Origin of the sequence: Tsukamurella ocularis (genome assembly GCF_965138335.1) — a bacterium.
Lineage (GTDB): Bacteria > Actinomycetota > Actinomycetes > Mycobacteriales > Mycobacteriaceae > Tsukamurella > Tsukamurella ocularis_A.
The window spans coordinates 54,913-109,825 of sequence record NZ_CBCSDV010000006.1; the positions used below are offsets into that span (position 1 = coordinate 54,913).

The following is a 54,913-nucleotide window of genomic DNA, read 5'->3' on the forward strand; positions in this document are numbered from 1 at the left end:
ACGAGCGAGATGTGGAAGACCAGGTTGCCGGCCTCCCGCAGGTACCCCTTCTCGGCGGAGACGGTGACGGTGCCCGCGGGCTCGTTCCCGCCGGCGGGACGGGAGATCTTGCGCCAGCCGCGCAGGCCGGCGAGCACCGTCCGCGCCGCGGCCTCGGGGTCCTCGTCGCTCTCGCGGGTGGTGTGCCGCGGCAGGCGCGACAAGTTGCGCGGGGTGGCGACGGGCGGGGTGCGCAGGGCGCGGAAGTGCTCGAAGCAGCGCGGCACGATGCAGCCGACGAGCGAGACGAACAGCAGCGCGTAGACCGACGTGAACCACACCGATTTGAAGACGCCGAAGAACTGCAGCTTGTCCATGACCTCGCCGAGCGTGCCGTGGTCGTCGATCCACTTCGCGGTGGCGGCGGAGTCGACGTCGCGCTGCGGCAGCAGCGCGCCGGGCATGGCCGCGACGGCGAGCAGGAACAGCAGCACGAGCGCGGTCTTCATCGACGTGAGCGAACGCCACGTGTTGCGGACCGCGGCGAGGGCGCGGCGGAGCGGGGACTGCTTGACGGGGGTACTCATCAGATCGGCATCACTGTGTTGGAGACGAAGAGGCGGCGCACCAGGTCGATGAACTCGGCCCAGTAGCCGGTGACCAGCGCGACGCCGACGGCGATCATCAGCACGCCGCCGAAGACCTGGATGCGGCGCGAGTTGCGGCGCAGCCACCCGACGGCGCGGACGGCCACCGTCGACCCGAGGGCCAGGACGATGAAGGGCAGGCCCAGCCCCGCGCAGTAGGCGACGATGAGGATCGCGCCGCGGGCGGGCTCGGCGTCGGTGCCGACCACGATGGACAGGATCCCGGCCAGCGTGGGGCCGATGCACGGGGTCCAGCCGAGCGCGAAGACACCGCCGAGCAGCGGCGCGCCGGCGAGAGTGGTCCACTGCCGCGGCGCGAACCGGACGTCGCGCTCGAGCATGGGGACCAGGCCGATGAAGGCGAGCCCCATCACGATGGTGACGACGCCGCCGATCCGCATGAGGGTGTCGGCGTTGAGCCGGATCGACGTGGCGAGCCCGAAGACCGACATCGTCATCAGCAGGAAGACGGCCGTGAAGCCGGCGACGAAGAGGATCGCGGCGCCCATGACGCGCCAGCGTCCGGCCCGCACACCCGCCTTGGCCTCGTCGACGGTGGCCGCCGGCGCCTCGGCCCCGACGAGCCCGGCCAGGTACGACAGGTAGCCCGGCACGAGCGGGACGATGCACGGCGAGGCGAACGAGACGAGACCCGCGAGCAGGCACGCGCCGAGCGCGAGCAGCAGCGGGCCCGAGACGGCCGCGGTGGCGAAGGCCTCTCCCATCAGCCCTCCCCCAGGACCTTCTCGATCGTGGCGGTGAGTTCCTTCTCGCCGACGGTCGTGAGGTAGGAGGCGGCCACCCGGTGCTGCCGGTCGAGCACGAAGGTCATCGGCACGACGGTGGTCGGGTACTCCTCGCCGATCGCGAGCAGGGTCTTGCCGGGCGGGTCGTAGATCGACGGGTAGGTCAGGCCCTGCGCGCCGATGAAGTCGCGGGCGGCGTCGTCGCCGGCGGTCTCGCGGACGTTGATGCCGAGGAACTGCACGCCCCGGTCCTTCGTGGCGACGAAGGTGCGCTCGAGCTCGGGCGATTCGATGCGGCACGGGGCGCACCAGCTGCCCCAGACGTTGATGACGACGACCTTGCCGGCGTAGTCGGAGAGCTTCAGCGTGGTGTTCGGGTCGGTCACGCTGCGCCCGGACAGGTTCTCGACGGTGCTGCGCTGCCCGGGCTCGTAGAACTGCCGGACCTTGCCGCCGGGGGCGATCACGCCGCCCTTGCCGGCCTGGTCGGAGAGCTGGACGCAGCCGGAGGCGCCGAACGCGACCGCACCCGCGACGAGCAGCGCGGCGACGCGGCGGGCCGGCCTCACGCGCCGCGCACCAGCGGGTCGGTGGCGCCCGCCGGCTCGGAGTACACGATGTCCACGAGCTCGTCGCCGTCGTAGACGAGGCTGGTGAGCGAGGCGAGGGAGCACTGCCGGTTGCGCGGATCGTGCCAGAGGCGCTTGCCCTCGAGGTGGCGGCGCAGGGTCACGACGGGCAGCTGATGGCTCACCAGTACGGCCTCGTGGCCGCGGGCCCGCTCGCGGGCGATGTCGACGACGCCGACCATGCGGTGCGCGATCTGCAGGTAGGGCTCGCCCCACGACGGGGTGAAGGGATCGCGCAGCTTGGCCCAGTGCTTGGGCTGGCGCAGGGCGCCGTCGCCGACGGCCACCTTGAGGCCCTCGAACCGATTGCCCGCCTCGATGAGCTCCTCGTCGGTGATGATCGGCAGCCCGTGCGAGGCGGCGATGGGGGTCGCGGTCTCCTGGGCGCGCTGCAGCGGCGAGGCGAAGACGGCGGTCACATCGTGGTCGGCGAGCGCGTCGGCCACCGTCTGCGCCTGGGCCCGGCCCTTCTCGGACAGGCGGAACCCGGGCAGGCGGCCGTAGAGGATGCCGTCGGGGTTGTGCACCTCGCCGTGCCGCATGACGTGCACGATCGTCGTCTCGGGGTGAGCGGTCATCGGGGCCTTCTATTCTGTCGCCGCGGCGGCCGCGCGGGCGGCGGCGGGCAGTGCCGCCTCGATGGATGCGAAATCGTCGTCGCTGAGCGCGGCGGAGACGAACCAGGCCTCGAAGGCGCTGGGCGGCGGGTAGACCCCCTGCTCGAGCAGGGCGTGGAAGAACGGCGCGAAGCGGAAGGTCTCGGCGGCCTTGGCCTGCGCGTAGTCGGTGACGGGTCCGTCGGTGAAGAAGACGGAGACCAGGTTGCCCGCGTACTGGACGTGGTGCCGCACGCCCTCCGCGGTGAGCGCGTCGCCGATGAGCCCGCCGAGGCGGATCGAGTTGGCGTTGAGCTTGGCGTACACCTCGTCGGTCGCGTGCTGCAGCGTCGCGAGGCCCGCCGCCACGGCGACGGGGTTCCCCGACAGCGTGCCGGCCTGGTAGACGGGGCCGAGCGGGGCGAGATGCCCCATGACCTCAGCCGATCCGCCGAACGCCGCGGCCGGGAGCCCGCCCGACATGACCTTGCCGAAGGTGAACAGGTCGGCGTCCACGGGGTCGAGGCCGTACCAGCCGGCCTTGCTCACGCGGAAGCCCGTCATGACCTCGTCGAGGATGAGGAGGGCACCGTCGGCCCGGGTGATCTCGCGCAGGCCCTCGTTGAAGCCCGGGACCGGCGGGACGGCGCCCATGTTCCCGGCGGCGGCCTCGGTGATGACGGCGGCGATCTGCCCGGGGTACTGCGCGAAGGCCGCGCGCACCGCGGCCAGGTCGTTGTAGGGCAGGACGACGGTGTCGGCCGCCTGCGCGCCCGTCACGCCGGGGCTCGTGGGCAGGCCCAGGGTGGCGACGCCGGAGCCGGCGTCCGCGAGCAGCGCGTCGACGTGGCCGTGGTAGCAGCCGGCGAACTTCATGATCTTCGCGCGGCCGGTCACGCCGCGGGCCAGGCGCACCGCGCTCATCGTGGCCTCGGTGCCGGAGTTGACCAGGCGCACCCGCTCGACGGGCGCGACGCGGGCGATGATCTCCTCGGCGAGCGCGACCTCCGCCTCGGTGGGGGCGCCGAAGCTCAGGCCCGTCGTGGCGGCGCGCTGCACGGCGTCGACGACGGCGGGGTGGGCGTGCCCCAGGATCATCGGGCCCCAGCTGGAGACCAGGTCCACGTAGGTGTTGCCGTCGGCGTCGGTGAGCTGCGAGCCCGTGGCGCTGACGATGAACCGCGGGGTGCCGCCGACCGCGGAGAAGGCGCGGACCGGGGAGTTCACCCCACCGGGGATGGAGCGGGCGGCGCGATCGAAGAGTGCGGCGCTGGCCTGGGTCTGGGGAGAACTCACGGCCTCCAGTGTCCCAGGCCGGTGCAAATCGTCAACTACAGGGTGTAGGAGACGCCGGGATCCGGCATCGACGACCGGGCGAGCGCCGCGGCACTCGCCGCACGGGCGAATCCCTGACCCGCGTCGCAGCGCGGCACCCACCCCTTATAGTGGAACAGGTTCCACTAACCGGAGCCGGACATCACCACTGACTTCTCCCCGGGGGCGCGCACATGGAACGACTCAGCGGGCTGGACGCCTCCTTCCTGTACCTGGAGTCGCGCTCCCAGCTGATGCACGTGAGCGGGCTCCTCGAGCTGGACCCCGGCACCGTCGAGGGCGGCTACCGGTTCGAGGACCTGCGCAGCGAGCTCGCGCGGCGGATCACCGCGATGCCCGCGTTCCGGCGCAAGCTGCACGACTCCGTGGCCAATCTGGACCACCCGGTGTGGGTGGAGGACGAGTCCTTCGACATCGAGGCGCACGTGCACCGCATCGCGGTCCCCGCGCCCGGCGGCGAGCAGGAGCTGGCCGAGCTGTGCGCGCACATCGCCGGCCAGGCCCTGGACCGCAGCAAGCCGTTGTGGGAGATGTGGGTGATCGAGGGCCTGGCCGACGGTCGGATCGCGATCATGATGCGCATGCACCACGCGGGCGTCGACGGGGTGACCGGCGCCGGCCTCATGGCCCAGCTGTGCTCGCTGACCCCCGAGCCGCCCGCGCTCGACCCCGCGATGGTGGACAAGTCGACCGGCGGCGCGCCCCTGCTCGCACTCGCCGCCGACGGCGCGAAGAACGTCCTGCTCCGGCCGCTGTCGCTGGTCTCGCTGCTGCCGCGCACCGTGCCGGTGCCCGTCCGCTGGTGGACCCGCTCGCGCCGGGGCGCCGCCATGCCGGCCCCGTTCAGCGCGCCCCGCACCTCGCTCAACAGCTCGATCACCGGCCACCGCGCCATCGCCTTCGCCTCGGTGCCCCTGGCCGACGTCAAGAAGATCAAGGACCACTTCGGCGTCAAGGTCAACGACGTGGTGCTGGCGGCCTGCTCGGGCGCGATGCGCGAGTTCCTGCACGACCGCGGCGAGCTCCCCGAGCAGCCGCTGGTGGCGATGATCCCCGTCTCCGTGCACGAGGCCGAGATCGGCGCGACGCTCACCGAGGGCACCAACAAGGTCACGGGCATGTTCACCCGGATGACGACCGACGTCGAGGGCCCCGTCGCGCGGCTGGAGGCGATCCGCGAGCGGGTCGCGACGAGCAAGGAGCACCACGGCGAGCTGGACGACAACCTGCTCCGCTCCTGGGCGCAGTTCGCGCCGGCGTCGATCATGCAGCTGGGCGCGAAGATCTACGGCGACAACAACCTGCCCGAGCTGCACCCCGTGATCTACAACCTGGTGATCTCCAACGTGCCCGGCCCCGACATCCCGCTGTACTTCCTGGGCGCGCGGATCCACTCGATGTATCCGCTGGGTCCGGTGTTCCACGGCGCGGGGCTCAACGTGACGGTCTTCTCCCAGGAGGGCACACTGAACATCGGTGTGATCGCCTGCAAGAAGCAGGTGCCCGACCCGTGGCCGATCGTCCGCGCCTTCGAGCGCGACATGGCCGCGCTGGTCGCGGCCGTCGACGCGGCGGGCACCGAGGAAGGCTGAGCATGACCGACGGTCCGCAGGCGCGCATCGACAGCGGCGAGATCGCCGGCCGCGATCAGGGGACGGTGCACGCCTACCGCGGCATCCCGTACGCGCAGCCGCCCGTCGGGCCCCTGCGCTACCGCGCGCCGCAGCCCGTGCAGCCGTGGGACGCGATCCGCGCGGCGACGGAGTTCAGCGCCGCGGCGCCGCAGAACAAGAAGTACACGCTGGTGGGCTTCCGCGAGTACCAGCCCACCAGCGAGGACTCGCTCACGCTCAACGTGGTCGCCCCGGCGCGGGAGGCCACGACGCCGCGTCCCGTGATGGTCTTCATCCACGGCGGCGCCTACCTGATGGGCAGCTCGGCGACGCCGCTCTACTACGGCAACTCGCTGGTCGAGCGGGGCGACGTGGTCTTCGTCTCGATCAACTACCGCCTCGGCGCCCTCGGCTACCTCGACCTCACGGACTTCTCCACCCCGGAGCGCCCGATCGACGGCAATCTCGGCCTGCGCGATCAGGTCGCGGCGCTGCAGTGGGTGCAGCGCAACATCGCGGCCTTCGGCGGCGACCCGGGCAACGTCACGATCTTCGGCGAGAGCGCGGGCGGCAACGCCGTCACGACGCTGCTCGCCACCCCCACGGCCCGCGGCCTGTTCCACCGCGCCATCGCGCAGAGCTCGGCCCCCGGGCTCACCGTCGACGCGGTCACCGCGCGCGGCTGGGGCAAGCGCTTCGTCGAGATCCTCGGCGGACCGGAGAACATCGACACGGCCGGCTCGGAGGAGCTGGGCCGCGCCGGCAACCGGCTCATGGGCGAGCTCAACCGGGAGCAGTTGGGGGTCGTCCCCTTCGGCCCCACGGTCGACGGTGACTACCTCCCGGAGGATCCGGAGGTCGCGATCGCGGCCGGACGGGGCGCGCAGGTGCCGCTCATCATCGGCACGAACCGCACCGAGGCGACGCTGTTCACCAAGATGCCCGGCATGGGCAAGCCCTCCGCCGAGCGGGCGGCGCACACCGTGGGCGCGACGCCGGAGGGCTTCGCGCCGCTCGCCGCGGCGTACCCCGGCTTCCCGGACGTCGGCTCGCTGAACCGCATCATCGGCGACTTCATGTTCTGGGCGCCGTCGCTGCGGATCGCGCAGGCGCACGCCAAGCACGCGCCCACGTACTTCTATCGCTACGACTTCTCCCCGAAGACGTTGGACCTGTTGGGCTACGGCGCGACCCACGCCTCCGAGCTGATGGCCGTCTTCGGCGTCTACCACGGCACGACGGGGTGGGTGCTCGGCGCGCTCGGCGACCGCCGCATCGCGATGCGCGTCTCCGACGGCATGCAGCGGGACTGGATCACGTTCGCGCGCACCGGCCGTCCGGCCGGCGAGTGGCCGACCTACAACGGCACGTCCCGCGCGACGCTGGTGATCGACGACCGCAACCGCGTCGTCTACGACCCCTCCCCCGAGATCCGCCGCGCCTGGGACGCGTTCGAGGCCGCCCGCCGCTGAGCCCGGCCCCGGAGGCCCGTGGGCGGCGCGTTCACCGCGTGCTCATGTCGGCGACGTGCCCGCGTCACCCCGGGCGGGCACGGTGCAGGTATGTCCTCGCCCTTCGTTTCCCGTCGTACCCTCCTCCTCGGCGCCGCGGGCGCGGCCGCCCTCGCCGGCGCCGGCTGCGCCCCGGGCGGCGATCCCGCCCCGAGCGCCTCGCGCAACGCGACGCCGCGCGGCGACCTGTTCGCGCTCGGCGTCGCGTCGGGCGATCCCACGCCCGACGGTGCCGTGCTCTGGACCCGGCTCGCCCGGGACCCGCTGGCCGACGACGGCATGGGCGGCATCCCGGCACGCGCCTTCCCCGTGCAGTGGGAGGTGGCGGAGGACGAACGGTTCACGAAGGTCGTGCAGCGCGGCGACGCGACGGCGGCGCCCGAGGCGGGGCACAGCGTGCACGTCGAGCTGGCGGGCCTGCGCCCCGGGCGGGAGTACTTCTACCGCTTCCGTGCCGAGGGCGCGCTGTCGCGGACCGGGCGCACGCACACCACACCGGAGCCCGGGGCGATGACGCCGCTGGCGATGGCCTTCGCCAGCTGCTCGCAGTACGAGCACGGCTACTTCACCGCGTACCGTCATCTCGCGGAGGAGCGCCCGCAGCTGATCCTGCACCTCGGCGACTACCAGTACGAGTACGAGGCCGGCGGCTACGCGCTCAAGACCGGGAACGTGCGCGATCATCGGGGGCCGGAGACGGTCACCCTGGCGAACTACCGGCAGCGGTACGCGCAGTACAAGTCCGATCCCGACCTGCAGCTCGCGCACGCAGCCGCGCCGTGGGTGGCGGTGTGGGACGACCACGAGGTCGACAACAACTGGGCCGGCGAGGTCTACGAGAAGCCCGAGAAGCCGCAGCCGGACTTCCTGGAGCGACGCCGCGCGGCGTTCCGGGCGTACTACGAGAACATGCCGCTGCGCCGCGCGCAGGTGCCGAACGGGTTGTCGCTGCGGCTGTACCGCCGGGTGCAGTGGGGCGGCCTGGCGACCTTCCACATGCTCGACACGCGGCAGTACCGCGACGACCAGGTGGGGAACGACAAGGTACCCGCCACCGATCCCGAGAACCGGAATCCCGCCCGCAGCCTCACCGGCGCGGAGCAGGAGCGCTGGCTGCTCGACGGGCTGCACGCCTCGCAGGCGCGCTGGGACGTGCTGGGGCAGCAGGTGATGTTCGCCCCGATCGACTACGACCCCACCGACGCCGCCGGTTACAACCCGGACGCCTGGGACGGCTACGTCGGTTCGCGCGACCGGGTGATGGACGGGTGGCAGGCCGCGGGCACCCGCAATCCCGTGGTGCTCACCGGCGACGTGCATACCCACTACGCCAACGACATCCGTCGTGGCGACGCCGTGGTGGCCTCCGAACTGACGGCCACGTCGATCACCAGCGGCGGCGACGGGTCCGCGGAGCACAGCGAGAAGGAGACGGCGCAGCTGCGCGACAACCCGCACATCCGGCTGCTGCGCAACCAGCGCGGCTACATCAGCACCCGGATCACGCCCGAGTCGTTGCGCGCGGATTACCGTGTGCTGCCGTACGTCTCGAAGCCCGGGGCGCCGGTGGAGAACGCCGCGTCGTTCGACATCCGCGACGGGGTGCGCGGCCTGCAGCAGATCTGACCCGTCAGGCGGCCAGCAGCGCGACGACCCCGGCGGCGCGGGTCTCGGGGAGCAGCGCGAAGGACAGCAGCAGCGCGGTGTCGGCGACGTCGCCGGCGGTCAGGGCGTGCTCGGCGAGCGTCGAGACGCGGTAACGGTGCCGGGCCAGGGTCGCCGTCGCCGCGGCGAGGGCCCGCTCGGAGCCGAGGTCCACCGTCAGGTGCAGCCCGGCGTCGGCGCCGAGGACGCGCGCGTCCGGGAGGTGCTCCGCGAGCGCCCGCCGGAGGGCCGCGCGGCGGGCGCCGTACGTGCGGGCGGCCCGCGCGACGTGCGCGTCCCACGCCCCCGAGTCGAGGAAGTGCGCCAGCATCGACGCGGCGGCGCCGTCGACGCCCGCGCTCGACCCGTGCCCCGCGTGCGGCAGCCCGCGCAGCGACTGCGGGACCGCCGCCCATGCGAGCCGCAGCTGCGGAGTCAGCGCCTTCGACGCGGTGCCGAGGTAGACGACGTGCTCGGGCGCCAGGGTCTGCAGCGCGGGCAGCGGGGCCACGTCGTAGGAGAACTCCCCGTCGTAGTCGTCCTCGACGATCACGCTGCCGGTCTCACGGGCCCAGTCGACGAGGTCGAGCCGCCGCGCCATGGAGAGCCGCACGCCGGTCGGGTAATGGTGCGCCGGCGTGGTGTAGACGAGGCACCGGCGGCGCGGCAGCCGGTCCACGAGCAGGCCGTCGGCGTCGACGGGCACGCCGACGACCTCGCCGCCCGTCGCGCGGAAGGCGTCGAACGCCCGCCGGTAGCCGGGCGTCTCCACCGCGATCGGGCCGCCGACCTCGCCGGCGATCGCGGCCAGGGCCGGGTTGACGCCCGGGAACAGCCGCAGGTCGCCGGGGGCGGCCCGCACCGCGCGGCGCCGACGCAGGTGCACCGCGAGCGCCTCCTGCAGCGCCGCGACGTGCGGCGCGGCGGACGTCGTGGGCGGGAGGGCGGTCGCGTGCCGCCAGGACCGGCGCCACCTGCGCTGGTCGATGAGGCCCACGTCGGGCACGCCCGGCACCAGGCTCGCGTCCCCGGTGTCCGACGGTGCCTCCGGCACGCGCTCCGGCGCGGGCCCGGGATGCATCGCGTGCGCGAACCGATCCGTGCCCGGGGCGATCCGGGTGCCACTGCCGGCCACCGCGGTCGTCACGCCCATCGCGGCGAGGGTGTCGTACGCGGCGATCACCGTGTTCCGGGCGACGCCCAGCCCGGCGGCGAGCGCGCGCGACGAGGGCAGCACGTCGCCCGGGTGCAGAGCGCCGCTGTCGAGCCCGTCGACGACCGCGTCGACGAGCGCGGCGCTCGGGAGCGGGGACGGCGCGGCCTGCGCGAACGCGGTCCAGAAGTCCGGGAGGGACGCGGGCGGGCGGGGCACGGATCCAGAATACTGGTTCTCAGAATGTGCTGATTCTGGATCTTCTGATGCGCCGGTATCCGGTTCAGGATGGACGCATGGATCAGCTCACGCGATACCCCCAGCGGGGCGGCGACCGCCGCCTCCTCGACGAGATCCTGGACGAGGGCGTGGTCGCCGTGCTGTCGACGGTGGCCGACGGCCTGCCGTGGTCGGTGCCGATCGCCTACGCCCGCCTCGGCGACCGGATCGTCCTGCACGGGTCGACGGGGGCCGGCGCCCTGCGGCACGTCGCGGCGGGCGCCCCGGCCACGCTCACGGTGACCCATGTGGACGCGCTGATCGTGGCCGACACGGCCTTCGACCACTCCATGAACTACCGCTCGGCGGTGCTGCGCGGCACGCTCACGCCGGAGACGGTCGACGGCGCGGCGCTTCTCGATGCGTTCACCGACAAGCTCCTGCCCGGCCGCAGCGCGGAGCTGCGCGCCAACACCCGCAAGGAGCTCGCCGCGACCACCGTGCTCACCCTCCCGATCACGGAGGACAACTGGATCGCCAAGGCGCGCACCGGCGGAGCCTCATCGAGCGAGGGCGGCTGGTCGGGCGTGCTACCGCTGCGGAAGGGCTACGCGGGCTTCGAGCCCACGCCCGGCCAGGACGAACCGGTGCCCGCCTCGGTGCGCGCGGCGGTCTCGTGATTCCCCTCTCGGAACCGACATGAATCGCCCGTGCTGGGTACGGTTGAGGCCATGAGTGCTCCGACCCCGCCGGCATCGTCGACCGAACTGACCGCAGCGCTGCGCGCCATCCTCGACGGCCGGTGGGCCGCCACGAGGGACGTGGTGCGCGACCAGATCCAGGACGGGAACGTGGTCCCGAAGGCGGGGCTGAGCCTGGACGAGTACCGCGAGCTGATGCTCGGCCAGATGAAGGCGATGGTGCCGCTGGGCTTCCCGGCGGACGGCTTCAAGACCGAGCACGGCGGAACCGGCGACGTGGGAGCCGCGGTCACCGCGATCGAGACCCTCGGCTACGGCGATCTCTCGCTCATGGTCAAGGCCGGCGTGCAGTGGGGCCTGTTCGGCGGCGCGGTGGAGAACCTGGGCACGCAGTACCACCACGACACCTACGTCAAGGGGCTCATCGACCTCGACGTGCTCGGCTGTTTCGCCATGACCGAGACCGGCCACGGCTCCAACGTGCAGGAGCTGGAGACCACCGCCACCTACCTGCCGGAGACCGACGAGTTCGAGATCCACTCCCCCACCTCCAGCGCCCGCAAGGACTACATCGGCGGCGCGGGTAAGCACGCGCGCTGGGCCTCGGTCTTCGCGCAGCTCGTCACCGGCGGCCCCGGCGAGGAGCCGACGGGCCGCGGCGTGCACTGCTTCGTCGTGCCGATCCGCGATGAGAACGGCGAGGACCTGCCCGGCGTCACCACCTCCGACTGCGGCTACAAGGGCGGCCTGCCCGGTGTGGACAACGGCCGCATCGTCTTCGACCACGTGCGGATCCCGCGGCGCGAGCTGCTGAACCGGTACGCGGACGTCGCCGAGGACGGAACCTATTCCAGCCCCATCGAATCCGATAGCAAGCGCTTCTTCACGATGCTGGGAACGCTGATCCGCGGCCGCGTCACCGTGGGCGCCGCGGCCGGCGCCGCCGGACGCCTCGGCATCACGCTCGCGACCAAGTACGCGCTGGTGCGCCGCCAGTTCGACGCGCCGGGTGGCGACAACGAGCTGCTGCTGCTCGACTACCGCACGCACCAGCGCCGCCTGCTGCCGCTGGTCGCGCGAGCCTACGCCTTCGCCATCGCCCAGAACGAGCTCACCGCGGAGCTGCACGAGCTGCAGACCGGCGACCCCGCAGATGTCGATCCGGCCTACGCCCGCGAGATCGAGGGCAAGGCCGCCGCGATCAAGGCCGGCCACACGCGCCTTGCCTCCGACGCGATCAGCGCGGCCCGCGAGGCCTGCGGTGGCGCCGGCTACCTCTCCGAGAACCGGCTTCCGTTGCTGCGCGGCGACATCGACGTGTTCACCACCTTCGAGGGCGACAACCTGGTGCTCACCCAGCTGGTCGCCAAGGAGCAGCTGACCGCCTATGCCGGCGACGTGCAGGGCCTCGACGCCGTGGGCTGGGTGCGCTTCGTGGCGAACATGGCCAAGGACGTGGTGCTGGAGAAGACCGCCGCCCGCCAGGTGGTGCAGACGCTGCTCGACGACTCGGACGAGGACACCGAGGAGAGCGACCTCACCCACCCGGGCACGCAGCTGCGGCTGCTGCGCAATCGCGAGGACCACCTGCTGCGCACCGCCGCCGCCCGCATGCGGCGCGCGAAGGAGCCCGACGAGAACGCGCTCGAGGTCTTCACCGAGACGCAGGACCACCTGATCAAGGTGGGCGAGGCGCACATCGAGCGGATCGTGCTGGAGGCCTTCGTCGACGCGATCACCGACGTCCGGGACCGCGCGACGCGCGACGCGCTCAAGCTCATGCGCAACCTGTACGTGTACTCGCTGCTCGAGCGCGACCTGGGCTGGTACCTCATGCACCGGCACGTCTCGGTGGAGCGCGCCAAGGCGATCCGCCGCGGCGTCAACGAGCTGTGCGGCAAGGCCCGCCCGCTCGCCGAGTCGCTGGTGGACGCCTTCGGCGTCCCCGCCGCCGCCCTCGACGTCCCGATGCTGGACCCCGCCAACAGCGTCGCGGTGCAGTAGCGGGTCCGACGGTGCCCCGATCTACAGCGGCAGCAGGATGTTCTTCACGCGCGGATCGGTGCGCAGGAACTCCTGGACCGCGGGATCCTTGAACGCCGCGACCAGGTTCTTGATGTTCTCGCTGTCCTTCCAGCGGGTACCGATGGTCAGCTGCCCGGCGAACTCGTCGGGGGCGGGCGGCGCGAAGATCTCCTTCTCGATGTTCACGCCCGCGGCGAGGTAGTACTCGGTGTAGCCGACGGCGGCGTCGAGGTCGGGCAGCGCGCGGGTCTGCGCGGCGAAGTCGAGCAGGGTGAACTGCAGGTTCTTCGGGTTGGTCGCGATGTCCTTGACGGTGGCCTGCCACTTGTTCACGCCCGGCTTGAGCGTGATCAGCCCGGCGCGCTCGAGGAACCAGAGGCCCTGGGCCTCGTTGGCCGGGTCGGAGTACAGCGAGACCTTCGCGTTCTGCGGCAGCTGCTGCGGATCGGTGTACTTGTCGGAGAACAGCCCGAAGCCCCACCGGAAGACCGGCGTCGCGGCCTCCTCCCGGAAGTCCGGGTTGGCCTGCAGGACCTGGCCGAGCCACAGCTTGTGCTGGTAGACGGTGGCCGCGACCTCGCCCTCGCTGACGGCACGGTTGATCGTGGTGGAGTCGGCGAGCCCCTTGAAGGCGACCGTGATGCCGTGCCTGGGGGCCACGTCCTTCGCGATGAACTCGATGAGCGCCTGCTCCGCGGCGTTGCCCTCGGTGGTGGCGACCAGCAGGGTCGCGCCGGCGGTCTCATTGGCGGTCTTCGCGTCGGACCCGCCGAAGGCGCGCCAGCCCACGAACCCGGCCACCACGAGCACCACGAGGACGACGACGCCGACGATCAGGGGCCGGCGCGAGCCGCGCGTGGTGAAACCGTGATCGTCGCCGGTGGGAGGAGCAGCGGGCGTCGGGGTTTCGGTGTCGCTCATGCGAGTGCCTTTCGGAGGACGGTCTGTTCGGGGGTGAGGTGCCGCACGAGTGCGTCGCCGGCGAGCTGGATCGCGGTGACCACGACGATGAGCACGAGGATGGTCGCGATCATGACGCCGTGATCGAAACGCTGGTAGCCGTAGGTCACGGCGACGTAGCCCAGGCCGCCGGCGCCGATGGTGCCGGCGATCGTCGAGTACTCGATCATGGCGATCGTGTTGATGGTGAGGCCGCCGACGATGCCCGGCAGCGCCTCGGGGATCTGTGCGCCCCAGATGATCTGGGCTTTGGACCCACCCGACGCCGTGGCCACGGTCACCACGTCGGGCGGCAGCGCGCGCAGGCTGTTCTCGACGATGCGGGCGAAGAAGGCGATGCCCGCGATGGACATCGGGACGACCGCGGCGGCGATGCCGATGTTGGTGCCGGTGAGGAACCGGGTGAACGGGATGATCGCCGTCATGAGCACCAGGAAGGGCAGCGACCGCCCGATGCTGATGACCCACGTGAGGGGCTGGTGCAGTGCCGGTCTCGCGAGCAGGCCGCCGGGTGCCAGGTTGTGCACCAGGGCGCCGAGCGGCACCCCCACGACGAGCAGGATCACCATGACGAGTCCGACCATGATCACCGTGTCGCGCAGCGCGGGCAGCACCAGGTCGGGGATCTCGGTGAGCGGCACCGTGATCCCGGAGGCGAGGTACGTCATGCCGCCACCGCCTCACGCGTGTCGGCGTCGGTGCGCAACCCCAGGGCCCGCGCCGCGTCGAGGACGCGGGTCAACGCACCGTCGTCCACGCCGAGGGTGACCGTTCCGACGGTGACGCCCCCGACGGCCTGCACGGACGCCGCGAGCAGCGCGACCGCGGCGCCCGTCTCGAGGGTGACGCGGCTGAGCCAGTCGGCGGGCACCGCGGTGTCGTAGGTCAGGCGCACCGTCGCCTGGCCCGACGGTGCCGCCGCCGCGGGCCCGGCGGCGCGCAGGGCCCCACCGAGCACGGATGTCGGGTCGGTGAGCAGGTCGACGAGGGCGCCCTGCTCGGCGAGGACGCCGTGGTCGAGGCGCGCGGCGCTGTCGGCGACGCGGACGATGGTGTCCATCTCGTGCGTGATGAGCACGACGGCGAGGTTCAGCTCGTCGCGCACGTCCCGGAGCAGGTCGAGGTACTGCGCCGTGGCCTCCGGGTCGAGGCCCGACGTCGCCTCGTCGGAGAGCAGGACCTTGGGCCGCAGCGCGAGCGCGCGGGCGATCCCGACGCGCTGGCGCTGGCCGCCGGAGAGCTGGTGCGGGTAGTGGCCCGCCTTGTCCGCCAACCCCACCCGGTCGAGCAGCTCGGCGACGCGCGCCCGCGTCTCCCCCTTCGTGACGCCCAGGTACTCCAGCGGCAGCGCGACGTTCTCCGCCGCGGTGCGGCGGCGCAGCAGGCTGGACGCCTGGAAGACGGTGCCGATCCGGCGACGCGCCGCCCGCAGCTCGCCCTCGGGCAGCGCCGTCAGGTCCTGCCCGCCGATCACGACGGTGCCGCTCGTCGGCCGCTCGAGCAGGTTCAGGCATTGCGCGAGCGTCGACTTCCCGGCGCCGCTGGGGCGGACCACGGCGAAGATCTCACCGGCGGCCACGGTGAAGCCCACGTCCCGCAGCACGGGCGTCGCCGCCGCGCCGGACCCGTAGGTCTTGGTGAGGTTCCGCACCTCGATCATCTGTCCTCCTCGCGATGTGAGGAGAACAGTGCGGCACACGGCCCGGCGAGAGAACGGTTGCGGTCACCCTGATTCGGGGTGCGGCTCTTGTCGAGCTGTTGCAGCTGCGAACGGGCAGGTCACGGGCGTCGCCCCCGGGAGGCGAACCGGCTCAGTCCTTCCGGAGCCCGCGCACGAGCGCGAGCGCCGCGGCACCGTCGGGCAGCTCGTCCATCCCCGCGGTGAGGGCGATCCCGAGACACGCACCGCTGATCACCCTGTCGGCGTACTCCATCGGGTCGCCCCACGGCAGGAAGGGCTTCGCGACCAGCAGCGAGGCGACGCCGTGCACCACGGTGAGCATCTGCAGCGCGATCGGGCGTGGGTCACCGGGCGGGTAGTAGCCCACCTCCTGGAGCCGCCGGACGGTTTCCTCGAGATGGCTGAAGGCTGCATTGTTCAGCATCACGTCCACGTCGGAGGCGAACTCCGAGGGCTCCATCACCGCGAGGCGGTACTGCTCGGGGTTCTCGACGGCGAAGCGCACGAACGCGAGCCCCTGGGCGCGGGCCGCGTCGAGCGGCGTCGCTGCGTCCTGCTCAGCGGCGCGCAGCGCGTCGTCGAGGCCCTCGAGGAACCGGGCGACGACTGCGCGCAACAGCGCCTGCTTATCGGGGAAGTGCAGGTAGATCGACGGCGGCGTGACGCCGGCGCGCTGCGCCACCGCCCGGATCGAGACCGCCTCGGCGCTGCCCGTCTCGATGAGCAGATCGGTGGCGGCGTCGAGGATCTCGGCGGCCAGCCGCTCCCCGTCGCCGCGCTTGTTGCGCCGCCGTCGTCCCTGTTCCATCGTCTTACGATTCTCGCAGACCGACGCGGTCGTACAGCCGCTTCAGCGGCGCGGGCGCCCACCAGTTCCACACGCCCGCCACGCGCATGAACGCGGGGACGAGCAGCATGCGGATCAGGGTAGCGTCCAGCAGCACCGCGATCATCATGCCCACGCCGAACATCTTCATGAAGGAGACGCCCGCGAAACCGATGGCGGCGAAGACGATCGCCATGAGCAGCGCCGCGGCGGTCACCACGCGACCGGTGCGGGTGATGCCCATCGCGACCGCCTCGTCGTTGGCGGCGTGGTCCTTGACCTCCGAATGGTCCCAGAACTCCTTGATCCGGGAGAGCAGGAAGACCTCGTAGTCCATCGAGAGCCCGAAGGCGATGCAGAACATCAGCACCGGCATGTTCGCGATGATCGCGCCGGTCACCGTCGTGTCGAGCCCGCCGAGCCAGCCCCACTGGAAGATCGCGACCAGCGCGCCGAACACCGCCGACAACGAGATCACGTTCATCACCAGGGCTTTGAGCGGCAGCACCAGGGAGCCGGTGAGCAGGAACAGGAGGATGAAGGTGGTCACCGCGATCACGATGAGCACCGTCGGGAGGGTGTCGAGGATCGATTCGACCGAGTCGCGGTTGAGCTGCGCGGAGCCGCCGAACGTCGGGGGCGCGGGCGCCTGCACCTCGTGCAGCCGGTCGAGTTGATCGGAGGCGGCCTGCGAGAGGGGGTCGAGCTTCGACGAGACCAGCAGCAGCGCCGTCCCGTTCGCGGCCCGGGCGGTCGGGTCGCCGTCGGCCACCCGCTGCCCGGCGAGGAACGTGCCCGACGGTGCCACCACCGCCCCCGTCTCCGGGACCTGCGAGAGGCGCGTGGCGTAGTCGGCCACCGCACCGTCGTCGACGGGCGTGGTGAGAACGATGCTGACCTGCCCCGCGGCGTCCTCGGAGAAGTCCGACCGGATGGTGTCGCCCACCTGATGCGAGCTCGACGAGGACGGCAGCACGCGATCGTCGGGGAAGCCGAAATGGATGCTCAGGAAGGGGGTTCCGAGGATCAGCAGCAGCGCGACCAGGCCGAGCCCGATGGGCACGGCGCGGCGGAGGACCCCGCGGGTGAAGCGGTAGAAGAGGCTCTCCCGCGGCGCGGGTTCGGCGCGGCGGCGGCCGATCTTCAGGGCGTCCACGCGGTCGCCGAGCACGGTGAGGATCGCCGGGGTGAGGATCAGCGTGGCGAGCGCCGCGAAGACGACCACGGCCACGCCCGCGTAGGCGAAGGAACGCAGGAAGTACATCGGGAAGATCGCCATCGCGGCCAGCGAGAGGCCGACGATGATCGCCGAGAAGAGCACGGTGCGACCGGCGGTGTTCATGGTGCGGCGCAGCGCTTCCGGCCGGTCGCCGCCCGCGGCCACCTCCTCGCGGTAGCGGGAGATCACCAACAGCGTGTAGTCGATCGCGAGGGCCAGGCCCATCGCCGTGGTGAGGTTGAGCGCGAAGATCGAGACGTCCGTGAACGTGGTGAACGCGCGCAGGATGCCGGTGGTCGCGATGATCGCGGCGATGCCGATGAGCACGGGGATCGCGGCCGCCACGAGGCCGCCGAAGACCCAGACGAGCACGAGGAACGTGATGGGGATGGCGACGGCCTCCGCGAGCAGCAGGTCGCTCGAGGACTGGTCGTTGATCTGGGCGTAGCTGTAGGCCTGGCCGCCGGGGGTCATGGTGACCGACGGGGGCGGCTGCGGCAGGTCGCCGACGATGGCCTTAGCGTTGAGCGGGGCCTGGGACTCGCCGCCGGCGATGGCGGCCACGATGAGCGCGGTGCGCTTGTCCTCGCTGAGCAGCATGGGGGTGGGCGTGCTGAAGCCGTCGACGACGCTCTCGACGCGACCGTCGGCCCGCAGCCGGTCGACCAGCCCGCGGCCGTAGTCGCCCGCGGCGGCCTCGTGCCCCTCGGGGATCGAGACGGCGAGGACCAGCGGCAGCCCGCCGCGGTGGAAGTCGTCGGCCATGCGGTTGTAGGTCTGCATGGCCTCGGCCTGCGGGTCGACGTAGCCGCCGGCCTGCAGCTCGTCCGCGACGCCGGCGCCCGCGAGCCCGAGCCCGGCGAGCAGGATCGCGGCCAGCAGCAGCACGGCCTTCGCGCGGCGCGCGACGAGGCGGGTGAGTGCGTCGATCATCGGCGTCCCCTTCCAGTTGAATTAACAGCGTTAAGTTAACAGCGTTAATACATGGCGCGTCAACCGCCCGGAGACGGAGATCTACATCACCCGCTGGTTGCCCGCGTAGACGCCGCCCGCCTCGACGAACGCGGCGCCGTCGAACCGTAGATCCCAGGTCTCGGTCGCCTTCCCCACGTCGTACGCCGCCAGGCCCTTCGGCGAGGAGAGGCGGACCAGGGCGCGGGCGCCGTCGCTCCCGACGATGGCGCCGGTGCGGCCGACGAAGATCTCGCCGCCCTCGGCGGTGTACGCGTCACGGAGGGCGTACGCGGTGGTGTCGGAGCCGCTGGAGTAGCCCTGGGTGTGCTCGAGCATGATCGCGGTGCCCGCGCCGCGCGCCACGACCGTGCCCGGACCGTCCGCACCGGACGGTCGCGTGCCGAACGCCTCGCGGGACCAGAGCACCTCGCCGGTGCCCGGGTCGATCGCGGCCACCACCGTCGTCTCGCCGTCCGCGCGCCACACCACAGGCAGCGACGGCGGCGCGTCGCACGAGCAGTCGGAGGCGCCCTTCCACCCGCCGGGCACGGGGCGGACGGTGCCGTCGCGGGCCATCACCTCCAGCGCGTCGCGCGTCTCCAGCAGCAGGCCGGTCATCGACGTGCGGACGACGGGCAGCTGTCCACCCGCCTCGTAGTCGCGGCGCAGCACCTGCCGGCCGCCCTCGTCGAGCACCGTGAGGACGCCCTTGCCGAACGGATCGGTCTTCGGCGCAGCGGCGATGGCGACGGCGAACCCCGCCGCGGAATGGATCTGCACCGTCTCGGCCGCCAGCCGCCACGCCTCGGCGCCGTCGGGTCGGTAGGCGATCGCCTCCTTCTCGGTGTGCCACACCGCGTTCTCCCCCACGAACGCGGCGGACCCCTTCTCCCCCAAAGGTTTCGTGCTCACCGCCCCGGACCCGAGATCGATGATCGCGAGCAGGGACTCCCGCGCCCCGGACTCCGCCACGCAGGCGAGCCGCTCCGCGCGCACGCTGCAGTCCGACACGCGCTGCAGGTTCGGCAGCGCGATGACGGGGCGGGTCGGCCGCCCCGACGCGGCGTCCACGACCGCGATCCCACCCGGCCGCGAACGCACCTGGAAGGCGGCGAGCCGCTCGGTCGCGCCGAGGAAGTCCCAATCCTCACTCACCTCCCACCGCGGCTTCTCGGGCTTCGCCGCGAGCGACGGCAGCGCGGGCACCGACGGCACGCGCGGCAGCGCGGCGGCCGCGGCGGTCGGACCGTCGCCGGCGCCGGCGCCGGACGAGCGCAGCCAGCGGTATCCGCCGTATCCGGCGACGGCCGTCAGCAGGAGCGCGACGAGCGCGATCGCGACGACCGCGCGCCCCGTCCGGCGTGCGGTCGGCACCACCGGTGCGGCGCCCGCCGGCTCCTGCCCGCGCAGGTGCGTGCGGTCGGGGTCGTGCGGCGGCGACGCCGACGGCGCCCACCCGGGCGAGGCGTGCAGCGCAGCGCCCAGCGCCGCCGCGAACTCGCCATTGGAAGAGAACCGGTGCGCCGGGTCCTTCGCCATTCCACGCGCCAGCACGCCGTCCACCTGCGGCGACAGCTCGGGCCGCGCGCGCCGGACCGACGGCACCGGCGCCGCGAGATGGCCTGCGATCACGTTCGCGGCGTTGCTGTCCGCGAACGGCGCTGACCGGGCGAGCAGGTGGAAGGCAGTGCACGCCAGGGAGTACTGATCGGATCGGGGCCCGACGGGCAGCCCGCGCAACTGTTCGGGCGAGGCGTAGTTCAGCGTCCCGACGGTGACGCCGGTACCGGTCAGGTCCGAGGCCTCGTCGCCCATCCGGGCGATCCCGAAGTCGGTGAGCAGGATCTGGTGATCGGCGCTCACCAGGATGTTGGCGGGTTTCACATCGCGGTGCACCAGCCCGCGGGCCCCCGCGTAGTCCAGCGCGCCCGCGACGGCGGCGACGATCCGCGCGACCTCGGCGTTCGGCAGCCGTCCGGCCGCGGCGATCTTCGCGACGTCGGCACCGTCGACGTAGGCGAGCGCGATCCACAGCCGGCCCTCGAACTCGCCCCGGTCGTGCACCGTGACGATCGCCGGGTGCGTCAGCGTGGCGGCCAGGTCGGCCTCGCGCTCGAACCGCGCGCGGTAGTGAGCGTCGGCCGCGAACTGCGGGGCCAGAACTTTGAGCGCGTCGGACCGCGGCAACCGCGGGTGCCGCGCGACGTACACCTCACCCATCCCGCCCGCACCGAGCATCCGCTCGATCCGGTACCCGGCGAAGTCCTCGCCCGCGTTCAGCATCGTTGCCCCATCACGAGGGCATCGTGGCACGGCGCGGTTGGCGGCGGCCAGGAGTCGGCTAGACGCCGCCGAGGCGGTTCTCGCCCAGGGTGTGCACGAAGCGCGGGCCGAGGAGGGCGAGCTCGCGGGTGTAGGCGTCGGCCCAACCGCCGAAGGGCACGTGCGCGAGGTACTCGTTGCGGAAGCGGTCGTCCTCGGAGACCTCGGTCGCGCAGAAGTCGGGGATCGCGAGGTCCACCACGGGGCCGCCGCGCTCCACCTCCGCCATCACGAGCGGGGCGTTCGCGCCGAGGAAGTCGTCGATGATCCAGCCGTCCTCGCCGAGCCACATGGAGTAGCGCACCTTGGCGACGACGTGCTCGGCCCGCCGGACGATCTGCCCGGCGACGAGGGCGTCGAGCTCGCGCTCCGCCTCGTACCGGGTACCGCTCACGGCGGGCCCCTTGGCGGTCATGGTGCCGGTGGTCACCCCGTCGAGCGCGTCGACGAGCGCACCGGGATCGTCGGTCACCTCCGACGGTGCCGGCCCCTGCACGCGGACCCGGACGGCGTACCCGTCGGCGGCGAACAGGTAGGCCTGGACGATGAGCGTGGGCGCCGGGTCGAGCGCAGCGGCCTCGGGGACCTCGCGCACGAAGAACTTGCGCTCGAACTCGAAGTCCCCGAAACCCTGCTCAGACATGCCCCTACCGTAGCTCAGACCAGCGTGTAGCCGGCCTCCTTGACGGCGGCCTCGACGGCGGCGCGCGTCAGTTCCGCCTCGCTCGCCACGGTGACGGCGCCGGTCTCGACGTTCACCTCGACGCCGGTGACGCCGCCGATCTCCGAGATCTCCTCGCGCACCGAGGACGCGCAGTGCCCGCAGGTCATGCCGGTCACGGTGTAGGTGGTCTCCACTGCCATATCTCGCTCCTTCAACAACTGACGCGATCGCCGATCGTCGCGCACCTCGAATCATACCCCCTAGGGGTATCAACCCGCCATCGCGGCCGTGCAGAACCGCTCGATCGTCACGCCCTCGGCGGGGCCCGCGAGTTGCAGCTGCCCGAGCCACACCGCGATCCTGCCCGAGTCCGGAAAGAAGTAGAAGGCGGTGCCCGAGCCCCCGACCCAGCCGTAGCGCCCCGGCACGCTCCAGGGCCGCGCACGGTCGACGTCCACCGCGCCGCCGTAGCCCCACGCGGCACCGTCGAGGAAGACGTTGCCGGGTTGCGGCGGCACCTGCACGGACGTCATCGCGGCCACGGACTCCGGGCGCAGCACGCGCACCCCGTCGGACTCCCCCGCACCGCGCAGCATCCGCCCGAAGCGGAGCAGGTCGTCGAGCGTCGAGAGCAGGCCGCCCCCACCGGATTCGAAGACGGGCGGGGCGAGGAAGGCGCCGTCGGCGGGGTCGACGATCGCGAGCCCCTCCGGCGTCGACATCACGGCGTCGCCGAGCCGCGGCCGCATGGCCTCCGTCGCACGGAAGGCGGTGTCGGCCATGCCGAGCGGGTCCAGCACCGCGTCGCGCAGCACCGCGCCGAGCGTGCCGCCGCCAGCACGGGCGAGCAGCACGCCGAGGATGTCCGCACCGGTGTTGTAGGTCCACCCCTCCCCCGGCTGGTGCGCCAGCGGCAGCCGCGCGGCGGCCGCGAGCCACTCGTCGGGCGGCGGCGTGCCGAGCGGGTCCGCGGGGCCCTGGTGCAGCACGCCGAACAGTTCCTGCATCAGGGGCGCCGCGAAATCGGAGACCATGCCGAGGCCGCCGGTGAACGAGAGCAGGTGCCGCACCGTGATGGGGCGGACCGCGGGCACGGTGTCGTCGAGCGGGCCGCTCGGGTCGCGGAGCACGCGCGGCTCGGCGAGCTCGGGCAGCCAGCGCGCCACCGGATCGTCGAGGCCGACGGTGCCGCGCTCGACGTGCACGAGGGCCGCCGCGGCGAGGATCTGCTTGGACAGCGAGGCGATGCGGAAGACGGTGTCGCGCGTCATGGGCACCCCGGGCGCCCGCTCGCCCCCGGCGGCGACCTCGAGGCCCGCCGGATGGTCGAACGCCGCCACCGCGCCCGGCAGCGGACCCTGCGCGATCTCCCGCTCGATCAGTTCCTGCAGCACAGCGCCTCCCTGGTCGGCCCCTTACGTACCCTGACAAGCATGCCCATCCCGGAGTACGTGCGCACCATCCGCGAGAAGATCGGCACCGACCTGCTGTGGCTGCCCGGCGTCGCCGCGGTGGTCGTCAACGAGGCGGGTGAGGTGCTGCTGGGCCGTCGCGCCGACACCGGCGAGTGGGCGTCCATCGCCGGGATCCTCGAGCCGGGCGAGCAGCCCGCGGAGGCCGTCATCCGCGAGATCCGCGAGGAGGCGGGCGTCGACGCGGAGGTGCTCGACCTGCTCGCCGTCCGCACCGACGAGCCCGTCCACTACCCGAACGGCGATGCGGCGCAGTACCTCACGCTGCTGTTCCTGTGCCGCTACGTCGCAGGCGAGGCGCACGTCGCCGACGACGAGTCGCTCGAGATCGCCTGGTTCCGCCCCGAGGCGCTGCCGCCGATGTCCGTCCGGCAGACCGAGCGCGTGCACCGCGGACTCGCCGCCCTCCGCGGCGACACCCACCCCGCCTGGCAGTAGCCGTTCCGAAAGTCGAATCGAGCTCGGCAGGGCGACACATATCGACGCCCCTGCCCGGAGGAATCGACTTTCGGAACCGCTCAGCCGATGACCTGCTCGCCGCGGCGGATCTCGACGATGGGCAGGCGGAGGGCGCCCGGCGCAGTGGCGGGCACCACCGGGTGCTGCGGCGCGACGGGGGCGATGCGGCGGTAGGGCTCGCCCTGCGGGGCGCGCTGATCGGCCTCGCCCTTGTTCGGCCAGAGGGCGGCGGCCCGCTCGGCCTGCGCGGTGATCGTCAGCGACGGGTTCACGCCCAGGTTCGCGGAGACGGCGGAGCCGTCGACCACGCTGAGCGTCGGATAGCCGTACACCCGGTGGTACGGGTCGATCACGCCGCGCGAGGGGTCGGCACCGATCGCGCAGCCACCGAGGAAGTGCGCAGTCATGGGGATGTTGAAGACCTCGCCCCAGGTGCCGGCGGGGGCGCCACCGATCTTGTCGGCGATGCGGCGCGTCGCCTCGTTGCCCAGCGGGATCCAGGTGGGGTTCGGCTCGCCGTGGCCCTGGCGGCTCGACATCGTCCGGCCGAACAGGCCGCGTTTGGTGAACGTGGTGATCGAGTTGTCGAGGTTCTGCATGACCAGCGCGATGATGGTGCGCTCGCTCCAGCCGTTCACGACCAGCACGCGCAGGAAGGCCAGCGGATGCCGCACGACGGTGCCGAGGAACCGCAGCCAGCGCGGGGTGCGGCCGCCACCGTCGGTCATCAGGGTCTGCAGCATCCCCATCGCGTTGGAGCCCTTGCCGTAGCGCACCGGCTCGACGTGGGTGTCGCCGCTCGGGTGGAACGACGACGTGATCGCGACGCCGCGGGTGAGGTCGAGATCCTTGTCGACGGTCATCCGCACCGCGGAGAGGATCGACTCGGAATTGGTCCGGGTCAGCACGCCGACCCGGTCGGAGAGCTCGGGCAGGGAGCCGTCGTCGCGGAGCCGGTGCAGCAGCTGCTGCGTGCCCCAGGTGCCCGCGGCGAAGACCACGTGCTGCGCAGTGAACGTGCGGCGGCGCTTGCGGAGCTTCGCGCCGGAGCGGACCGTGGAGACCTCCCAGGTGCCGTCGGCGCGCTGTGCGACGCCGGTCACGGTGGTGAGCGCGTGGACCTTCGCCCCCGCCCGCTCCGCGAGCCCGAGGTAGTTCTTGACCAGCGTGTTCTTGGCGCCGTGGCGGCAGCCCGTCATGCACTCACCGCACTCGATGCAGCCGGTGCGGTCGGGGCCGGCACCGCCGAAGAAGGGATCGGGCACCGTCTTCCCGGGCTCGCCGAAGTAGACGCCGACCGGGGTCTGGATGAACGTCTCGCCGGCGCCCATGTCGTCGGCGACCTGCTTGACGATCTCGTCGGCCGGGGTCATGTGCGGGTTCTGGACGACGCCCAGCATCCGTCGGCCCTGGTCGTAGAACGGCGAGAGTTCGTCGAACCAGTCGGTGATACCGGCCCACTGCTCGTCGGCGAAGAACGAGGCGGGCGGCTTGTACAGGGTGTTGGCGTAGTTCAGCGAGCCGCCGCCCACGCCCGCACCGGCCAGGATGAGGCAGTCGCGGAGCATGTGGATGCGCTGGATGCCGTACAGGCCCAGCGCCGGCATCCAGACGAACTTCCGCAGGTCCCAGCTGGTCTTCGCGAAGTCCTCGTCGGCGAACCGGCGGCCGGCCTCGAGGACTCCCACGCGGTAGCCCTTCTCCGTGAGGCGCAGGGCGGTGACGGACCCGCCGAAGCCGGATCCGATCACCAGGACGTCGTAGTCGGTCGCAGGCATGGCGTTCTCCCTTCGGGTGAGCGCTCCGCACCGGGCTGAGGCGGGGTGACACAACTCACCTTCATGTCCTAGTTGATTACAACTTGACCCAAGTTGTCAACCATCGGGACGGAATCGGCGACCTGTACCGTGGGCGGGGTGACGCAGCCGAACTTCCAGGCCGAGGTGCGCCTGCTCCTGCGCGACCGAGCCCTCGACGCGGCGCGCGAGCTGGTCGTCGACCGCGGCTGGGACGCGGTGAACATGTCGCTCATCGCCAAGCGCGTGGGCGTGAGCCGCACCGCGCTCTACAAGGAGCTCGGCGCCAAAGCGGACTTGGCCGCGGCGCTCATCCAGCGCGACGCGGACCGCTATCTCGACGCCGTGACCGCCGCGATCACGGCTGCGGAGACCACCGTCGCAGGCCTCGGCGCGGGCGCGCGGGCGGCGCTGGTCCACGGCGCCGACAACGCCCTCCTCAAGTCGATCCTGGCCGGGGCCCCGGGCGCGGGCGAAGAGCTGCTGCCGCTCCTGACGACCGACCCCGACGCCGTACTCGGGCGGGCGATCGGCGCCGTCCGGGCCGCGCTCGACACCCGGCCCGACGGGACGGCCGTCGACGACGCGACCGTCGAGGTCTTCGTGCGGCTCACCGTGAGCCACCTCCTGGGGCCGCGCGGCACCGTCGACGAGGCGGCGGCGCAGATCGAGCGCACGGCCGCCGCGCTCATCGGGTGAGGATCAGTTCCCGGCCCTCGCCGCGAGCAGCGGCTCGAGTGCGGCGCGCAGTGCGTAGTCGTTGCGGGCCCAGGCCTGCACGGTCGAGCCGTCGGTGAGCTGGATGCCCATGCCGTAGCGGCGCCGGGGCACGGTGCGCAGCCGCCCCATCGCGCGGGCGGTGGACCACGCCGGGAAGTCCGCGGGCTTGGCCTTGCGCGGGTGGTCGGGCGCCTTGCCCGGCAGGATCCGCGCGATCTCGGCGACGGGGATCGTCTCCTCGCCGCAGCGCAGCTCCTCGGGCGTGATCGCCATCGAGACGTGCGTGCGGCCCGCCGTGACCTGCAGCCACACGAAGAGCTGCGTGGCGAGGCCCAGCAGCAGCCAGATCCACCACTCGGAGGTGCGGTCGGCGAGCAGCCACTGGGTGACGATCATCGCCACCGTCGCCAGCGGCACGAGCAGCAGCCAGACGCGGGACAGCCCCCGCTCCGCGTAGAGCGGGGTCACGGGCGCGGTCACCGGCGGGCCGCCGCGGAACCGGGATTGAAGTACGCGAGCGAATCCCGGCTGTTCGCCGTGATGATAGCCCCCACCACGGCGATGGCGGCGAGGATCGCCGGGACCGCGATCGTCGCGTTCCCGGAGAAGAAGGCCAGCACGCCCTGTACCAGGACGAAGGCGGCGACGAACTGGAGCACGAGCCGCGCCCAGCCGTGCCCGCGCCACAGGAAGTAGACGAGGACGCCCGCCACGGCGACGCCGACGACCACCATGACGATGGCGAGCACGAAGGTCGTGGCGTCGTACTGCTCGAAGGTCTTGTACTGCTCGCGGGAGGTCCGGGCGATGATGCCGTCGCCCTCGCGCATCCGGTCGAACTGCTCGCGCAGCTCGTCGGAGCCGCGGGTCGAGAACGCCTGCGCGACGCGGGAGATCGCCGAGGCGATGATCACGAAGATCCACAGCTGCACGGAGAGTTTCACATCGTCGGGCCGCGGACCGCGCTCGGGCTTCGGCACGGGCGGCGGCGCCGGCCACGTGGGCGGCTGCGGGCCGGGACCGGGCCAGACGGGGCCCTGGTGCTGCATGTTCACCAGGTCCCCCGGTTGAGCCATCCCGCGGCCTCGGTGGCCCAGTAGGTCAGCACGATGTCGGCGCCCGCGCGACGGATCGAGAGCAGCGACTCGCGGATCGCGGCGTCGCGATCGATCCAGCCGTTCTGCGCCGCGGCGGTGATCATCGAGTACTCCCCCGAGATCTGGTACGCGGCAACGGGGACCGGCGACGCGGCGGCCACGTCGGCCAGCACGTCGAGGTAGCTCATCGCGGGCTTGACCATCACGATGTCGGCGCCCTCGGCGAGGTCGAGCTCCAGCTCGCGCAGCGACTCCCGGCGGTTCGCGGCGTCCTGCTGATAGGTGCGGCGGTCGCCCTGCAGCGACGAGCCGACGGCCTCGCGGAACGGGCCGTAGAAGGGCGAGGCGTACTTCGCGGTGTACGCGAGCAGCGAGACGTCCTGGTGGCCCGCGGAATCCAGCGCGGAGCGGAGCACGCCGATCTGGCCGTCCATCATCCCCGACGGTCCCAGCATGTGCGCCCCGGCGTCGGCCTGCGCGACGCCCATCAGGGCGTAGCGCTCGAGCGTGGCGTCGTTGTCCACGCGCCCGGCACCGTCGAGCACGCCGCAGTGGCCGTGCGAGGTGAACTCGTCCAGGCACGTGTCCGCCATGATCACGGTGGCGTCGCCCAGGTCCTCCCGCAGGGCCCGCAGGCCGCGGTTGAGCACCCCGTCGGGATTCCAGGACGCGCTGCCCTCGGCGTCCTTGTCGGCGTCGTCGGGCACCCCGAAGAGCATGATCCCGCCGACGCCCTCGCGCACGGCCTCCTCGGCCGCGGCGCGCAGCGAATCGACAGTGTGCTGGACGACGCCCGGCATCGACGAGATCGGCAGCGGCGCGTCGATCCCGTCGCGCACGAACATCGGCAGCACGAGCTGCCGCGGCTCCACCGAGACCTCGGCGACGAGCCGCCGGACGGCGGGCGTGGTGCGCAGCCTGCGCGGCCGCACGTGGGGGAAAGTCATGCCTCCCAGCCTACGTAAGCGTCAGGACCGCGAGCGGCGCGGCTTCTTCCGCGGCGGGGGCAGGGTGCCCTCCGCGCGGAGCCGGGACGCGTGGGCCGCCAGCGCCTCCACGAGATCCTCGACCGACGCCGTCTCGGGCTGCACGTCCACGCGCAGGCCGAACTCGATCGCGGTCTCGGCCGTCTTCGGGCCGATGCACGCGACGATGGTGCGGGCGTGCGGCTTGCCGGCGATGCCGACCAGGTTGCGCACCGTCGAGCTGGACGTGAAGCAGACCGCGTCGAAGTCGCCGGACTTGATCATCTCGCGGGTCGAGGCGGGCGGCGGCGCGGCGCGCACCGTGCGGTACGCGGTCACGTCGTCGATCTCCCAGCCGCGGTCGCGCAGCCCCTCGGCGAGGGTCTCGGTGGCGATGTCGGCGCGCGGCAGCAGCACCCGGTTGACCGGGTCGAAGACGTCGTCGAAGGGCGGGAAGACCTCGAGCATGCCGAGGCTGGACTGCTCGCCCGTGGGCAGCAGCTCCGGCTCGATGCCGAAGGCGCGGACCTTGGCGGCGGTCTGCTCGCCGACGCAGGCGATCTTCACGCCGGAGAAGGCGCGGGCGTCCAGGCCGAACTCGATGAACTTCTCCCACACGGCGCGCACGGCGTTCGTGGAGGTGAAGACCACCCACTGGTAGCGGCCGTCGACGAGGCCCTTGACCGCGCGCTCCATCTGGGCGGGGCTGCGGGGCGGCTCGACCGCGATGGTCGGGACCTCCATGGGGATGGACCCGTGGGCGCGCAGCCGGTTCGACATCTCGGCGGCCTGGTCCTTGGTGCGGGGCACGAGCACGGTCCAGCCGTAGAGCGCGCGCGACTCCCACCAGGAGAGCTTGTTCCGCTGGCCCACCACCTTGCCGACGGTGACCACGAGCGGGCCGGGCAGGCCCGCCCCGGCCTCGTTGAGCGTGGCGAGGGTGGCCTCGACGGTCTTCTGCTTGCAGGTCGAGCCCTGCGCGGTGACGGCGACCGGGGTCTGCGGCGCGAGGCCGTTCTCGACCAGCGCGGAGGCGGTGTCGGCGAGGTGCTCGGCGGTCGCGCTCAGGACCAGGGGCGACGGGGCCGCGGCCAGCGCCGCCCAGTCGACCTCGCCGCGCACGTCGGCCTCGGTGTGCGCCGAGCCCAGCGCCATGCCGGCGTAGGTAGGGACGGCGGTCGCGGGCGCGAGGCCCGGAACGATCTCGAAGGCGATCTGCGTGCGGGCGACGGCGTTGACCTCGGCCAGCACCGCGTCCGAGGACAGCGGGTCGCCGGCGACGAGGCGCACGACGTCCAGTCCGTGGCGGGCCTGCGCGAGCAGGGTCTTGGCGACCTCGGCGGGCTCGCCCAGAGCGGGCGCGACGGTGGCGGGGTTGCGCACGGCGGGCTCGCCCTTGCGGCCCTTCGCGGCGGTCGCATCGGCGCCGTCAGCATCGGTCTCGACCGGCTCGACCGGCAGCGCCGTGCCCACCATGTCGAGGACGGTCTGCGGAACGTCGGGGTCGGTGTAGACCGTCCGTGCGCCCGCGATAGTCTGCTCAGCACGCAGGGTCAGCAGCCCCGGATCGCCCGGACCGGATCCCACGAAGGTGATGCGGCCCGGTGCCACCGCCCGGCCCCGGGCGGGCTTGGTGGTCTTCGCGGCGACGCGGGTGGACACCGTGTCGGTGTCGGCTGCCGTGTCGGCCTTCGCGGACTGTGCAGTGCGGCTCATGTATCGGCTCCCAGTAGTTGCGGGTGCTACGCGAGCAGGTCGCGTGCGCCCAGGTCGAGCAGCTCCCGTGCCAGCGCGATGCCCAGCGCGCCGGCGTCGCCCACCGGACCGACCACGGAGGCGCGGACCGAATCGGAGCCGTCCGCCGCGAGCGCGATGCCGCGCAACGACAGCTCCTCGATGATCCGACCGTCGTCGTCGAGGGACTCGACGACTTCCGCGATCGCACCGACGGGTGCGGTACACCCTGCCTCCAGCTCGGCGAGGAGGGCGCGCTCGGCGGTGACCGCCGCACGCGTGACCGGATCGTCCAGGCCGGAGAGCACGGAATGCAGTTCCGCATCGTCGCGTCGGCACTCCACCGCGAGTGCGCCCTGTGCGGGCGCCGGCAGCATCTGCACCGGATCCAGCGCCTCCGTCACCTCGTTGTGGCGACCGATCCGCTTGAGTCCGGCGAGGGCGACCACGATCGCGTCGAGTTCGCCGTCCGCTACTTTGCGTAACCGAGAGTCAAGGTTGCCTCGTAGGGGGCGGATTTCCAAACCCAGACCCAGTGCGGTAAGCTGGCTGGCTCGCCGCGGGCTGGAGGTGCCCACCACGGACCCCGCCGGCAGCTCCCCCAGCACCATCCCGTCGCGCGCCACGAGGGCGTCGCGCGAGTCCTCGCGGGGCGGCACGGCGGGCATCGAGAGCCGGTCGTCGGGCGCGGTGGGCAGGTCCTTGTACGAGTGCACGGCCACGTCGACCTCGCCGTTCGCGAGCGCGTCGCGGAGCGCGGAGGTGAAGACGCCGACGCCGATCTTCTCGACCGGGTCGGAGCTCAGGTCGCCCGGCGTGGTCACGATCACCAGCTCGGCGGGGTGCCCGGCGGCGATCAGGGCGTCGCGCACGGTGCCGGCCTGCGTGGTCGCCAGCAGCGAGCCGCGGGTGCCGATGCGGATGGAATCGGGAATCGGGGTGGCGGTCGCGTCAGACACTTCGGTCGTCGGATCCTTCGGTCGCGGAGACGGCGCCCGTGGCGCCCGGCTTGAGTTCGAAGAGCTCGCGCAGCGCCTCCGCGTAGGAGTCGCCCCCCGGGGTGGCGGCCAGTTGCTTGACGCGCACTGTCGGGGCGTGCAGGAGCTTGTCGACGACGCGGCGCACCGTCTGCGCCACCTCGTCCCGGTCCGTGCCCTCCAGGCTCGGGAGGCGCGAATCCAGCCGCAGCAGTTCGGCTTCCACCACCTCGGCGGCGCGGCGCCGCAGCGCCGTCACCGTCGGGGTGACCTCGGCGGAGCGCTGCGCGGAGAGGTACTCGGCGAGTTCGTCGGAGACGATCCGCCGGGCCTTCTCTGCGTCCTCCTCCGCGGCCTGCGTGCCCGGCTCGCGGGAGAGCGCGTCGATGTCGATGACGGCCACGCCGGGCAGCCCGGCGACGGCCGGGTCCACGTCCCGGGGCAGGCCCAGGTCGCAGACCACGAGATCGGTGTCGACGGTGCGCTGCGCCAGCGCGGAGTGCACGTCGGCGAGGCTCACCACGCTGCCGACGGCACCGGTGCAGGCGATGAGCACGTCGGCGTCGGCGAGGGCGGCCACGAGGCCGTCCATGGCGACGGACCGCGCACCGTCGACCCCGGCGTCGAGGGCGGCCTGCGCGAGCCGCGCGGCCTTGTCCTCGGTGCGGTTGGCGACGGTGACGTCCGTGGCGCCGGCCCGCGCCAGATGTGCGACGCCGAGGCCGCCCATGGCGCCCGCGCCCACGACGACGGCGCGCCGCAGCGCGCCGCCCTGCGCACCGAGGATGGCCTGTGCGCGGTCCAGGGCGACGGAGACGACGGAGGCGCCGGCCTTGTCGATGCCGGTGTCGGTGTGCACGCGCTTGCCCACGTGCAGGGCGCGCTGCGCGAGGTCGTGGACCACGCGGCCCGCGACCTGGTGCTCGTCGGACGCGGCGTAGGCGCCGCGGATCTGCCCCAGGATCTGCTGCTCGCCGACGACCATCGAGTCGAGGCCCGAGGCGACGGAGAAGAGGTGCTGGACGGCCGCCTCGGAATAGCGCACGAAGGCGTGCTTGCTGAGGTCGTTGATGGTGAGGCCGGAGCGGGCGGAGAGGACGTCGGAGACGGCTTCCAGGGCGGGGTGGAAGGCCTCGACGACGGCGTAGATCTCGACGCGATTGCAGGTGGTGACGACCATGACCTCGTCGATGTGGGGCGACTCCATGAGCTGCGCCAGCACCTTGGGACGATCGGTCTCGGCGATCGCCAGTTTCTCGAGGACCGACACCGGCGCGCTGCGGTGCGACGCGCCGAACAGCAGAACCGACACCCTCGCTGCTCCTTCGAAGATCTTGACGGGTGAACTACAGTCCGTAGTTTCCCGTTAAGGCACGGTACCCCGCATCCCCTGAAATGGGAAAACGCGTACAGCCTCACCTCACCCGTGCAGGTGACAGGGGTCACCCGCGAGGGTCGTTCAGCCCAGGATATCCGCCCGGAGCTGCGGAATGTCCGCTTCCCAGTAGCTGTGCTGTTCCCCGTCGAGCAGGACCACCGGCAGCATGTCGCCGTACTCGCCCCGGTACTCGGTGTTGCCGGGCGCGTCGACGTCCAGCTGCCGGTAGTCGACGGGGCGGTCGGCGGCGCGGAGTTCGCCGACCAGTGCGGTGAGTTCGTCGTGGGCGCGGGCGCACATCCCGCAGCCCGCCCTGGTGAGCAGAGTGATCACGGACATGTGCCGAGTGTCCCACCCCGAGCGCGGCGCGCGCCGCTAAGGTTGAGGAGAGATCACGCACGTGGATCACGCGAGTGGGGAGGTGCCCTTGTCCGAGACGGCCAGTGCCGACGAACAACGGCAGAGCGCTGCGGGCGAGGCGAGCGCCGACGCCGCCCATTCGCTGCTGCTCGAGAAGGAGGGCCGCGAGGACGGCCAGGTGCCGCCGGACCTCACGGCCGCCGCCTTCTTCGACGTCGACAACACGATGGTGCAGGGCGCCTCGATCGTGCACTTCGCCCGCGGCCTCGCCGCGCGCAACTACTTCTCCTACTCCGACCTGGCCTCGGCCGTGTGGGCGCAGGCGAAGTTCCGGCTCACGGGCAAGGAGAACAGCGAGGACGTGGCCGCCGGGCGCGAGAAGGCGCTGTCCTTCATCGCCGGCCGGTCCACGGAGGAGCTCAAGGCGGTCGGCGAGGAGATCTACGACGAGATCATCGCCGACAAGATCTGGCCCGGCACCCGCGCGCTCGCGCAGATGCACCTCGACGCCGGCCAGCAGGTGTGGCTCGTGACGGCCACCCCCGTCGAGCTCGCGCAGACCATCGCCGACCGGCTCGGGCTCACGGGTGCGCTCGGCACCGTCGCCGAGTCGCAGGACGGGGTGTTCACCGGCAAGCTCGTCGGCGACATCCTGCACGGCCTGGGCAAGGCGCACGCCGTCCGCTCGCTGGCGATCCGCGAGGGCCTGAACCTCAAGCGCTGCACCGCCTACAGCGACTCCCACAACGACGTGCCGATGCTCTCCCTGGTGGGCACCGCCGTCGCCATCAACCCGGACTCGGACCTGCGCGACGTCGCGCGGGTGCGCGGGTGGGAGATCCGCGACTACCGCACCGGGCGGAAGGCCGCCAAGATCGGCGTCCCCACCGCCATCGGGGTGGGCGTCGCCGTCGGCGGCGCCGCCGCGCTGATCAAGCACTTCAGCGACGACTAGTCCCCGGTTCGACGGTGCCCTCCCCGGCCCCCGCGGCCGTCTCACCAGGCGGACCGCGGTCCGCAGATTCGTTCCGCTTCCTCATAGCGTTGCAGCGTTATGTAGAGTCAGGATCGATAGCGGGAGGCTCCGTCGAGCAGCAGACCGAACGGGTTGAGGGCATCGTGGAGCTTGTTCCGGAGACGATCCGGCTCTTCGCAGTCGTCCCAGTCCCAGTGCGTTGGGTACAGCTTCCGCCCCATCAGCAGGCTGTCGCGTTGGATCCGCCGCTCCGAGGTGAAACCGTCCCTCTGCTTACCCTTGCCGTCGAACTCGCCCACCACGCGCTCGGCCCACAGGAAGTCGACGCGCGCCTCGAGGGCACCCGCCTCGTTGAAGAACTCCCGCTGCAGCTCCGGGCGCGGGATCTCGGGCCATTTGAGCATCAACGCCCGGCTGCGGGATTCGCCGACCGATTCCGACAGCGGCGACGCCTCCCCCAGCGCTGCGAGCATGTTCGCGGTACCCCGCCGCCGGCCGAGCCTGGCGATCGCCGCCTCCAGTTCCTCCCGCGTGACACCCATCCGCAACGCCGCGTCCAGCGCGCAGACGGCCGCGACGAAGTCGCCGGCCAGCGCAAGGTCGAGGGCCGTTCGCGCGATCGACGTCACCGTCACTCCGTCGACCACGACGACGTCCTCCGCGTCGAGTCGCCGCACGTGCAGCCGTCTGCGCCCGCGCTTCGTTCCGCCGCGCACGCCGTCACTCGTGAAATCGACGGTCTGCCAATCGGAGTTCAGCACCTTCATGCCCAGCACCGCCGCGGCTGCCGCGTGGCTGAGCACCACGGAATCCCCCGACCGCTGCGCCGCGGCCAGCGCGCTGATCCGCAGTTCGTCCCACGGCGCCAGCCTCGCCCCCAGGTGGTATGCCCCACGCCACACGCGGGTCATCGTGTTCTTCTGCTGCCAGAAGCGGATCTGCCGGTCAGTCGCCCCCAGCGCCACCAGTTCTTCGCGATGCCGGAATTCGACCGGCTTGTCGTCCGCCATGTGCACCCCCGCCGGCGCCCCCACGCCGTCCACTGCATTCTGGCTCACGTACGAGAAACCCGATGCGGTTCCCCGACTCTCGGATCTCCCGCTATCGGTTCCCTTTCTTCATAACGCTGCAGCGTTATGAAGAAGTAAGACCGATCTATGGACCGCGGTCCGCCCCGGAAGCCGGCGGGGCACCGTCGGACCGGACCGACGGAGCCGGACGCTCAGAAGTCCTGGAAGATGTTCTTCCGGCGCGCGAGGATGCGGTACAGCGACTGCTGGATGGTCTCGCGGACGTTGTCGGTGAGCTCGAAGACGACCATCGGGTCGTCGGCGTCGGCCTCCGTGAAGCGGTCCGTGGTGATGGGCTCGCCGAACTCGATGTGCCACTTCGACGGCAGCGGCACCATGCCGAGCGGGCCGAGCCACGGGAACAGCGGCGTGATCGGCGCGTACGGCAGGCCCAGCAGGCGCGCGACGGGCTTCACGTCGGCCAGCATGGGGTAGGTCTCCTCGGCGCCCACGATGGACACGGGGATGATCGGGACCTGCGCCCGGATCGCGGCGGTCACGAAGCCGCCGCGGCCGAAGCGCTGCAGCTTGTACCGGTCGCGGTAGAGCTTGCCGATGCCCTTGAAACCCTCGGGCCACACGGCGACGAGCTCACCCCGGGTGAGCAGCGCCTCGGCGTCCGCGTTGCAGGCGACGGTGGCGCCCAGCTTGCGGGCGACCTCGCCGATGAACGGGTACTCGAAGGCCAGGTCGGCCGCCAGCAGCCGCAGGTGCCGCTGGTCCGGGTGGTTGTCGTGCACCGCGACGGCCGACATCAGCCCGTCGAGCGGGATGACGCCGGAGTGGTTCGCCACCAGCAGCGCGCCGCCCTCGCGGGGCAGATTGTCGGCGCCGGTGGTGTCCACGCGGAACCACTTGTCGTAGACGGGTCGCAGCGCCGGCAGGAACAGCGCGTCGGTCAGGTGCGGGTCGAAACCGAAGGCGTCGATGTCGTAGTCGCCGGTGAGCCGCTCGCGGACGAAGGCGGCACCGTCGACCACCGATTCCGCGGCGCGCTCGCGCCACCCCGGGCCGGGCTCCCCCGGCTGCGCCGCGGCGATGTAGTCGGGGTTGAGGGCGTGCACCGTGGCCTCGCGGCGCGGCGCCGACGGTGCGGGCGTGCCGGTCAACGCGGACGGGTGCCGCTGCTGCGCGCGCTCGCGCCCCTCGGTGCGAGCGGTGTCGATGGACACGGGCAGCTGCAGCACCTTCGCGTGCTGTGAGCCTGAAGCGTTGGTCATAGATCTACCGTCCAGCCGTGCCGTACTCGGAACCGATTCCAGCGAATCGCCGCGCCAGCGAGGCGACCCGCTGCTCGACGCTCAGAAAAGAATCCACACCGATTGTAGGTTCTGCGCGGCCGTGGCGTGCGGCGTCTTCCATCGCCTGCCGCGTGGTGAAGCGCGGCTCGAAGCCGAGCTCCTTCCGCATGCGCGTGGTGTCGAAGGCGTTGCCGAAGCTGAGGTACGCGAGCTGGACCTTGTCCGTCGTGCCGCGGCCCCGGCCGCGAATCGCCGCGACGACGGGCCCGAACGCGGGCTTCACCACGGGGAGCGGCACCCTGCCGGACAGCCGGATGGCCTGCGACATGGAGATGGCACCGTCGCCGGCGATGTTGTACGTCCCGGGCTTCCCGGCCACGACGGCGTGCTCGAGGGCGCCCAGGGCGTCGTCCTGGTGCAGCAGCTGCAGCCGGGCGTCGCGGCCGATGATCGAGGGCACGACGGGCCGCTCGAACAGCGAGCCGAGCAGCGTCTCGATGTTGGGGCCCAGGATGGGCGCGAGCCGGAGCACCGTGAGATCGATGTCGGTGCGGCGGCGGGCCATGCTGCGGGCGTAGGTCTCGGCGTCGAGGAGGTCCCGCGGGTGGCCGCTCGCCGCGGCGCCGCCGACCAGATCCTCGGTGATGAGTGCGGGATTGCGCGAGCGGGATCCGTAGACCTGCGTCGCCGAGCGCATGATCACCCGCTTGACCGTCTCCGACTTCTGGCACGCGGCGAAGACCCGCATGGAGCCGAACACGATCGCGTCCTTGGTGGAGGCGGACGGGAAGTGGTTATCGGTGACCGACGTGGAGCAGTGCACGACCGTGTCGACCTCGTTGGTCGCCATGATCTTGCCGAAGATGTGGCTGCGGTAGTCGACGCGGATGAACTCCGCGGGCTCCATGCGACGGTGCAGCGCCTTGGTGGGCGGCACGGCGTCGACGCCGATCACGCGCTCGATGTCGGGACGCTGCGCGAGCCGGCGCACGAGGTAGCCGCCCACGAACGTGGAGGCGCCCGTCACCATGACGACGCGCGGCGCGCTGACGACCGACTCACTCATTACTGAAGGGTAACCGGAAACACGAAAGCCCGCCCATGTCCTGGGCGGGCTCTCATGAAAGTGTGACCAGAAGGCCTACTTGCCGAGCTTCCTACGCTGCACCCGGGTGCGGCGGAGCAGCTTGCGGTGCTTCTTCTTCGACATGCGCTTGCGGCGCTTCTTGATCACTGAACCCATGGGTTCCTCACGTCTCTCTATCGAATTGCCATGTTCGGTGCGCGGCGGCCGGGTACCGAGAAGCCCCCGCGTCCACGCAGCAGGCTTCTACCTTACCCGGCGCGGCGACCCAGGCGAAATCCGCCCGGTGACCGCCGCCGCGACGGACGTCCTCCGGCGGGCCTAGCCCGCGTCGAAGAACGAGGTCTGCAGGTAGTCGTGGACGGCCTTCTCGTGGACCCGGAAGGACCGGCCCACTCGCACCGCGGGGAGCTCCCCGTTGTGCACCAGGCGGTAGACCGTCATCTTCGACACCCGCATGAGGGTGGCGACCTCGGCCACCGTCAGGAACGACGAGCCGGCTGCCTGGGGAGCCTGGGCTCCGGCACCGATCTCGGCGGGCTTGGTGTTCTTGTTTGCAGACGCCATGTAATCCCTAACCTCCGGCACATGTCGCGCCGCCGGCTTCCCCTCCGGCGGACCTGACACGCACGTGCTTCGAGCAGCTTAGCGGTACCAATGGGAATAATGCGACGGGAGTGAGCTAACCGAACCTTCTAGGAGAGGCGCCCCAGCTCGGCGGATCGCTCCGCACAAGCTCGCGTCGCCGCGTAAAACGCAGGTCGGAGGCCGTTTTTCTCGAGCTCCCGGATCGCGGCGGCGGTCGTGCCGCCCGGAGAAGTCACCGCCGCCCGCAGCTCGACGGGCGACGTGGAAGTCTCAACCATTAGTGCACCTGCGCCCGCGATCGTGTGCGTGGCGAGCGTCGTCGCCTGGTCGCGGGTGAGCCCCAGATCCACTCCGGCGTCGATCAACGCCTCCGCTACCAGGAACGCGTAGGCGGGCCCGGAGCCCGACAGCGCAGTGAGCGCGTCCAGCTTCGACTCGGGCACGACGAGGGTCTTCCCCACCGCGTCCATGACCTCCCGCACGAGCGTCACGTGCGCCTCCGTCGCCTCCCGGCCGCCGGAGATCCCGCTCATCGACCGGCCGACGAGCATCGCCGTGTTCGGCATGACCCGCACGACGGGCGTCCCGGCCGGCAGGGCGGCCTCGTAGACGGTCGTGGGGACGCCCGCGGCCACCGAGGCCACCACGGCGCCCGGTCGCAGCGCGGAGGCCGTGTCGGGCAGGATCGCGGCCACCACGTCGGGCTTGACGGCGATCACCACCAGGTCCGCCCCGTCGACCGCCTCGGCGACGGTGGTCACCGTCGACACCCCGTAGCGCTCGGCGAGCTCGCCGCCGCGGCCCGCATGGGGCTCGGCGACCGTGAGCGCACCGGGCTCGTGCCCGGCCGCGATCAGTCCGCCCAGCAGGGCCTCGCCGATCCGTCCGCCGCCGATCAGCGCGATACGACCATCCATCTCGGTTACTCCTCGATCCGTTCTTCGGTGCTCGGTGTTCAGGACTTCTCGGGCCGCGGCGCCGGCATCATCGCCAGCTGCCGGGACGTGGCGACGACGTGCCCGGACTCGTCGACCAGCACGTGGTCCTCCTCGAACCAGCGCTGCCCGACGACGGGCGCGGACGCCCGGAACCGCAGCCAGCCGTCGACGGGCTCGCGGCGGACGGACGCCGTCAGCGTGATCGTGGGCGCCCAGCCGATGCCGCCGAGGTTGGCGACCACGGGCAGCGAGATGTCGGTGGCGAGCAGCGCGAACAGGCCCGAGAGCGGCTCCTCGCGCAGCCGCACCCAGCCGCGGGTCTCGGCGGGGCCGGTGCGGCCCTCGATGACGGGCAGCGTCGAGGCGTCGTAGTGCACCTCGGCCACGCGGCCCACCTTGAAGATCTTGGCCGCGGGGTGCTCCGGGTCCCAGGCCAGCGCGTCCGCGGGCGGCGTCGGAGGCATGGCGTCCGCCGGGAGGGGCTCGGCGTAGCGCTCCTCGCCCTCGTCACGGCGGGCCAGGGTCACGGCGGCCTGGACGTAGACGCGGTCGCCCTGCACGGCCTCGACGTTCACGAAGGAGGTGGTGCGCCCGCGCTTGCGCACGTCGGTCCGCAGGTCGACGTGCCCCGGATCGGGCGCGCCGAGGTACTCCGCGGAGATCACCACGGGTGTGACGTCGGGGTCTCCCCCGTCGTCGAGATAGGCGGCCTGCGCCGCCGAGGCGATCACGGCGAGCAGCGCGCCGCCGTGCACCTTGGTGCCCACCGACCAGGTGGGATCGATATCGGCGGTGTACCCGCCGGGGGCCTTCGTGACGGAGACGAGGTCCGCGAACAAAGCCATCTGTGCGCACTCCTTACCGGGGCGCCCGCGGGCGCCGAACGTCAGGCGGCCGGGTCGGCGCGCAGGTGCTCCCGCGCGAATTCCAGCGCCTCCGTGAGCATCGCACGCCGCTCCTCGGGCGACTTCGCCGAGCCCGTCGCGATCTCCAGGATCACGTGCCCGTCGAAGCCCGACGCGGCGAGCCGGCGGCACACCTCGGCGGCCGGTTGGGTGCCGTGGCCCGGCACGAGATGCTCGTCCACGGCGGCGCCGAGGCCGTCGGTGAGGTGCAGGTGCCGCAGACCGTCGCCCATGCGGTCCATGAGCTCGAGGGCGTCGACGCCCGCAGTCGCGGTGTGCGAGAGGTCCAGGGTGTAGTTCGCGTAGCCGACGTCCGTCGGATCGATCGACGGTGCGAAGGCCGAGACCGCCGTGCCCGGGTGGCCGCGCCGCTTGAGCCGCTCCACGGACTCGACGCGGCGCCCGAAGAAGGCGTCGAGCCGCATCGGGAACATGTTCTCCACGGCGATCGCGACGGGGCTGTCGTCCTCGAGCTCGCTGACCAGGTCGACGAAGTTCTCGGCGTAGCGCCGCTGCCAGCGGAAGGGCGGGTGCACGACGACGGTGTCCGCGCCCAGGTCCTCCGCCGCGGTCACCGCGCGGCCGAGCTTGGCCATGGGGTCGGGCCCCCACACGCGCTGGCTGATGAGCAGGCAGGGCGCGTGGACCGACAACACGGGCACGTCGTACCGCATGGACAGGCCTGCGACGTTGGCGATGTCCTGGCTGGCCGATTCGTGCCAGACCATCAGCTCGACCCCGTCGTAGCCGGTCTCCGCGGCGTACCGGAAGGCGTCCTCGAGCTTCTCGGGATAGACCGAGGCCGTCGACAGTCCGACCGGTATCCCGCTCACGACGCCGAGCGTACTCAGTTCGAGCCGAGCGCCATCAGCAGCGGTCCGAAGGTGATCACCAGGCCCACGAACAGCGCGAGCCCCAGCGTCAGGTAGTCGGTGGTCTTGCGCAGGTAGTGCGTGAAGGTGACGATGCCGATGATCACGATGAACGCCAGCACGACGGTCAGCGCGATGGTCGGCCAGCCGCCGCCCCAGTTCCACAGCTTGAAGAAGCCGTAGAACAGGCCGGCGCCGGCCGCCAGGCCGAGCACGACCTCGGCGGCGAGCGCGGCCCAGCCGCGGCCCTTGCCCGACTCGGCCTTCTCGTCGGCGTCCGTCTCGCCCTCGGCGTCGCCCGGCTTCGCCAGGAAGTCGGGGGCCTCCTCGTCGGCGCGCGCGTCGTCGATCCGCCGGGCGCTCAGCGCCGCGGTGTCGGGCGCGGCGGGCGCATCGGCGGCGTCCAGGTCGGGGGTCGGCACGGCGACGGGCCGCACGTCGACGGTGTCGTCCGCCTCGATCTCGGCGAACCGGGACTGCCGCTCGCGGACCTGCGCGGTATTGAAGTCGGCGGTCGCCATGATCGGGGCCTCGGCCTGGTCCCAGCGCGACCACGCGTAGTCCTTGCCCTCCTCCGCCTGCGCGGCATCAGCGCCCTGCGCGGCGGCGGCGCCCTGCGCGGGCTCGGCGGCGGCAGGCGCGGCGGTCGGCTCGACATCGGGCTCGACGACGGGCTCCGCCGGCTGCGCGGGCTCCTGCGGCGCCTCCGCCTGCCGGGAGCCGCGGCCCCAGCGGAGCAGCCCGCCGCGGCGGCCCTCCGACTGCGCGGGCGCCTCGTCCGCGGCCGGAGCCTCGGGCTCCTGCGCCGCCGGCTCCTGCGCCGCCGGCTCCTGCGCTGCGGGCTGCTGCGGCGCGGGCGCCTCGACGGGGCCCGGGTCGGCCACGGCGGCGGCCAGGAACGAGGAGGTGATCGGCTCGTCGTCGTCCTGCTCGGCCTGCGCCGGCGCGGAGGCCGGCTCGACGGCGGGCGCCGCGGCCTCGGGCTGGACGGTCTCGGGCGCCGCAGCCTCGGCGGTCTCGGGCTCGACGACCTCGGGCTCGACGACCTCGGGCTGGACCGCCTCGGGCTGGACGGACTCGGGCTGGACGGACTCGGACGCGGGCTGCTGCGCCGGCGCCTGGTCCGCCGGGGCGGGCTGGTCGTCGCGGATGACGGGGATCTCACCGGTCAGTTCGGCGACGGTGATCGAGTTCTCACCGCCGCGATGGCGTCGGCGGCGGCCGCCCGTGGGTGCGGGCGGGGCGCCGCCCTCCCTGGCGAGCAGCTCCGCCAGCGAAATCCTTCGCTCCTCGCTCATGCACGTCACCGTCCTGTGGCTCATCGGCCTCGTGGGCCGCGCGCGTGCCGGAAAAGTCACACCCGCCACTCACGCCCTGTGTGGTCTCAGAAGATTCTACTGGTTCACCGCGGCGCAACCGTGGCGGCACACGCGGCGGTCCGTCATGTTACTTCGTCGCTTTAATGAGCTTTACCGCTGCTCTCCGGGGTGAAGCCCGCCTGCGTGTCCAGATACCGCAGGATCACGCCCTCGCGCAGCGCCCACGGGCAGATGTCCAACGCCTCGACCTTCATCGCCCGCATCGCGGCCTCGGCGACCAGCGCGCCGGCCACGATCTGGCCCGCGCGGTCGGAGCTGAGCCCGTCCAGCTCGCGGCGGTCGGATTCCGTCATCCGACTGATGAAGGCGATGAGCTGACTCAGGCCGCGCGCCGTCAGCGTCCGCTTGACGCGGGGCCCTGCGGACGAGGGCGCCGCACCGGTGAGGCGGGCGAGGGTGCGCATCGTCTTCGACGTGCCGGCGACGAGGTCGGGCGCGCCGACGGCCTGCAGTCGTGCTGCGGCGGGCGCGATCTCGGCGTCGAGCCAGTCGCGCAGCATGGCGACGCGGCGACGACCGGGCGGATCGTCGGGCAGCCACTCCCGGGTGATCCGGCCGGCACCCAGCGGGAGCGAGAGCGCGACGTCCGGCTCCTCGTCGACACCGTTGCTCATCTCCAGCGAGCCGCCACCGATGTCGATGTTGAGCACGCGGCCGACGCTCCAGCCGTACCAGCGGCGCACCGCGAGCGCGGTGAGGCGGGACTCGTCGGCGCCGGAGAGGACCTCGACGTCGACGCCCGTGGCCTGCCTGACGTGGGCGAGCACGGTGTCGGTGTTGCTGGCGTCCCGGACCGCGGAGGTCGCGAAGGCCATCACCTCGGAGCAGCCGGAGCTGCGCGCGATCTTCGTGAACTCCTCGACGGAGTCCACGAGGGCGTCCTCGCCGGCCTGGCTGAGCCGGCCGCTCGGCTCGATCTTCTCGGCGAGCCGCAGCGTGGCCTTGGTCGAGCTCATCGGCGTCGGGTGCGCACCCCAGTGGGCGTCGACCACGAGCAGGTGCACCGTATTGGACCCGATGTCGAGGACTCCCAATCTCACCCCGTCAATCTAGACCCGACTACGGTGGCCCCTGTGACCGACCTTCCGATGCCCGGCCTGCGGCGTCCTGTCCCGGAAGTCCCGCTGGACTTCCCGCGCGAGTGGCTGGAGTTCACCGATCCCGCCGACCCGCGGCACCTGATCGCCGCGGACCTGACCTGGCTGCTCTCGCACTGGACGTGCATGTTCGGCACCGCGTCGTGCCACGGGATCGAGCCGGGCCGCGACACCGACGGCTGCTGCAGCCACGGCGCCTTCCTCTCCGACAACGACGACAAGAAGCGCCTGAAGAAGGCCGTCGCCAAGCTCACCGACGACGACTGGCAGTTCCGCAGCAAGGGACTGGGCAAGAAGGGCTACCTCGAGGAGGACGACCTCGACGACGAGCCCGCGCTGCGGACCCGCCGGTACGACGGTGCCTGCATCTTCCTCAACCGACCCGGCTTCCCGGGCGGGGAGGGCTGCGCCCTGCACGCCATGGCCCTGCGGACCGGCGTGGAACCGCTCACCGTCAAACCCGACGTCTGCTGGCAGCTGCCCGTTCGGCGCACGCAGGAGTGGATCGAGCGGCCCGACGGCGAGCAGATCCTGCGCACCACGATCGGCGAGTACGACCGGCGTGGCTGGGGCGCGGGCGGACTCGACCTGCAGTGGTACTGCACCGGTTCGCCGGAGGCGCACGTCGGCGCCCAACAAGTGTGGCAGAGCTACGCCCCCGAGCTGACGGAGCTCCTGGGCGAGCAGGCCTACGCCGCGCTCGCCCGCGAGTGCGAGGCCCGCCGCGACACTCTCGTCGCCGTGCACCCGGCGACCGCCGCCGCGACCGAGCGGCAGAGCTACGACATGAAGTACGTGGAACTGTAGGCCCCCACCACAGCTGCACCGCCTGACTAAACAGCATTAGATCCAGCCACTCGCCTACTTAACAGCGTTAGTCCAGAACGCTTCCTGCGGAAACGTGTGCATCGAGTGCTACCTACCTGCGGGTAGCTGCACCGGCTGCTACCTACTCGGCGGTCGCGCGCGCGGCGTCGGGGCACGCGGCGCGCACGATCTCCTCGCACGCCACCTTCATGGCGCCGTACGCCTCGGGGCTCGGGTCGAGCGCCACGTCGTCGTGCAGGGCGGGGAGCAGTGGCAGGTCCGCCGCCCGGCGTCGCGACGTCGGCGTAGACGCTGATCGTGGAGACGAACACCCAGTGTGCGGCGGGCAGCGCTGCGACCGCGGTTCGCACCCAGGACGGTATCCGGGCCACGTCGATGACGATGTCGAAGGCACCGTCGGACAGCTCGGACGGAACCGGTCCGGCGGATCAGTCCCAACGGAAGAGGTGAGCACCGTCCGGCACGGTCCCGGATGTGCCCCGCGCTGCGCAGACGACCTGGTGGCCGGAGCGAAGCGCGGCGACCGCCACCTCGCGGGACAAGAAGGCCGTGCCTCCGAGTACGAGCAGTCTCATACCCACACGCTGCACCGGCCGGCGGCTGCGCGCGACCCGGCACTGCTACCAGCAGCGCGGCGACTACGGCTCGAGCTTGTAGCCCAGGCCGCGGACGGTGACCAGGTGCTTCGGGTTGGCGGGATCCGCCTCGATCTTGCTGCGCAGGCGCTTGACGTGCACGTCGAGCGTCTTGGTGTCGCCCACGTAGTCGGCGCCCCAGACGCGGTCGATGAGCTGCCCGCGGGTCAGCACGCGGCCGCTGTTGCGCAGCAGGTACTCGAGCAGGTCGAACTCCTTGAGCGGCAGGGTCACGGCCTCGCCGCCGACGGTCACGACGTGCCGCTCGACGTCCATCCGGACGGGGCCGCCCTCGAGCACCCCGTCGTCCAGGCCGTCCGCGGCGGCGGTGTCGGCGCCGCGGCGCAGCACCGCGCGGATCCGGGCGATGAGCTCCCGCGCGGAGTACGGCTTGGTGACGTAGTCGTCGGCGCCCAGCTCCAGGCCCACGACCTTGTCGATCTCGCTGTCGCGGGCGGTCACCATGATGACCGGCACGGACGAGCGGGCCCGCAGCTGCTTGCACACGTCGGTGCCGCTCATGCCCGGCAGCATGAGGTCGAGCAGGACGATGTCGGCGCCGGCGGCGTCGAAGTGCCGCAGCGCCTCGGCACCGTCGGTCACGACGGTGGTCTCGAACCCCTCCTTGCGGAGCAGGAACGCCAGGGGGTCGGCGAGCGACTCCTCGTCCTCGACGATCAGTACGTGTGTCACCGCAGTACATCCTCACTGTGGTCATCGCGCTCTGCAGGGTCCGCACCCGGCTCGACCGGCGCCGGCAGCACCAGCGTGAAGGTCGAACCCATGCCCGGTTTGCTCCAGAGCCTAATGGTGCCGCCGTGGTTCGCGGCGACGTGTTTGACGATGGCGAGACCGAGTCCGGTACCGCCGGTCATCCGGGACCGCGCCTTGTCGACGCGGAAGAAGCGCTCGAAGACGCGCTCCTGGTCTTCGGGGGCGATGCCGATGCCCCGATCGGTCACCGCGATCTCGACGGAGGCGGCACCGTCGTCCCCGGCGGCGGGGCGCAGGCGGCGACTGATCGAGACCTGGGTGTTCTGCGGGGAGTAGGCGATCGCGTTGGAGATGAGGTTCGACAGCGCCGTGAGCAGCAGGGTGTCGTCGCCGCGGATCTCGAGGCCCGAGGGCTCGTCGACGATGAGGGAGATGTTGTTCGCCTCGGCCGAGACCTGAGCGCGGGCGACTGCCTCGCCGACCACGTCGTCGACCTCGACGCTGCCGAGATCGGGGAGCCTCTCCGCGCCCTGCAGGCGGGAGAGGGCGATCAGCTCGTTGACCATGTTGCCCATGCGCGTGGATTCGACGAGCACGCGGGAGCCGAAGTGCCGCACCGCTTCCGGGTCGTCGTCGGATTCCAGGAGCGCCTCGGCGAGCAGGCCGATCGCGCCGACGGGGGTCTTCAGCTCGTGCGAGACGTTCGCCACGAAGTCGCGGCGCGTGGCCTCCATGCGCTGGTTCTCGGTGTCGTCGTCGGCGTAGACCACGGCGTACCGCTCGTCGGCCTCGAGCCCTTCGATGAGGTCCACGCGGCAGCGCACCGCGATGCTCGCCCGGTCGGACCGCCGCGAGACCGTCAGCTCGACGGTGCGGGGCGCCCCGGTCTCGAGGACGAGCGACGCGGCCTGCCAGACCCGGTCGTCGAGGAGCTGTTCGCGGACGAGGGAGAACTCCTCGGCGCGGGCGTTGCACGCGATGACGTCCCGGAACCGGTCCACCACCACGAGCCCGGTGGGCGAGTCACGGATCACCGCACGGTTGAGTTCGGCCACCGTCATGCGGGTCGGACCGGCCGGTACGGCCGTGGTCACCCGCTGCCGAACACGCCGCGCGAACCATCCGATGAGGGCGCCCACCAGGGCGGACACCGCACAGAGGGCCACAGTCACGCGGTCAGTGTACCCAGGTTCTCCTGCGATACTTCACATCGGGAACGACTGGTGAACAACGGGTTACCGGTCGGCGGCCACCTCGACAACGGAGGCGTACTCGGGGTGCTTCGTGACGTAGGCGGCGACGTACGAGCACACGGCCCGGGCCTTCTTCCCGGACGCGACGACATCGTCGAGGGCGGCCTTGGTGAGCACCGCCGCGTAGCCGTTGCCGCCGTACTCGGCGTCGACCACGGTGTGCGTGAGCAGGCGCACGTCCACCTCGTCGACGTAGTCCAGGTAGCCCGCCTGCTCGCCGTCGACGGTGAGCACGTAGCGCTCCTGTTCCGGGGAGTGGGTCACAGTCACGTCAGCCATGTGATCCAACCTATCGCCTGCGCGGCCCCGGAGCCTGAGGAAAAACTTAAGGGGCGGTACCGATTTCTCTCGGTACCGCCCCGTCGTTCGATCGTGGGACTACTTGGCGCCCTGGTTCGCCACTGCGGCGGCGCCGGCGGCGGCGGCCTCGGGGTCCAGGTAGGTGCCGCCCGGGTTGGCGACCGCGCCGTCCTCGGTGAAGGAATAGGTCAGCGGGATGCCGGTGGGGATGTTGAGCGCGGCGATGTCGGCATCGGAGATGCCGTCGAGGTGCTTGACCAGCGCGCGCAGCGAGTTGCCGTGCGCGGCCACCAGCACCGTCCTCCCCTGCGCGACCTGCGGCTCGATGACGGCCTGGTAGTAGGGGACGAAGCGCTTGACCACGTCGAGCAGGCACTCGGTGAGCGGCACCTGCGGCAGGTGGGCGTACCGCGGGTCCTCGGTCTGGCTGTACTCGTTCGCCGGGTCGATCGCGGGCGGCGGGGTGTCGTAGCTGCGGCGCCACAGCATGAACTGCTCGTCGCCGTACTTGTCCTTGGTCTCGGCCTTGTTGAGGCCCTGCAGCGCGCCGTAGTGGCGCTCGTTGAGACGCCAGTCGCGGACCACGGGGATCCAGTGCCGGTCGGCGGCGTCCAGCGCGAGGTTCGCGGTGGTGATCGCGCGGCGCAGCAGCGAGGTGTACAGGATGTCCGGCAGCAGGCCGGCCTCCTTGAGCAGCTCGCCGCCGCGGACGGCCTCGCCGCGCCCCTTCTCCGTCAGCGCCACATCGACCCAGCCGGTGAACTGGTTGGACGCGTTCCACTCGCTCTCGCCGTGGCGGAGCAGGATCAGGGTGCCGTAGGTCATGCGCCGTAGTTTAACGCCCGCCGGATCGGCCCACGCAGGTCCGCGACGCTCTCCGCCTCGGCCTTCGCGGGGCCGAGCGACCGGGCGCCGTACAACCGGTCGAAGAGGAGCCCCTCGAGCATGCTGACCAGGTCGGCCGCAGCCCGGCCGGAGTCGACGGTGCCGAGTGCCGCGAACAGGCCCGTCGCGAGCGGCACGGAGAACAGGCAGGTGGCGAGGTCCGCTGCGAGCCCGTCCGCGGCCGCGTCGGGCGCGAGGGCGTACCGCGCGAGCGCGTCGCGCCGGCGGTCCGTGAGCAGCAGGTGCAGCTGGTGCGCCATCACGTCCGCCGCGGCATCGGGGTCGACGGTGCGCGGCACCGCCCTCTCGAACTCGGCGCGCGACCGGTCCCGCAGGCGCCCGATCGCAGCGGTGAGCAGGTCCGTGCGGGTGCGGTAGTAGTACGACGTCGAGCCCTTCGGCAGCGCCAGCCGCTTGTCGACGGCGCCGTGCGTCACGGCGCGATTGCCGCCCTCGGCCGCGAGGTCGAGGACCGCCTCACAGATCGCCGTGCGCCGCTCGTCCACTTGCCCTCCCACCGTCGGATCCTCTATAAGAATAGAGCACTCTACTTCTATAGAGGAGATGGACATGGAACCGCTCATCGGCACCGTCGACGACACCGCGCGCTGGGTCGCGCACCATCGGGCCGTCGAATCGGCGCGCCCCGACGCGCTGTTCCACGACCCGTTCGCCGCGCGGCTCGCGGGCGTCGAGGGCGCGGCGATCGCGGAGGGTGCGGCGCCCGCCGCGGGCGGCGGCGACGGCTGGTACCTCACCGCCCGCACCGTGCTCCTCGACCGCGCCGTAGCCGCGGCGATCGCCGACGGCTGCGACACGGTGATCAATCTGGGCGCCGGCCTCGACGCCCGCCCCTACCGGCTCGACCTGCCCGCCGAGCTGGAGTGGATCGAGGCCGACCTGCCCGCGATCCTCGATCACAAGGCCACGGTCCTCGCGGCGGAGACGCCCCGGTGCCGGCTGCGGCGGGTGCCGCTCGACCTGGCGGACGTCGGCGCGCTCGCGGACCTGCTCGGCGGGCTCGCGGACCGTCGGGTCCTGGTCCTGTCCGAGGGCCTGATCATGTACCTCTCCCCCGACGAGGCCGACGCCCTCGCGGACACCCTGCTGGCCGCGGGCGCCGACCGCTGGTGCCTGGATCTCAGTGCCGCGGGCGTGGGATCCGTGATGGCCGAACGGAACCGCGGCATCCTGCGGCGGGCGCCGTGGCGCTTCCTCCCCGCCGACGGGGTGGCCCACTTCGAGGAGCGCGGCTGGCGCGCGGAGCGGATCGCGCCGCTGTTCCCCGCCGCCGTCGCCCTCGGACGGCTGGACTCACCCGAGGCGCACCGCCTGGCCGCGGGCCCGCAGCCCGACCCCCGCGACCCCGGCGACGCCCCGTGGAGCGGCGTCGTGACCTATCTGCCTACTGCGAATCCCGCCAGCGCAGCAGCGCTTCGATGACCGTGTAGTCGAACCCGGGCGCGGAGAGCTCGGCGGTGAACTGCGTGGCGCCCTCGGCGACGAGCTGATCGGCGAAGGCCAGGGCACCGTCGACGCCCATCCCGCGCGGGATGGCGATGTTGTGCGCGATGGACTTCGGGTCCCGGCCGATGCGCTCGCAGGCCCGCGCGAGCACCGCCGACTTGTGCCGGTAGGTCTCCAGGTCCACGAAGTAGTGCCACACCGAGGCGTACTGCGCGACCAGCGGGAGCGTCTTCTTCTCGCCGCCACCGCCGATGAGGATCGGAATGTCGCGCGTGGGAGCGGGGTTGAGCTTGCTCCAGCGCTCGGTGATCCGCGGCAGGGCCGCGCCCAGATCGTCGAGGCGCGAGCCGGCGGTGCCGAACTCGTAGCCGTACTCGTCGTAGTCGCGCTGGAACCAGCCGGAGCCGATGCCGAGGATCAGGCGGCCCTTCGAGATGTGGTCGACGGTGCGCGCCATGTCGGCGAGCAGGTCGGGGTTGCGGTAGCTGTTGCACGTGACCAGCGCGCCGATCTCGATCCGCGAGGTCTGCTCCGCCCAGGCGGCGAGCATCGTCCAGCACTCGAGGTGCGTGCCGTCGGGATCGCCCGACAGCGGGAAGAAGTGGTCCCAGTTGTAGACCACGTCGACACCCAGGTCCTCGAGCTTGGCGACGGCGTCGCGGAACTGCTGGTACTCGGTGAAGTGCTGGGGCTGAAGCTGAACTCCGATGCGCATGGCACCGACGCTACTCAGCGCGCCAGGGGCGCGCCGGACGAACCGGGAAGGACGGCGACGACCAGTACGAACGCCGCGGCCACCGCGACCGACACCGCGACCACCAGCCCCGTCCACCCGAGCGCCGCGAACGCCGCTCCGCCCGATGCCCCGAGCACCGACGAGCCCGCGTAGTAGCAGAACAGGTACCCCGAGGAGGCCTCCGCGCGGTGCTCGGTCGCGAGCCGCCCGACCCAGCCGCTCGCGACGCTGTGCGCCGCGAAGAAGCCCGCGGTGAAGACGACCATCCCGGCCAGCACGGCGGGCGTCGAATCCGGCAGCGTGAGATTCAGGCCCGCGCCCATGGTCGCGATCGAGGCCAGCAACACGCGCCGCCGGCCGCGCCGGTCCGCGAGCCGGCCCGCAGTGCCCGAGGAGACGGTGCCCGCGAGGTAGATGAGGAAGACCAGCCCGACGACGCCGGGCGCGAGGGCGAAGGGCTCCGCGAGCAGCCGGAACCCGAGGAAGTTGTAGACGCTGACGAATCCGCCCATGAGCAGGAAGGCGAGCACGAACAGCGTCGCGAGTTCCGGCCTGCGGAGATGGCCGAGCATGCCGCGCACCGTCTTTCCCACCGAGACCGGCTCGGGCACATGGAACCTCGACGCCGGCAGCGTGCGGATCATGACCACCGTCAACACCGCCGCCGCGACCGCGAAGAGCTCCATGGCGCCGCGCCAGGCCATCACGTCGAGCCCCACCGCCGTGACCACGCGACCGAGCAGACCACCGATCGTCGTGCCGGCGACGTACCGCCCCATCGCCCCGCCGAGGTCGCGCCCGTCCACCTCCTCGGCCAGGTAGGCCATGGCGACCGCGGGCACGCCGGCGAGCGCGATCCCCTGCAGCGCACGGAGGATCAGCAGCACCGGCAGATTCGGCGCGAGGGGGATCACCAGACCCAGCAGCACGGCGGCCACGACCGACGCCGTCATCACGGGGGTCCGGCCGAAGCGCTCCGAGAGCGCGCTGACGGGGATGATCGCGAGCGCCAGCAGCCCGGTGGTCACGGAGACCGCGAGCGCCGAGACGGCCGGCGCCGCGCCGAAGACGCGGGTCAGCTCGGGGAGCACGGCCTGGGTCGAGTACATCGAACCGAAGGTGGTCAGGCCCGCCACGAACAGCGCCAGGGTGGTCCGACGGTACGCGGGCGTCCCGGCCCGGAGCGGCGCGGTACCGAGGTTCGAGGCGGTGGCGGTCATGGGCCCCACCCTGCTCCCGAACCGGCGATGTGTGAAATGCATGGATCTGTCGATCCTGATAGAAAGAACGCATGACCGCAGCTGGCAGGCCCACTCCGAGTACGTCGGACGACCTCGCACGGTTCATCACGCTGGCCGAGACCCAGCACATGACCGATGCTGCGGCGGCGCTGCGGATCACCCAACCCACGCTCTCGCGCACGCTGGCGCGGTTGGAGTCGGACATCGGGGCACCGCTGTTCGACCGGCGGCACGGGCGCCTCGTGCTCAACGCCAGCGGCGAGATCTACCTCGACCACGCGAGGCGCGCGCACGCCGAGTTGGAGGCGGCGCGCGCGCAGATCGCGGACCTGCGCAGCCCGTCGCAGGGCACGATCCGGCTCTCCTTCCTGCACTCCTTCGGCGTCGCGCTGGTACCGCGGCTCGTCTCCGGCTTCCGCGCGCGGGAGCCGCGCGTGACCTTCGAGCTCTCGCAGTTCGCCGCCGGGACCGTCACCGAGCGGGTGCTCGCCGACGAGGCCGACCTCGCGATCGTCTCGCCCCGCCCGGCCACCAGCGCCGTCGCCTTCGGCCTGCTCGCAGTGCAGCGCCTGGCGCTCGCCGTCCCCGCCGGCCACCCCCTGGCCGAGCGCGCGTCGGTGCACCTCTCCGAGGCGGCCGATGCGGACTTCATCACGATGCACCCCGAGTTCGGCCTCCGGCGCATCCTCGAGGAGCGTTGCGCCGCCGCGGGTTTCCGGCCGCGGATCGCCTTCGAGTCCTCCGAGTCGTTCACCGTGGCCGGCCTCGTCGCGGCGGGTCTCGGGGTGGCACTGCTGCCCGTCGACGAGGACCCGCTCTGGCCGCCCGGCCTCGTACTGGTGCCCATGTCCGGGCCCGCGCCCACCCGCGAGGTGGGACTCATCTGGCGGCCCGACACCGCCCTGCCGCGCGCGGTGCGCGCGTTCCGCGACTACGCGCTCGACGCCTGATCGCGACCGGCGACGACGAAGATCCGGCGGAACGGCAGCACCGTCCCGAAATCCTGTGGCGGGTAGGCGATGTTCAGCTCCGTCTTGTACCGGGCGACGAAGTCGTCGCGCTCGGCACCGTCGAGCCGCGCGAGCACCGGGCGCGCGCCGGTGCCGGAGATCCACTCGAAGACGGCGTCGGGTCCCTGCAGCACGTGGAGGTAGGTGGTCTCCCAGGCGTCGATCTCCCAACCGGGGCGCTGCAGCGCCGCAAGGTATTCCGCGGGGTCGCGCACGTCGATGCGGCGGAAGTCGGTGATGCCGTACTCCGCCGCCAGGTCCCAGAGGAGCGCGTGCGAGGGCGCGTCCTGGTTGCCCGGCACCTGGAAGGCGAAGGCGCGGGCGGCACCGTCGGCGGTGGCGGGCAGCAGGTCGATGTGCCGATCGACCCACTGGTACATGGCGTTCGAGACGATCACGTCGGGGCGCTCGCCGTCGGGGCGCCACGCGACGGCGTCCCCGACCGCGAAGGTCGCGCGGGGATCGGCGACGTCGGCACGGGCGCGCTCGATCATCTCCGCGCTGGAGTCGACACCGTGGATCGCGGCCTCCGGCCAGCGGGCGCGGAGCGGTCCGACGTCGTTGCCCGGGCCGCACCCCAGATCGACGACGGTGCGCGCGTCACCGGGCACGCGGGCCAGCAGGTCGAGGAACGGCCGAGTGCGCTCGTCGCCGTAACGGAGGTACTGAGATGGATCCCATCGGTGCGAAGTCATACAATCATCCAATCAATTTGAGTGGAGAGGTGGACTGTGACTGATACCGCGACGAACGATCCGCACGTGCTGAGCATCGACCACGTGGACCTGGTCCGCACCGGTCGCAACCTCCTCGACGACGTCTCCCTCACCGTGCGCCGGGGCGAGCACTGGGTCCTGCTGGGCGCGAACGGGGCGGGGAAGTCGACGCTGCTCGGCCTCTGCGGTGCGGTCACGCACCCGACGCGCGGCACCGTCGACGTGCTCGGCAAGCGCCTCGGCCGGGTGGACATGCGCGAGCTGCGCACGCACATCGGGCACGTCAACCCGCGCCACCGCCTCGACGCCCCGCTCACCGTGCGCGACGTGGTGATCACCGGCGTGACGAACACGCCGGAGTTCCCGCCGCGCTGGGCGCCGACCGAGGCGCAGCGCGCCCGCGCGGAGGAGCTCGTCGAGACGCTGGGGATGTCGCGCCACGTGGAGTCGCGGTGGCCGACCCTCTCCCAGGGCGAGCGCGGGCGCGCGCTGATCGCCCGCGCACTCATGGGCGATCCGGCGCTGCTGCTCTTGGACGAGCCGGCCACAGGGCTCGACCTCGCCGCGCGCGAACGCCTCCTGACCACCGTCGACGGTGCGCGGCGCGCCCACCCCGAGCTCGCCTCGATCCTGGTGACCCACCACCTCGAGGAGATCCCCGTGACCACCACGCACGCCGTGCTGATCCGCGACGGCCGCATCACCGCGGCCGGTGCGGTCGGCGACGTGCTGACCACCGACGCGATCAGCCACGCCTTCGACCACCCGATCTCCATCGCCCGCCAGGACGGTCGCTGGACGGCACGGTCCCACTGACGGAGCGCATCGCGGCAATAGTGCTCCATACTGAATACATGGATGCAGGCGCCGCAGTCATCATCGTCTTCGCCATCGCGGTCACGGTCGTTCCCATCATCCTCATGGTCATCGTGCGTCGCCGACAGAAGCGCGGCGAGTGGTCGGGCGGCTTCACCCCCGGCTTCCGGAAGTGGACGCTCGGCGAAGAGGACGAGTGGAGAAACGTGCCGCCGTCCAGTCATCACATCGGCAGCAGCGACCACAGGCCTCCGCCCACGGGCGAACACTCACATCCGGGGCGATAGACGACCCGCTGCGCAGCCGCTTACTGCGACGCAATCAGCGCGTACAGGTAATGGTCGCGACGTTCACCACGTACGACCTTGAGGGCACGGAGAGTTCCCTCACGGACCATCCCGGCCTTCTCCAACACCCTTGCCGACGCCAGGTTGTCCACGTCGCACGTCGCTGCGATTCTGACGAGCCCGAGCCGATCACGCCCGATCCCGATCAGCAGCCTCGCTGCTTCGGTTGCGTAGCCATTCCCCCATACTTCGGGGGACAGTGAGTATCCCAACTCCCCGACCATGTTCGCCGAATCTGTCTGCCACACTGCAGCGCTGCCGACAACGTGACCCCTCACGATCACAGCGAGCTGGAAGGCATCCGCCGAAGGCGTCAGTCGCTCGGTGAGGAAGCGGTGCGTATCGGAAGGGCTGTTCGGCCCCCACGTCATGAACTCGCACACGCGCGGGTCGGAAGCGAAGGCGTGAACGGCGGCGAAGTCGTCGGGTAAGAACCAGCCCAAGCTCACCCGCTCGCCGTTCGCGACCACGTACCTCTGCCCTACTGCGCCCATACCATGACTGCCTACCAGATCGTGATACCCGCAAATGACAAGTGAGCGAATGCGCGACGCGGGTGGGTCTCCCTCGCTCGCTCCGCGTCGCCGCTCAGAATGGTGGCGGTTGAAGGGGCTGCGTGTCGTCGTAGACCAACCCCGCAGCAAGCGCCTCGGCCCGCTCCCGCTCCCTGGCACGTTCCTCCGCCATGGCGGTGCGGTTTTCGCGGTGTTCCTCACGCAGGAGCTGATTCTCCGCGCGGAGGGTGCGGCGGGCTTTCGCTCGTCGTTTCGCGGCGGATGCGAGCCCGTCGGGGTTCTTGAGTTTCGGCGGCGCCGGCTCGGGGGCGTCCCAGATGATCCGTTCGAGCCCCGGCAGGAGTTCCCGGGCGGTGCCGGGCGGCACGGTGTGAACTCCACCGGCGGGGTGCCGCCATTCGACGGTGCCGTCAGGCAGGACATCGGAGAGCCATCCGGTTTCGGTCTTGATGCGGTGATGGAATCCGCACAGTGGCACCAGGTTCCCTGGGGTGTCGCGGCCGGCGACGGTGGTCGGCCCGCCCGCGGTGGGGTCGTCGTGGTCGTACTCGGAGACGTGGTCGGCCTGGCACCGATCCGAGGGAGTGTTGCAGCCGGGGAAGACGCAGGTGGGGTAGGTCAGGCGCATGACGAGCAGCTGGTACCAGGTGGGCCGGTAGCCCCCGGCGCCGCGGAGGTGGACCTCGCCGGTGGCGGCGTCGCGGCGGCCGAGGACCCGCCACTGCGTGTTGCCGGCAGCGATCAGCTCTCGCGCCTGTTCGACGGTGACCGGGCCGGTGATTCCCGGTTCCCCCGTGAGTACCACTGCGCCACGGACCGCGTCGACGCCGTTCCTCGAATCGGCGTCGTCCGCACCATGATCGCTGAAGAGGTCAGGGGTCGCGCCGTCGTCCGCCACGACGTCAGCGAGATCGGTTT

The 54,913-nt window shown here is 71.9% G+C and carries 55 protein-coding genes and 1 pseudogene (2 of these 56 running past the window's edge); 13 read left to right on the forward strand and 43 right to left on the reverse strand.

The annotated features are described in order from the left end of the window. The 5 genes in view from resB to hemL are tightly spaced (at most 9 nt apart) and all read right to left on the reverse strand, a layout consistent with a single transcriptional unit that may run on beyond the window. Positions 1–566 carry the 5' portion of a cytochrome c biogenesis protein ResB gene (gene resB, locus ACNAYW_RS07870; RefSeq protein ID WP_415849150.1) on the reverse strand. The gene continues 1,027 nt to the left of window position 1, outside the view, so 566 of the gene's 1,593 nt are visible here — the first part of the coding sequence; the start codon lies at positions 564–566; the stop codon falls past the left edge of the window. After that, a complete protein-coding gene (locus tag ACNAYW_RS07875) occupies positions 566–1,351 on the reverse strand; it encodes a cytochrome c biogenesis CcdA family protein (protein ID WP_415849151.1) in 786 nt (261 codons plus the stop codon). The genes resB and ACNAYW_RS07875 overlap by 1 nt, the downstream gene beginning before the upstream one ends. After that, positions 1,351–1,941 (reverse strand): TlpA family protein disulfide reductase, encoded by a 591-nt coding sequence (locus tag ACNAYW_RS07880; RefSeq protein WP_415849152.1) that lies wholly within the window; start codon positions 1,939–1,941, stop codon positions 1,351–1,353. The genes ACNAYW_RS07875 and ACNAYW_RS07880 overlap by 1 nt, the downstream gene beginning before the upstream one ends. Further along, positions 1,938–2,579 (reverse strand): histidine phosphatase family protein, encoded by a 642-nt coding sequence (locus ACNAYW_RS07885; RefSeq protein ID WP_068564331.1) that lies wholly within the window; start codon positions 2,577–2,579, stop codon positions 1,938–1,940. The genes ACNAYW_RS07880 and ACNAYW_RS07885 overlap by 4 nt, the downstream gene beginning before the upstream one ends. Positions 2,580–2,588: 9 nt before the next feature. Beyond that, positions 2,589–3,893 carry a glutamate-1-semialdehyde 2,1-aminomutase gene (gene hemL / locus ACNAYW_RS07890; protein ID WP_415849153.1) on the reverse strand — a complete coding sequence of 435 codons (1,305 nt, stop codon included), beginning with the start codon at positions 3,891–3,893 and terminating at the stop codon, positions 2,589–2,591. A 212-nt stretch (positions 3,894–4,105) separates the two neighbouring features. Between hemL and ACNAYW_RS07895 the strand changes: the two genes are divergently transcribed. The 3 genes from ACNAYW_RS07895 to ACNAYW_RS07905 all read left to right on the forward strand — a co-directional run bounded on the left by ACNAYW_RS07895 (position 4,106) and on the right by ACNAYW_RS07905 (position 8,682). Then, on the forward strand, positions 4,106–5,524 hold the full coding sequence (locus ACNAYW_RS07895) for a WS/DGAT/MGAT family O-acyltransferase (RefSeq protein WP_415849154.1): 1,419 nt from the start codon (positions 4,106–4,108) through the stop codon (positions 5,522–5,524). Between the two features lie 2 nt (positions 5,525–5,526). After that, a complete protein-coding gene (locus ACNAYW_RS07900) occupies positions 5,527–7,017 on the forward strand; it encodes a carboxylesterase/lipase family protein (protein ID WP_415849155.1) in 1,491 nt (496 codons plus the stop codon). Positions 7,018–7,107: 90 nt separating this feature from the next. Continuing rightward, the gene (locus ACNAYW_RS07905; RefSeq protein ID WP_415849156.1) at positions 7,108–8,682 is read left to right on the forward strand and encodes an alkaline phosphatase D family protein; all 1,575 of its coding nucleotides are present in this window, start codon (positions 7,108–7,110) and stop codon (positions 8,680–8,682) included. Between the two features lie 4 nt (positions 8,683–8,686). Here the strand turns inward: ACNAYW_RS07905 and ACNAYW_RS07910 are convergent, their stop codons facing one another. Beyond that, positions 8,687–10,072: an aminotransferase-like domain-containing protein gene (locus ACNAYW_RS07910; protein WP_415849157.1), complete on the reverse strand. Its 1,386-nt coding sequence runs from the start codon at positions 10,070–10,072 to the stop codon at positions 8,687–8,689. Positions 10,073–10,149: 77 nt separating this feature from the next. Between ACNAYW_RS07910 and ACNAYW_RS07915 the strand changes: the two genes are divergently transcribed. Both ACNAYW_RS07915 and ACNAYW_RS07920 read left to right on the forward strand, forming a co-directional pair. Continuing rightward, positions 10,150–10,752: a pyridoxamine 5'-phosphate oxidase family protein gene (locus ACNAYW_RS07915; RefSeq protein ID WP_415849158.1), complete on the forward strand. Its 603-nt coding sequence runs from the start codon at positions 10,150–10,152 to the stop codon at positions 10,750–10,752. Positions 10,753–10,803: 51 nt separating this feature from the next. Continuing rightward, positions 10,804–12,777 carry an acyl-CoA dehydrogenase family protein gene (locus ACNAYW_RS07920; RefSeq protein ID WP_415849159.1) on the forward strand — a complete coding sequence of 658 codons (1,974 nt, stop codon included), beginning with the start codon at positions 10,804–10,806 and terminating at the stop codon, positions 12,775–12,777. 21 nt (positions 12,778–12,798) lie between these two features. On the opposite strand, the gene ACNAYW_RS07925 is transcribed toward ACNAYW_RS07920, so the two are convergent. From ACNAYW_RS07925 to ACNAYW_RS07965, 9 genes are all read right to left on the reverse strand, one after another. Then, the gene (locus ACNAYW_RS07925) at positions 12,799–13,719 is read right to left on the reverse strand and encodes a MetQ/NlpA family ABC transporter substrate-binding protein (protein WP_415849160.1); all 921 of its coding nucleotides are present in this window, start codon (positions 13,717–13,719) and stop codon (positions 12,799–12,801) included. Further along, positions 13,716–14,426, reverse strand: coding sequence for a methionine ABC transporter permease (locus ACNAYW_RS07930; protein WP_415849161.1), 711 nt, complete (start codon positions 14,424–14,426; stop codon positions 13,716–13,718). Before ACNAYW_RS07930 ends, ACNAYW_RS07925 begins: the two co-directional genes overlap by 4 nt. Beyond that, entirely contained in the window at positions 14,423–15,418 is a 996-nt protein-coding gene (locus tag ACNAYW_RS07935; protein ID WP_415849162.1) for a methionine ABC transporter ATP-binding protein, read from the reverse strand. The genes ACNAYW_RS07930 and ACNAYW_RS07935 overlap by 4 nt, the downstream gene beginning before the upstream one ends. A gap of 151 nt (positions 15,419–15,569) precedes the next feature. Beyond that, the gene (locus tag ACNAYW_RS07940) at positions 15,570–16,247 is read right to left on the reverse strand and encodes a TetR/AcrR family transcriptional regulator (protein ID WP_415849163.1); all 678 of its coding nucleotides are present in this window, start codon (positions 16,245–16,247) and stop codon (positions 15,570–15,572) included. Between the two features lie 4 nt (positions 16,248–16,251). Beyond that, positions 16,252–18,417 carry an MMPL family transporter gene (locus tag ACNAYW_RS07945; protein ID WP_415849164.1) on the reverse strand — a complete coding sequence of 722 codons (2,166 nt, stop codon included), beginning with the start codon at positions 18,415–18,417 and terminating at the stop codon, positions 16,252–16,254. Positions 18,418–18,498: 81 nt separating this feature from the next. After that, positions 18,499–20,721, reverse strand: a complete 2,223-nt coding sequence (locus ACNAYW_RS07950; RefSeq protein WP_415849165.1) for a serine/threonine-protein kinase — start codon at positions 20,719–20,721, stop codon at positions 18,499–18,501. A gap of 58 nt (positions 20,722–20,779) precedes the next feature. Continuing rightward, on the reverse strand, positions 20,780–21,403 hold the full coding sequence (locus tag ACNAYW_RS07955; protein WP_415849166.1) for a CYTH domain-containing protein: 624 nt from the start codon (positions 21,401–21,403) through the stop codon (positions 20,780–20,782). A gap of 14 nt (positions 21,404–21,417) precedes the next feature. Then, positions 21,418–21,624 carry a heavy-metal-associated domain-containing protein gene (locus tag ACNAYW_RS07960; RefSeq protein WP_415849167.1) on the reverse strand — a complete coding sequence of 69 codons (207 nt, stop codon included), beginning with the start codon at positions 21,622–21,624 and terminating at the stop codon, positions 21,418–21,420. A 69-nt stretch (positions 21,625–21,693) separates the two neighbouring features. Then, positions 21,694–22,818 (reverse strand): serine hydrolase domain-containing protein, encoded by a 1,125-nt coding sequence (locus ACNAYW_RS07965; protein ID WP_415849168.1) that lies wholly within the window; start codon positions 22,816–22,818, stop codon positions 21,694–21,696. 39 nt (positions 22,819–22,857) lie between these two features. Here ACNAYW_RS07965 and ACNAYW_RS07970 point away from each other — a divergent pair, with 39 nt between their 5' ends. Beyond that, complete coding sequence (locus ACNAYW_RS07970) at positions 22,858–23,334, forward strand: NUDIX hydrolase (RefSeq protein ID WP_415849169.1); 477 nt, start codon at positions 22,858–22,860, stop codon at positions 23,332–23,334. 80 nt (positions 23,335–23,414) lie between these two features. Here the strand turns inward: ACNAYW_RS07970 and ACNAYW_RS07975 are convergent, their stop codons facing one another. Continuing rightward, positions 23,415–25,133 (reverse strand): FAD-dependent oxidoreductase, encoded by a 1,719-nt coding sequence (locus ACNAYW_RS07975; RefSeq protein ID WP_415849170.1) that lies wholly within the window; start codon positions 25,131–25,133, stop codon positions 23,415–23,417. Between the two features lie 138 nt (positions 25,134–25,271). On the opposite strand from ACNAYW_RS07975, the gene ACNAYW_RS07980 reads away from it, so the two are divergent. After that, positions 25,272–25,850 carry a TetR/AcrR family transcriptional regulator gene (locus ACNAYW_RS07980; protein WP_415849171.1) on the forward strand — a complete coding sequence of 193 codons (579 nt, stop codon included), beginning with the start codon at positions 25,272–25,274 and terminating at the stop codon, positions 25,848–25,850. A gap of 3 nt (positions 25,851–25,853) precedes the next feature. Here the strand turns inward: ACNAYW_RS07980 and ACNAYW_RS07985 are convergent, their stop codons facing one another. From ACNAYW_RS07985 to ACNAYW_RS08015, 7 genes are all read right to left on the reverse strand, one after another. Further along, the gene (locus ACNAYW_RS07985; protein ID WP_415849172.1) at positions 25,854–26,351 is read right to left on the reverse strand and encodes a DUF3093 family protein; all 498 of its coding nucleotides are present in this window, start codon (positions 26,349–26,351) and stop codon (positions 25,854–25,856) included. Beyond that, entirely contained in the window at positions 26,348–26,947 is a 600-nt protein-coding gene (locus tag ACNAYW_RS07990; protein ID WP_415849173.1) for a hypothetical protein, read from the reverse strand. The genes ACNAYW_RS07985 and ACNAYW_RS07990 overlap by 4 nt, the downstream gene beginning before the upstream one ends. Beyond that, positions 26,923–27,915 (reverse strand): porphobilinogen synthase, encoded by a 993-nt coding sequence (gene hemB, locus ACNAYW_RS07995; protein ID WP_415849174.1) that lies wholly within the window; start codon positions 27,913–27,915, stop codon positions 26,923–26,925. Before hemB ends, ACNAYW_RS07990 begins: the two co-directional genes overlap by 25 nt. A gap of 21 nt (positions 27,916–27,936) precedes the next feature. Continuing rightward, positions 27,937–29,649 (reverse strand): bifunctional uroporphyrinogen-III C-methyltransferase/uroporphyrinogen-III synthase, encoded by a 1,713-nt coding sequence (locus tag ACNAYW_RS08000; RefSeq protein ID WP_415849175.1) that lies wholly within the window; start codon positions 29,647–29,649, stop codon positions 27,937–27,939. A gap of 26 nt (positions 29,650–29,675) precedes the next feature. Then, complete coding sequence (gene hemC, locus ACNAYW_RS08005) at positions 29,676–30,626, reverse strand: hydroxymethylbilane synthase (protein WP_415849176.1); 951 nt, start codon at positions 30,624–30,626, stop codon at positions 29,676–29,678. Next, positions 30,619–31,956 carry a glutamyl-tRNA reductase gene (locus ACNAYW_RS08010; protein WP_415849177.1) on the reverse strand — a complete coding sequence of 446 codons (1,338 nt, stop codon included), beginning with the start codon at positions 31,954–31,956 and terminating at the stop codon, positions 30,619–30,621. The genes hemC and ACNAYW_RS08010 overlap by 8 nt, the downstream gene beginning before the upstream one ends. A 147-nt stretch (positions 31,957–32,103) precedes the next feature. Continuing rightward, complete coding sequence (locus ACNAYW_RS08015) at positions 32,104–32,361, reverse strand: glutaredoxin family protein (RefSeq protein WP_415849178.1); 258 nt, start codon at positions 32,359–32,361, stop codon at positions 32,104–32,106. Positions 32,362–32,422: 61 nt separating this feature from the next. Between ACNAYW_RS08015 and ACNAYW_RS08020 the strand changes: the two genes are divergently transcribed. Then, positions 32,423–33,337, forward strand: coding sequence for an HAD family hydrolase (locus tag ACNAYW_RS08020; RefSeq protein WP_415849179.1), 915 nt, complete (start codon positions 32,423–32,425; stop codon positions 33,335–33,337). Positions 33,338–33,444: 107 nt separating this feature from the next. Here the strand turns inward: ACNAYW_RS08020 and ACNAYW_RS08025 are convergent, their stop codons facing one another. The 10 genes from ACNAYW_RS08025 to ACNAYW_RS08070 all read right to left on the reverse strand — a co-directional run bounded on the left by ACNAYW_RS08025 (position 33,445) and on the right by ACNAYW_RS08070 (position 42,475). Beyond that, positions 33,445–34,368: a hypothetical protein gene (locus ACNAYW_RS08025; RefSeq protein ID WP_415849180.1), complete on the reverse strand. Its 924-nt coding sequence runs from the start codon at positions 34,366–34,368 to the stop codon at positions 33,445–33,447. Between the two features lie 212 nt (positions 34,369–34,580). Further along, positions 34,581–35,648, reverse strand: coding sequence for a lysophospholipid acyltransferase family protein (locus ACNAYW_RS08030; protein ID WP_415849181.1), 1,068 nt, complete (start codon positions 35,646–35,648; stop codon positions 34,581–34,583). Positions 35,649–35,652: 4 nt separating this feature from the next. Continuing rightward, entirely contained in the window at positions 35,653–36,735 is a 1,083-nt protein-coding gene (locus tag ACNAYW_RS08035; protein ID WP_415849182.1) for an NAD-dependent epimerase/dehydratase family protein, read from the reverse strand. Between the two features lie 75 nt (positions 36,736–36,810). Beyond that, positions 36,811–36,912, reverse strand: a complete 102-nt coding sequence (locus ACNAYW_RS08040) for a 30S ribosomal protein bS22 (protein ID WP_003402602.1) — start codon at positions 36,910–36,912, stop codon at positions 36,811–36,813. A 162-nt stretch (positions 36,913–37,074) separates the two neighbouring features. After that, positions 37,075–37,320 carry a helix-turn-helix domain-containing protein gene (locus ACNAYW_RS08045; protein WP_068523814.1) on the reverse strand — a complete coding sequence of 82 codons (246 nt, stop codon included), beginning with the start codon at positions 37,318–37,320 and terminating at the stop codon, positions 37,075–37,077. A gap of 128 nt (positions 37,321–37,448) precedes the next feature. Then, positions 37,449–38,258, reverse strand: coding sequence for a pyrroline-5-carboxylate reductase (gene proC / locus ACNAYW_RS08050; RefSeq protein ID WP_415849183.1), 810 nt, complete (start codon positions 38,256–38,258; stop codon positions 37,449–37,451). Between the two features lie 38 nt (positions 38,259–38,296). After that, complete coding sequence (locus ACNAYW_RS08055) at positions 38,297–39,124, reverse strand: thioesterase family protein (protein WP_415849184.1); 828 nt, start codon at positions 39,122–39,124, stop codon at positions 38,297–38,299. A gap of 41 nt (positions 39,125–39,165) precedes the next feature. Next, the gene (locus tag ACNAYW_RS08060) at positions 39,166–40,017 is read right to left on the reverse strand and encodes a sugar phosphate isomerase/epimerase family protein (RefSeq protein WP_415849185.1); all 852 of its coding nucleotides are present in this window, start codon (positions 40,015–40,017) and stop codon (positions 39,166–39,168) included. Between the two features lie 14 nt (positions 40,018–40,031). Further along, positions 40,032–41,354: a hypothetical protein gene (locus tag ACNAYW_RS08065; protein ID WP_415849186.1), complete on the reverse strand. Its 1,323-nt coding sequence runs from the start codon at positions 41,352–41,354 to the stop codon at positions 40,032–40,034. A gap of 161 nt (positions 41,355–41,515) precedes the next feature. Then, complete coding sequence (locus ACNAYW_RS08070; RefSeq protein WP_415849187.1) at positions 41,516–42,475, reverse strand: Ppx/GppA family phosphatase; 960 nt, start codon at positions 42,473–42,475, stop codon at positions 41,516–41,518. 48 nt (positions 42,476–42,523) lie between these two features. Between ACNAYW_RS08070 and ACNAYW_RS08075 the strand changes: the two genes are divergently transcribed. Further along, positions 42,524–43,339: a hypothetical protein gene (locus ACNAYW_RS08075; RefSeq protein WP_415849273.1), complete on the forward strand. Its 816-nt coding sequence runs from the start codon at positions 42,524–42,526 to the stop codon at positions 43,337–43,339. A gap of 659 nt (positions 43,340–43,998) precedes the next feature. On the opposite strand, the gene ACNAYW_RS08080 is transcribed toward ACNAYW_RS08075, so the two are convergent. The 5 genes and pseudogenes from ACNAYW_RS08080 to ACNAYW_RS08100 form a co-directional block, all read right to left on the reverse strand. Further along, on the reverse strand, positions 43,999–44,688 hold the full coding sequence (locus ACNAYW_RS08080; RefSeq protein WP_415849188.1) for a response regulator: 690 nt from the start codon (positions 44,686–44,688) through the stop codon (positions 43,999–44,001). Beyond that, positions 44,627–45,881: pseudogene (locus ACNAYW_RS08085) on the reverse strand (sensor histidine kinase); the annotation flags it as partial. The pseudogene ACNAYW_RS08085 and the gene ACNAYW_RS08080, both read right to left, overlap by 62 nt. Before the next feature lie 63 nt (positions 45,882–45,944). After that, on the reverse strand, positions 45,945–46,241 hold the full coding sequence (locus ACNAYW_RS08090; protein WP_415849189.1) for a GNAT family N-acetyltransferase: 297 nt from the start codon (positions 46,239–46,241) through the stop codon (positions 45,945–45,947). A gap of 99 nt (positions 46,242–46,340) precedes the next feature. Continuing rightward, positions 46,341–47,087 (reverse strand): phosphoglyceromutase, encoded by a 747-nt coding sequence (locus tag ACNAYW_RS08095; RefSeq protein ID WP_415849190.1) that lies wholly within the window; start codon positions 47,085–47,087, stop codon positions 46,341–46,343. Next, the gene (locus ACNAYW_RS08100) at positions 47,084–47,665 is read right to left on the reverse strand and encodes a TetR/AcrR family transcriptional regulator (RefSeq protein ID WP_415849191.1); all 582 of its coding nucleotides are present in this window, start codon (positions 47,663–47,665) and stop codon (positions 47,084–47,086) included. Before ACNAYW_RS08100 ends, ACNAYW_RS08095 begins: the two co-directional genes overlap by 4 nt. Before the next feature lie 46 nt (positions 47,666–47,711). On the opposite strand from ACNAYW_RS08100, the gene ACNAYW_RS08105 reads away from it, so the two are divergent. Then, positions 47,712–48,590, forward strand: a complete 879-nt coding sequence (locus ACNAYW_RS08105) for a class I SAM-dependent methyltransferase (RefSeq protein WP_415849192.1) — start codon at positions 47,712–47,714, stop codon at positions 48,588–48,590. On the opposite strand, the gene ACNAYW_RS08110 is transcribed toward ACNAYW_RS08105, so the two are convergent. Together ACNAYW_RS08110 and ACNAYW_RS08115 are read right to left on the reverse strand one after the other, a co-directional pair. Next, positions 48,553–49,329 (reverse strand): LLM class F420-dependent oxidoreductase, encoded by a 777-nt coding sequence (locus ACNAYW_RS08110; RefSeq protein WP_415849193.1) that lies wholly within the window; start codon positions 49,327–49,329, stop codon positions 48,553–48,555. The genes ACNAYW_RS08105 and ACNAYW_RS08110 overlap by 38 nt on opposite strands. A gap of 14 nt (positions 49,330–49,343) precedes the next feature. Further along, positions 49,344–50,570: an MFS transporter gene (locus tag ACNAYW_RS08115; RefSeq protein ID WP_415849194.1), complete on the reverse strand. Its 1,227-nt coding sequence runs from the start codon at positions 50,568–50,570 to the stop codon at positions 49,344–49,346. A 71-nt stretch (positions 50,571–50,641) separates the two neighbouring features. Here ACNAYW_RS08115 and ACNAYW_RS08120 point away from each other — a divergent pair, with 71 nt between their 5' ends. Beyond that, the gene (locus ACNAYW_RS08120) at positions 50,642–51,541 is read left to right on the forward strand and encodes a LysR family transcriptional regulator (protein WP_415849195.1); all 900 of its coding nucleotides are present in this window, start codon (positions 50,642–50,644) and stop codon (positions 51,539–51,541) included. Here the strand turns inward: ACNAYW_RS08120 and ACNAYW_RS08125 are convergent. Then, positions 51,523–52,296 carry a methyltransferase domain-containing protein gene (locus ACNAYW_RS08125; protein ID WP_415849196.1) on the reverse strand — a complete coding sequence of 258 codons (774 nt, stop codon included), beginning with the start codon at positions 52,294–52,296 and terminating at the stop codon, positions 51,523–51,525. The genes ACNAYW_RS08120 and ACNAYW_RS08125 overlap by 19 nt on opposite strands. A gap of 36 nt (positions 52,297–52,332) precedes the next feature. On the opposite strand from ACNAYW_RS08125, the gene ACNAYW_RS08130 reads away from it, so the two are divergent. Together ACNAYW_RS08130 and ACNAYW_RS08135 are read left to right on the forward strand one after the other, a co-directional pair. Next, the gene (locus ACNAYW_RS08130; protein WP_415849197.1) at positions 52,333–53,133 is read left to right on the forward strand and encodes an ABC transporter ATP-binding protein; all 801 of its coding nucleotides are present in this window, start codon (positions 52,333–52,335) and stop codon (positions 53,131–53,133) included. A 38-nt stretch (positions 53,134–53,171) separates the two neighbouring features. Continuing rightward, positions 53,172–53,420, forward strand: coding sequence for a hypothetical protein (locus tag ACNAYW_RS08135; RefSeq protein WP_415849198.1), 249 nt, complete (start codon positions 53,172–53,174; stop codon positions 53,418–53,420). A gap of 20 nt (positions 53,421–53,440) precedes the next feature. Here ACNAYW_RS08135 and ACNAYW_RS08140 read toward each other — a convergent pair whose 3' ends face one another. Next, on the reverse strand, positions 53,441–53,950 hold the full coding sequence (locus ACNAYW_RS08140; protein WP_415849199.1) for a GNAT family N-acetyltransferase: 510 nt from the start codon (positions 53,948–53,950) through the stop codon (positions 53,441–53,443). 118 nt (positions 53,951–54,068) lie between these two features. Continuing rightward, positions 54,069–54,913: the end of an HNH endonuclease signature motif containing protein gene (locus ACNAYW_RS08145; RefSeq protein ID WP_415849200.1), read on the reverse strand. Its footprint extends 997 nt past the window's final position; 845 of the gene's 1,842 nt are visible here — the last part of the coding sequence; its start codon lies beyond the right edge, outside the window — the gene reads right to left on this strand; its stop codon occupies positions 54,069–54,071.

What these genes read in the sequence shown, in the direction of transcription:
- ACNAYW_RS07925 (WP_415849160.1), bottom strand. Translation starts at nt 13,719, where the DNA reads ATGAGCGACACCGAAACCCCGACGCCCGCTGCTCCTCCCACCGGCGAC.
- proC (WP_415849183.1), bottom strand. Translation starts at nt 38,258, where the DNA reads ATGGATGGTCGTATCGCGCTGATCGGCGGCGGACGGATCGGCGAGGCC.
- hemB (WP_415849174.1), bottom strand. Translation starts at nt 27,915, where the DNA reads ATGACTTTCCCCCACGTGCGGCCGCGCAGGCTGCGCACCACGCCCGCC.
- ACNAYW_RS07920 (WP_415849159.1), top strand. Translation starts at nt 10,804, where the DNA reads ATGAGTGCTCCGACCCCGCCGGCATCGTCGACCGAACTGACCGCAGCG.
- ACNAYW_RS08090 (WP_415849189.1), bottom strand. Translation starts at nt 46,241, where the DNA reads ATGGCTGACGTGACTGTGACCCACTCCCCGGAACAGGAGCGCTACGTG.
- ACNAYW_RS07950 (WP_415849165.1), bottom strand. Translation starts at nt 20,721, where the DNA reads ATGCTGAACGCGGGCGAGGACTTCGCCGGGTACCGGATCGAGCGGATG.
- ACNAYW_RS08025 (WP_415849180.1), bottom strand. Translation starts at nt 34,368, where the DNA reads ATGGCGGACGACAAGCCGGTCGAATTCCGGCATCGCGAAGAACTGGTG.
- ACNAYW_RS08015 (WP_415849178.1), bottom strand. Translation starts at nt 32,361, where the DNA reads ATGTCCGTGATCACTCTGCTCACCAGGGCGGGCTGCGGGATGTGCGCC.
- ACNAYW_RS08065 (WP_415849186.1), bottom strand. Translation starts at nt 41,354, where the DNA reads ATGAGCGAGGAGCGAAGGATTTCGCTGGCGGAGCTGCTCGCCAGGGAG.
- ACNAYW_RS08000 (WP_415849175.1), bottom strand. Translation starts at nt 29,649, where the DNA reads ATGAGCCGCACTGCACAGTCCGCGAAGGCCGACACGGCAGCCGACACC.
- ACNAYW_RS08115 (WP_415849194.1), bottom strand. Translation starts at nt 50,570, where the DNA reads ATGACCGCCACCGCCTCGAACCTCGGTACCGCGCCGCTCCGGGCCGGG.
- ACNAYW_RS08125 (WP_415849196.1), bottom strand. Translation starts at nt 52,296, where the DNA reads ATGACTTCGCACCGATGGGATCCATCTCAGTACCTCCGTTACGGCGAC.
- ACNAYW_RS07970 (WP_415849169.1), top strand. Translation starts at nt 22,858, where the DNA reads ATGCCCATCCCGGAGTACGTGCGCACCATCCGCGAGAAGATCGGCACC.
- ACNAYW_RS08030 (WP_415849181.1), bottom strand. Translation starts at nt 35,648, where the DNA reads ATGACCAACGCTTCAGGCTCACAGCACGCGAAGGTGCTGCAGCTGCCC.
- ACNAYW_RS07875 (WP_415849151.1), bottom strand. Translation starts at nt 1,351, where the DNA reads ATGGGAGAGGCCTTCGCCACCGCGGCCGTCTCGGGCCCGCTGCTGCTC.
- ACNAYW_RS07945 (WP_415849164.1), bottom strand. Translation starts at nt 18,417, where the DNA reads ATGATCGACGCACTCACCCGCCTCGTCGCGCGCCGCGCGAAGGCCGTG.
- ACNAYW_RS08120 (WP_415849195.1), top strand. Translation starts at nt 50,642, where the DNA reads ATGACCGCAGCTGGCAGGCCCACTCCGAGTACGTCGGACGACCTCGCA.
- ACNAYW_RS07940 (WP_415849163.1), bottom strand. Translation starts at nt 16,247, where the DNA reads ATGGAACAGGGACGACGGCGGCGCAACAAGCGCGGCGACGGGGAGCGG.
- ACNAYW_RS07930 (WP_415849161.1), bottom strand. Translation starts at nt 14,426, where the DNA reads ATGACGTACCTCGCCTCCGGGATCACGGTGCCGCTCACCGAGATCCCC.
- ACNAYW_RS07990 (WP_415849173.1), bottom strand. Translation starts at nt 26,947, where the DNA reads ATGGCTCAACCGGGGGACCTGGTGAACATGCAGCACCAGGGCCCCGTC.
- ACNAYW_RS07975 (WP_415849170.1), bottom strand. Translation starts at nt 25,133, where the DNA reads ATGCCTGCGACCGACTACGACGTCCTGGTGATCGGATCCGGCTTCGGC.
- ACNAYW_RS07955 (WP_415849166.1), bottom strand. Translation starts at nt 21,403, where the DNA reads ATGTCTGAGCAGGGTTTCGGGGACTTCGAGTTCGAGCGCAAGTTCTTC.
- ACNAYW_RS07915 (WP_415849158.1), top strand. Translation starts at nt 10,150, where the DNA reads ATGGATCAGCTCACGCGATACCCCCAGCGGGGCGGCGACCGCCGCCTC.
- ACNAYW_RS08095 (WP_415849190.1), bottom strand. Translation starts at nt 47,087, where the DNA reads ATGACCTACGGCACCCTGATCCTGCTCCGCCACGGCGAGAGCGAGTGG.
- ACNAYW_RS08055 (WP_415849184.1), bottom strand. Translation starts at nt 39,124, where the DNA reads ATGGCTTTGTTCGCGGACCTCGTCTCCGTCACGAAGGCCCCCGGCGGG.
- ACNAYW_RS07895 (WP_415849154.1), top strand. Translation starts at nt 4,106, where the DNA reads ATGGAACGACTCAGCGGGCTGGACGCCTCCTTCCTGTACCTGGAGTCG.
- ACNAYW_RS08040 (WP_003402602.1), bottom strand. Translation starts at nt 36,912, where the DNA reads ATGGGTTCAGTGATCAAGAAGCGCCGCAAGCGCATGTCGAAGAAGAAG.
- ACNAYW_RS07935 (WP_415849162.1), bottom strand. Translation starts at nt 15,418, where the DNA reads ATGATCGAGGTGCGGAACCTCACCAAGACCTACGGGTCCGGCGCGGCG.
- ACNAYW_RS08110 (WP_415849193.1), bottom strand. Translation starts at nt 49,329, where the DNA reads ATGCGCATCGGAGTTCAGCTTCAGCCCCAGCACTTCACCGAGTACCAG.
- ACNAYW_RS08075 (WP_415849273.1), top strand. Translation starts at nt 42,524, where the DNA reads ATGCCCGGCCTGCGGCGTCCTGTCCCGGAAGTCCCGCTGGACTTCCCG.
- ACNAYW_RS07905 (WP_415849156.1), top strand. Translation starts at nt 7,108, where the DNA reads ATGTCCTCGCCCTTCGTTTCCCGTCGTACCCTCCTCCTCGGCGCCGCG.
- ACNAYW_RS08035 (WP_415849182.1), bottom strand. Translation starts at nt 36,735, where the DNA reads ATGAGTGAGTCGGTCGTCAGCGCGCCGCGCGTCGTCATGGTGACGGGC.
- ACNAYW_RS08105 (WP_415849192.1), top strand. Translation starts at nt 47,712, where the DNA reads ATGGACATGGAACCGCTCATCGGCACCGTCGACGACACCGCGCGCTGG.
- ACNAYW_RS08045 (WP_068523814.1), bottom strand. Translation starts at nt 37,320, where the DNA reads ATGGCGTCTGCAAACAAGAACACCAAGCCCGCCGAGATCGGTGCCGGA.
- ACNAYW_RS07885 (WP_068564331.1), bottom strand. Translation starts at nt 2,579, where the DNA reads ATGACCGCTCACCCCGAGACGACGATCGTGCACGTCATGCGGCACGGC.
- ACNAYW_RS07900 (WP_415849155.1), top strand. Translation starts at nt 5,527, where the DNA reads ATGACCGACGGTCCGCAGGCGCGCATCGACAGCGGCGAGATCGCCGGC.
- ACNAYW_RS07960 (WP_415849167.1), bottom strand. Translation starts at nt 21,624, where the DNA reads ATGGCAGTGGAGACCACCTACACCGTGACCGGCATGACCTGCGGGCAC.
- ACNAYW_RS08135 (WP_415849198.1), top strand. Translation starts at nt 53,172, where the DNA reads ATGGATGCAGGCGCCGCAGTCATCATCGTCTTCGCCATCGCGGTCACG.